At 65.5% G+C, this 54,418-nt stretch carries 59 protein-coding genes (2 of these 59 running past the window's edge); 28 read left to right on the top strand and 31 right to left on the bottom strand.

What is annotated here, in order from left to right:
* Positions 1-581, bottom strand: partial view of a pyridoxamine 5'-phosphate oxidase gene (gene pdxH / locus ACOQOU_RS14035; protein WP_109766633.1) — the 5' portion only. The gene continues 40 nt to the left of window position 1, outside the view; only the first 581 of its 621 coding nucleotides appear in the window; it begins with the start codon at positions 579-581; its stop codon lies beyond the left edge, outside the window.
* A 107-nt stretch (positions 582-688) separates the two neighbouring features.
* Here pdxH and ACOQOU_RS14030 point away from each other — a divergent pair, with 107 nt between their 5' ends.
* The 13 genes from ACOQOU_RS14030 (at position 689) to ACOQOU_RS13970 (ending at position 11,805) form a co-directional block, all read left to right on the top strand.
* Positions 689-1,153 carry an RT0821/Lpp0805 family surface protein gene (locus ACOQOU_RS14030; RefSeq protein ID WP_306025335.1) on the top strand — a complete coding sequence of 155 codons (465 nt, stop codon included), beginning with the start codon at positions 689-691 and terminating at the stop codon, positions 1,151-1,153.
* Positions 1,105-2,211, top strand: coding sequence for a DnaJ C-terminal domain-containing protein (locus tag ACOQOU_RS14025; protein WP_375566958.1), 1,107 nt, complete (start codon positions 1,105-1,107; stop codon positions 2,209-2,211). Before ACOQOU_RS14030 ends, ACOQOU_RS14025 begins: the two co-directional genes overlap by 49 nt.
* Before the next feature lie 98 nt (positions 2,212-2,309).
* Positions 2,310-3,122, top strand: a complete 813-nt coding sequence (fabI, locus tag ACOQOU_RS14020) for an enoyl-ACP reductase FabI (RefSeq protein WP_109766630.1) — start codon at positions 2,310-2,312, stop codon at positions 3,120-3,122.
* A gap of 37 nt (positions 3,123-3,159) precedes the next feature.
* Positions 3,160-3,750 (top strand): histidine phosphatase family protein, encoded by a 591-nt coding sequence (locus ACOQOU_RS14015; protein ID WP_306025333.1) that lies wholly within the window; start codon positions 3,160-3,162, stop codon positions 3,748-3,750.
* Between the two features lie 57 nt (positions 3,751-3,807).
* Positions 3,808-4,905: a chorismate synthase gene (gene aroC / locus ACOQOU_RS14010; RefSeq protein WP_109766628.1), complete on the top strand. Its 1,098-nt coding sequence runs from the start codon at positions 3,808-3,810 to the stop codon at positions 4,903-4,905.
* Between the two features lie 10 nt (positions 4,906-4,915).
* Positions 4,916-6,013, top strand: coding sequence for a 3,4-dihydroxy-2-butanone-4-phosphate synthase (gene ribB / locus ACOQOU_RS14005; RefSeq protein ID WP_306025332.1), 1,098 nt, complete (start codon positions 4,916-4,918; stop codon positions 6,011-6,013).
* A 1-nt stretch (position 6,014) separates the two neighbouring features.
* A complete protein-coding gene (locus tag ACOQOU_RS14000; protein ID WP_306025331.1) occupies positions 6,015-6,968 on the top strand; it encodes a hypothetical protein in 954 nt (317 codons plus the stop codon).
* An 83-nt stretch (positions 6,969-7,051) separates the two neighbouring features.
* Positions 7,052-7,981 (top strand): histone deacetylase family protein, encoded by a 930-nt coding sequence (locus ACOQOU_RS13995; protein ID WP_109766625.1) that lies wholly within the window; start codon positions 7,052-7,054, stop codon positions 7,979-7,981.
* 3 nt (positions 7,982-7,984) lie between these two features.
* Positions 7,985-8,236: an exodeoxyribonuclease VII small subunit gene (locus ACOQOU_RS13990; RefSeq protein WP_306025330.1), complete on the top strand. Its 252-nt coding sequence runs from the start codon at positions 7,985-7,987 to the stop codon at positions 8,234-8,236.
* A 104-nt stretch (positions 8,237-8,340) separates the two neighbouring features.
* On the top strand, positions 8,341-9,258 hold the full coding sequence (locus ACOQOU_RS13985) for a pirin family protein (RefSeq protein ID WP_306025329.1): 918 nt from the start codon (positions 8,341-8,343) through the stop codon (positions 9,256-9,258).
* Between the two features lie 122 nt (positions 9,259-9,380).
* Positions 9,381-9,758 (top strand): hypothetical protein, encoded by a 378-nt coding sequence (locus ACOQOU_RS13980; RefSeq protein ID WP_147393295.1) that lies wholly within the window; start codon positions 9,381-9,383, stop codon positions 9,756-9,758.
* Positions 9,759-9,809: 51 nt separating this feature from the next.
* On the top strand, positions 9,810-10,568 hold the full coding sequence (locus ACOQOU_RS13975) for a TlyA family RNA methyltransferase (RefSeq protein ID WP_306025328.1): 759 nt from the start codon (positions 9,810-9,812) through the stop codon (positions 10,566-10,568).
* Positions 10,561-11,805, top strand: coding sequence for a class I SAM-dependent RNA methyltransferase (locus ACOQOU_RS13970; protein WP_306025327.1), 1,245 nt, complete (start codon positions 10,561-10,563; stop codon positions 11,803-11,805). The genes ACOQOU_RS13975 and ACOQOU_RS13970 overlap by 8 nt, the downstream gene beginning before the upstream one ends.
* A 4-nt stretch (positions 11,806-11,809) precedes the next feature.
* Here the strand turns inward: ACOQOU_RS13970 and ACOQOU_RS13965 are convergent, their stop codons facing one another.
* Positions 11,810-12,580: a crotonase/enoyl-CoA hydratase family protein gene (locus ACOQOU_RS13965; RefSeq protein ID WP_306025326.1), complete on the bottom strand. Its 771-nt coding sequence runs from the start codon at positions 12,578-12,580 to the stop codon at positions 11,810-11,812.
* Between the two features lies 1 nt (position 12,581).
* Positions 12,582-14,357, bottom strand: coding sequence for an acyl-CoA dehydrogenase (locus ACOQOU_RS13960; RefSeq protein ID WP_306025325.1), 1,776 nt, complete (start codon positions 14,355-14,357; stop codon positions 12,582-12,584).
* Positions 14,358-14,577: 220 nt separating this feature from the next.
* On the opposite strand from ACOQOU_RS13960, the gene ACOQOU_RS13955 reads away from it, so the two are divergent.
* Both ACOQOU_RS13955 and ACOQOU_RS13950 read left to right on the top strand, forming a co-directional pair.
* Positions 14,578-15,450 (top strand): S49 family peptidase, encoded by an 873-nt coding sequence (locus tag ACOQOU_RS13955; protein WP_306025324.1) that lies wholly within the window; start codon positions 14,578-14,580, stop codon positions 15,448-15,450.
* Positions 15,451-15,473: 23 nt separating this feature from the next.
* Positions 15,474-15,665 (top strand): hypothetical protein, encoded by a 192-nt coding sequence (locus ACOQOU_RS13950; protein WP_109766689.1) that lies wholly within the window; start codon positions 15,474-15,476, stop codon positions 15,663-15,665.
* Positions 15,666-15,674: 9 nt separating this feature from the next.
* Here the strand turns inward: ACOQOU_RS13950 and ACOQOU_RS13945 are convergent, their stop codons facing one another.
* Both ACOQOU_RS13945 and ACOQOU_RS13940 read right to left on the bottom strand, forming a co-directional pair.
* The gene (locus ACOQOU_RS13945; protein ID WP_306025323.1) at positions 15,675-17,084 is read right to left on the bottom strand and encodes an FAD-binding oxidoreductase; all 1,410 of its coding nucleotides are present in this window, start codon (positions 17,082-17,084) and stop codon (positions 15,675-15,677) included.
* Positions 17,081-18,100, bottom strand: coding sequence for an L-threonylcarbamoyladenylate synthase (locus tag ACOQOU_RS13940; RefSeq protein ID WP_420578734.1), 1,020 nt, complete (start codon positions 18,098-18,100; stop codon positions 17,081-17,083). The genes ACOQOU_RS13945 and ACOQOU_RS13940 overlap by 4 nt, the downstream gene beginning before the upstream one ends.
* 59 nt (positions 18,101-18,159) lie before the next feature.
* On the opposite strand from ACOQOU_RS13940, the gene ACOQOU_RS13935 reads away from it, so the two are divergent.
* Positions 18,160-18,543: a hypothetical protein gene (locus tag ACOQOU_RS13935; protein ID WP_306025322.1), complete on the top strand. Its 384-nt coding sequence runs from the start codon at positions 18,160-18,162 to the stop codon at positions 18,541-18,543.
* Between the two features lie 52 nt (positions 18,544-18,595).
* Here ACOQOU_RS13935 and glyS read toward each other — a convergent pair whose 3' ends face one another.
* The 7 genes from glyS to ACOQOU_RS13900 form a co-directional block, all read right to left on the bottom strand.
* Positions 18,596-21,043 carry a glycine--tRNA ligase subunit beta gene (glyS, locus tag ACOQOU_RS13930; protein ID WP_306025321.1) on the bottom strand — a complete coding sequence of 816 codons (2,448 nt, stop codon included), beginning with the start codon at positions 21,041-21,043 and terminating at the stop codon, positions 18,596-18,598.
* 35 nt (positions 21,044-21,078) lie between these two features.
* Complete coding sequence (locus tag ACOQOU_RS13925) at positions 21,079-21,465, bottom strand: VOC family protein (protein WP_306025320.1); 387 nt, start codon at positions 21,463-21,465, stop codon at positions 21,079-21,081.
* Positions 21,466-21,476: 11 nt separating this feature from the next.
* Entirely contained in the window at positions 21,477-23,399 is a 1,923-nt protein-coding gene (locus tag ACOQOU_RS13920) for a DUF2207 domain-containing protein (protein ID WP_306025319.1), read from the bottom strand.
* A gap of 39 nt (positions 23,400-23,438) precedes the next feature.
* On the bottom strand, positions 23,439-24,008 hold the full coding sequence (locus tag ACOQOU_RS13915) for a LemA family protein (RefSeq protein ID WP_109766687.1): 570 nt from the start codon (positions 24,006-24,008) through the stop codon (positions 23,439-23,441).
* Between the two features lie 110 nt (positions 24,009-24,118).
* Complete coding sequence (locus ACOQOU_RS13910; protein ID WP_306025318.1) at positions 24,119-24,508, bottom strand: VOC family protein; 390 nt, start codon at positions 24,506-24,508, stop codon at positions 24,119-24,121.
* Positions 24,509-24,625: 117 nt separating this feature from the next.
* The gene (locus ACOQOU_RS13905) at positions 24,626-25,117 is read right to left on the bottom strand and encodes a fasciclin domain-containing protein (protein WP_306025317.1); all 492 of its coding nucleotides are present in this window, start codon (positions 25,115-25,117) and stop codon (positions 24,626-24,628) included.
* A gap of 365 nt (positions 25,118-25,482) precedes the next feature.
* Positions 25,483-26,433 (bottom strand): glycine--tRNA ligase subunit alpha, encoded by a 951-nt coding sequence (locus ACOQOU_RS13900; RefSeq protein WP_306025316.1) that lies wholly within the window; start codon positions 26,431-26,433, stop codon positions 25,483-25,485.
* 287 nt (positions 26,434-26,720) lie between these two features.
* Here ACOQOU_RS13900 and ACOQOU_RS13895 point away from each other — a divergent pair, with 287 nt between their 5' ends.
* Positions 26,721-27,293 (top strand): DUF6101 family protein, encoded by a 573-nt coding sequence (locus ACOQOU_RS13895; RefSeq protein WP_109766609.1) that lies wholly within the window; start codon positions 26,721-26,723, stop codon positions 27,291-27,293.
* 10 nt (positions 27,294-27,303) lie between these two features.
* On the opposite strand, the gene ACOQOU_RS13890 is transcribed toward ACOQOU_RS13895, so the two are convergent.
* A complete protein-coding gene (locus tag ACOQOU_RS13890) occupies positions 27,304-28,206 on the bottom strand; it encodes a LysR family transcriptional regulator (protein ID WP_306025315.1) in 903 nt (300 codons plus the stop codon).
* Positions 28,207-28,299: 93 nt separating this feature from the next.
* Between ACOQOU_RS13890 and ACOQOU_RS13885 the strand changes: the two genes are divergently transcribed.
* On the top strand, positions 28,300-28,764 hold the full coding sequence (locus ACOQOU_RS13885) for a cupin domain-containing protein (RefSeq protein WP_306025314.1): 465 nt from the start codon (positions 28,300-28,302) through the stop codon (positions 28,762-28,764).
* A gap of 7 nt (positions 28,765-28,771) precedes the next feature.
* On the opposite strand, the gene ubiA is transcribed toward ACOQOU_RS13885, so the two are convergent.
* On the bottom strand, positions 28,772-29,746 hold the full coding sequence (ubiA, locus tag ACOQOU_RS13880) for a 4-hydroxybenzoate octaprenyltransferase (protein ID WP_306025313.1): 975 nt from the start codon (positions 29,744-29,746) through the stop codon (positions 28,772-28,774).
* Positions 29,747-29,859: 113 nt separating this feature from the next.
* On the opposite strand from ubiA, the gene purD reads away from it, so the two are divergent.
* Positions 29,860-31,134 (top strand): phosphoribosylamine--glycine ligase, encoded by a 1,275-nt coding sequence (gene purD, locus ACOQOU_RS13875; RefSeq protein ID WP_306025312.1) that lies wholly within the window; start codon positions 29,860-29,862, stop codon positions 31,132-31,134.
* Here the strand turns inward: purD and ACOQOU_RS13870 are convergent, their stop codons facing one another.
* Together ACOQOU_RS13870 and ACOQOU_RS13865 are read right to left on the bottom strand one after the other, a co-directional pair.
* Positions 31,135-31,929, bottom strand: coding sequence for a tRNA1(Val) (adenine(37)-N6)-methyltransferase (locus ACOQOU_RS13870; RefSeq protein ID WP_306025311.1), 795 nt, complete (start codon positions 31,927-31,929; stop codon positions 31,135-31,137). It lies immediately after the preceding gene.
* Positions 31,926-32,147 (bottom strand): DUF2007 domain-containing protein, encoded by a 222-nt coding sequence (locus ACOQOU_RS13865; protein ID WP_109766603.1) that lies wholly within the window; start codon positions 32,145-32,147, stop codon positions 31,926-31,928. Before ACOQOU_RS13865 ends, ACOQOU_RS13870 begins: the two co-directional genes overlap by 4 nt.
* Before the next feature lie 131 nt (positions 32,148-32,278).
* Between ACOQOU_RS13865 and ACOQOU_RS13860 the strand changes: the two genes are divergently transcribed.
* The 4 genes from ACOQOU_RS13860 to moaB all read left to right on the top strand — a co-directional run bounded on the left by ACOQOU_RS13860 (position 32,279) and on the right by moaB (position 36,712).
* Positions 32,279-33,292 carry a polyprenyl synthetase family protein gene (locus tag ACOQOU_RS13860; protein ID WP_109766602.1) on the top strand — a complete coding sequence of 338 codons (1,014 nt, stop codon included), beginning with the start codon at positions 32,279-32,281 and terminating at the stop codon, positions 33,290-33,292.
* Positions 33,293-33,396: 104 nt separating this feature from the next.
* Positions 33,397-35,202 (top strand): tetratricopeptide repeat protein, encoded by a 1,806-nt coding sequence (locus ACOQOU_RS13855; RefSeq protein WP_306025310.1) that lies wholly within the window; start codon positions 33,397-33,399, stop codon positions 35,200-35,202.
* 3 nt (positions 35,203-35,205) lie between these two features.
* On the top strand, positions 35,206-36,168 hold the full coding sequence (locus tag ACOQOU_RS13850; RefSeq protein ID WP_420578733.1) for a 4-(cytidine 5'-diphospho)-2-C-methyl-D-erythritol kinase: 963 nt from the start codon (positions 35,206-35,208) through the stop codon (positions 36,166-36,168).
* A complete protein-coding gene (gene moaB / locus ACOQOU_RS13845) occupies positions 36,155-36,712 on the top strand; it encodes a molybdenum cofactor biosynthesis protein B (protein ID WP_306025308.1) in 558 nt (185 codons plus the stop codon). The genes ACOQOU_RS13850 and moaB overlap by 14 nt, the downstream gene beginning before the upstream one ends.
* On the opposite strand, the gene ACOQOU_RS13840 is transcribed toward moaB, so the two are convergent.
* Positions 36,704-37,234: a glycosyl transferase family 2 gene (locus ACOQOU_RS13840; protein WP_109766598.1), complete on the bottom strand. Its 531-nt coding sequence runs from the start codon at positions 37,232-37,234 to the stop codon at positions 36,704-36,706. The two genes, moaB and ACOQOU_RS13840, sit on opposite strands and share 9 nt — an antisense overlap.
* Positions 37,235-37,356: 122 nt before the next feature.
* Here ACOQOU_RS13840 and ACOQOU_RS13835 point away from each other — a divergent pair, with 122 nt between their 5' ends.
* Positions 37,357-38,520, top strand: a complete 1,164-nt coding sequence (locus ACOQOU_RS13835) for a PA0069 family radical SAM protein (RefSeq protein WP_306025375.1) — start codon at positions 37,357-37,359, stop codon at positions 38,518-38,520.
* Positions 38,521-38,698: 178 nt separating this feature from the next.
* The gene (locus tag ACOQOU_RS13830; RefSeq protein ID WP_306025307.1) at positions 38,699-39,361 is read left to right on the top strand and encodes a ribonuclease HII; all 663 of its coding nucleotides are present in this window, start codon (positions 38,699-38,701) and stop codon (positions 39,359-39,361) included.
* Between the two features lie 83 nt (positions 39,362-39,444).
* Here ACOQOU_RS13830 and ACOQOU_RS13825 read toward each other — a convergent pair whose 3' ends face one another.
* From ACOQOU_RS13825 to ACOQOU_RS13805, 5 genes are all read right to left on the bottom strand, one after another.
* Positions 39,445-39,927, bottom strand: a complete 483-nt coding sequence (locus ACOQOU_RS13825; RefSeq protein ID WP_306025306.1) for a F0F1 ATP synthase subunit B — start codon at positions 39,925-39,927, stop codon at positions 39,445-39,447.
* A gap of 21 nt (positions 39,928-39,948) precedes the next feature.
* A complete protein-coding gene (locus ACOQOU_RS13820) occupies positions 39,949-40,491 on the bottom strand; it encodes a F0F1 ATP synthase subunit B (protein ID WP_306025305.1) in 543 nt (180 codons plus the stop codon).
* 100 nt (positions 40,492-40,591) lie between these two features.
* Positions 40,592-40,819: a F0F1 ATP synthase subunit C gene (locus ACOQOU_RS13815; RefSeq protein WP_109766595.1), complete on the bottom strand. Its 228-nt coding sequence runs from the start codon at positions 40,817-40,819 to the stop codon at positions 40,592-40,594.
* Between the two features lie 61 nt (positions 40,820-40,880).
* The gene (locus tag ACOQOU_RS13810; protein ID WP_109766594.1) at positions 40,881-41,633 is read right to left on the bottom strand and encodes a F0F1 ATP synthase subunit A; all 753 of its coding nucleotides are present in this window, start codon (positions 41,631-41,633) and stop codon (positions 40,881-40,883) included.
* A 66-nt stretch (positions 41,634-41,699) separates the two neighbouring features.
* Entirely contained in the window at positions 41,700-42,122 is a 423-nt protein-coding gene (locus tag ACOQOU_RS13805; protein ID WP_109766593.1) for an AtpZ/AtpI family protein, read from the bottom strand.
* Between ACOQOU_RS13805 and ACOQOU_RS13800 the strand changes: the two genes are divergently transcribed.
* On the top strand, positions 42,121-42,327 hold the full coding sequence (locus ACOQOU_RS13800) for a hypothetical protein (RefSeq protein ID WP_306025304.1): 207 nt from the start codon (positions 42,121-42,123) through the stop codon (positions 42,325-42,327). The genes ACOQOU_RS13805 and ACOQOU_RS13800 overlap by 2 nt on opposite strands.
* 3 nt (positions 42,328-42,330) lie before the next feature.
* Here the strand turns inward: ACOQOU_RS13800 and ACOQOU_RS13795 are convergent, their stop codons facing one another.
* The 4 genes from ACOQOU_RS13795 to ACOQOU_RS13780 form a co-directional block, all read right to left on the bottom strand.
* Entirely contained in the window at positions 42,331-43,491 is a 1,161-nt protein-coding gene (locus ACOQOU_RS13795; RefSeq protein WP_245412849.1) for a cell wall hydrolase, read from the bottom strand.
* Between the two features lie 122 nt (positions 43,492-43,613).
* Positions 43,614-45,038: a ribosome biogenesis GTPase Der gene (gene der / locus ACOQOU_RS13790; RefSeq protein ID WP_109766591.1), complete on the bottom strand. Its 1,425-nt coding sequence runs from the start codon at positions 45,036-45,038 to the stop codon at positions 43,614-43,616.
* Positions 45,039-45,041: 3 nt separating this feature from the next.
* Complete coding sequence (locus tag ACOQOU_RS13785) at positions 45,042-45,713, bottom strand: tetratricopeptide repeat protein (protein ID WP_306025303.1); 672 nt, start codon at positions 45,711-45,713, stop codon at positions 45,042-45,044.
* A gap of 75 nt (positions 45,714-45,788) precedes the next feature.
* Positions 45,789-46,361: an NnrU family protein gene (locus ACOQOU_RS13780; protein ID WP_306025302.1), complete on the bottom strand. Its 573-nt coding sequence runs from the start codon at positions 46,359-46,361 to the stop codon at positions 45,789-45,791.
* 64 nt (positions 46,362-46,425) lie between these two features.
* On the opposite strand from ACOQOU_RS13780, the gene ACOQOU_RS13775 reads away from it, so the two are divergent.
* Positions 46,426-46,746, top strand: a complete 321-nt coding sequence (locus ACOQOU_RS13775; protein WP_346433269.1) for a TraR/DksA family transcriptional regulator — start codon at positions 46,426-46,428, stop codon at positions 46,744-46,746.
* Between the two features lie 83 nt (positions 46,747-46,829).
* Complete coding sequence (locus tag ACOQOU_RS13770; protein ID WP_306025301.1) at positions 46,830-47,855, top strand: NAD-dependent epimerase/dehydratase family protein; 1,026 nt, start codon at positions 46,830-46,832, stop codon at positions 47,853-47,855.
* A 51-nt stretch (positions 47,856-47,906) separates the two neighbouring features.
* On the opposite strand, the gene ACOQOU_RS13765 is transcribed toward ACOQOU_RS13770, so the two are convergent.
* From ACOQOU_RS13765 to ACOQOU_RS13745, 5 genes are all read right to left on the bottom strand, one after another.
* Positions 47,907-49,562: an ABC transporter substrate-binding protein gene (locus ACOQOU_RS13765; protein WP_306025300.1), complete on the bottom strand. Its 1,656-nt coding sequence runs from the start codon at positions 49,560-49,562 to the stop codon at positions 47,907-47,909.
* 214 nt (positions 49,563-49,776) lie between these two features.
* A complete protein-coding gene (gene fdhF, locus ACOQOU_RS13760) occupies positions 49,777-52,572 on the bottom strand; it encodes a formate dehydrogenase subunit alpha (RefSeq protein ID WP_306025299.1) in 2,796 nt (931 codons plus the stop codon).
* Complete coding sequence (locus tag ACOQOU_RS13755) at positions 52,569-53,204, bottom strand: LysE family translocator (protein ID WP_109766586.1); 636 nt, start codon at positions 53,202-53,204, stop codon at positions 52,569-52,571. Before ACOQOU_RS13755 ends, fdhF begins: the two co-directional genes overlap by 4 nt.
* Positions 53,197-53,682, bottom strand: coding sequence for a GNAT family N-acetyltransferase (locus tag ACOQOU_RS13750; protein ID WP_306025298.1), 486 nt, complete (start codon positions 53,680-53,682; stop codon positions 53,197-53,199). The genes ACOQOU_RS13755 and ACOQOU_RS13750 overlap by 8 nt, the downstream gene beginning before the upstream one ends.
* A 3-nt stretch (positions 53,683-53,685) precedes the next feature.
* A protein-coding gene (locus ACOQOU_RS13745; protein WP_306025297.1) for an NADH-ubiquinone oxidoreductase-F iron-sulfur binding region domain-containing protein crosses the window boundary here: on the bottom strand, positions 53,686-54,418 show its 3' portion. Its footprint extends 950 nt past the window's final position; 733 of the gene's 1,683 nt are visible here — the last part of the coding sequence; its start codon lies off the right edge, out of view; its stop codon occupies positions 53,686-53,688.

Here is a 54,418-nt window from a genome sequence, read left to right as displayed (position 1 = left end):
TCGTCGCGCGTGAAGACGAAACGGTCGTGCAGCCGGAACTTGCCGTCCTTCCAGAATTCGACATAGGTCGGCGACAGGCGAAAGCCCGACCAGTGCGGCGGGCGCGGAATGTCGCCGATGGCGTATTTGGCGGTGAAACGGGCGACTTCCTTTTCGAGCGCGAACTTGCTCTCGAGCGGGCGAGACTGGCGCGAAGCCCAGGCGCCGATGCGGCTGCCGCGCGGCCGCGACGCATAATAGGCATCGGCCTCTTCGTCGTCGACGACCGTGACCGGGCCGCGCAGGCGCACCTGGCGCCGCAGGCTCTTCCAGTGAAAGCACATGGCCGCCTGCCGGTTGGCCAGCAGTTCGGCGCCCTTCTGGCTTTCGAAGTTCGTGTAGAAGACGAAACCGCTCTCGTCGAACCCCTTCAAGAGCACCATCCGGACATTTGGAAGGCCGTGCTCGTCGGCCGTTGCCAGCGACAGTGCGTTCGGGTCGTTCGGTTCGGATTTCCCGGCCTCCGCCAGCCAGTCCGCAAACAGGCCGAACGGGTCGGCTTCCATGGCGGGATCACGTTCTGTTAACCGGGCCTCGGGCATGATCGGTCTCTGGTGTGGGGTTTGTCGGGGTCGCGGTTTTGACCGCTCGGTATCGTTTCAGCTGCAAATTCACGGCCCGCGCGCGGGCTGTCAAGGCGCGTTCCGCCGTGATCGGCCATGGCGCCGCTGCGGTCGTTGCCCTGTCGGCGCTGGCCGGCTGCGCCGTTGGCGGCAATCCCATTGACGACGCCATCTCCACCAGCGCCATTTCGCTCGCCGATCCCGCACCATCGATCGCCACAGACCCTTTCGCGCCACAGCGTGCCGGCGATCCGGGCGACACGGACCGGCTGATCGACGAGGACACGATCCGTCTTGCCGTGACGACCGCCGATCTGGGAAAACTGAACGATGGCGCGCTGCCCTGGGCGAGCGCCGCCACCGGATCGAGCGGTACGATTACCGAGATCAGCCAGGGCGAACTGGCCGGTCAGACATGCCGCCGGTTCTCGGCGACCCGAAACGCATATGACGGTGTGACGCTCTATCGGGGCGAAGTGTGCCTCGATCCCCGTTCCGGCTGGTGGACGCGCAGCCTGGCGCCAGCCGCCACCCTGCGAGACGCCGGCTAAGTCCCGCTTTTCAGGCTGGAATTCGGCCGCTCCATTCCCCATATCGACGCAGACGACTGACATTGGAGGGATTGATGCGCGATCCTTATGCGGTTCTCGGCGTCTCCAAGACGGCGAGCGCGGCGGAGATCAAATCCGCCTTCCGCAAGCTGGCGAAACAATTTCATCCGGACGCCAATCCGGACAACGCGAAGGCCAAGGAGCGTTTCGCGGAGGCTTCGCGCGCCTATGAGATCGTCGGCGACGCCGACAAGCGCAAGAAGTTCGACCGCGGCGAGATCGACGCCGAGGGGCGCGAGACATTCCAGGGCTATCCCGGCGGCAACGGCTTTACCGGCGCCGACGGGTTCGATGACCTGTTCGGCGGCCGGGCGCGGGGCCAGGCGCATGCCGGCGGCTTCGACGCCGAGGACATTCTCAAAACGGTCTTTGGTGGCGGTTTTGGTGGCGCGCAGGCCGGCGGACCCCGTCGAACCTTCTCACAGGCCGAGTTCGAGACGATGTTCGGCGATCCGCCGGGAGGCGGACGCGCGCGCCAGGGCCGGGCCGCGCCGCCGAAAGGCCGCGACATCGAGATGCCGTTGGCGGTGCCCGTGCGCGACGTCATCAATGGCGGCAAGGCCAAGCTTGCGCTGAAGGACGGGCGCACCATCGCCGTGACCGTTCCCAAAAACGTGCAGGATGGACAGATCATCCGCCTGAAGGGCCAGGGGGAAACCGGCCCCGCGGGCCATCGCGGTGATGTGTTGGCAAAGGTGCGCATCAGGCCGGAGCCCGGCATGCGGATCGATGGTCATGCGATCCATGTCGACACCGACATCGATCTGAAGACCGCCGTGCGCGGCGGCAAGGCGCCGGTGCAGACGCCGGACGGCAAGATCGCGGTCAAGATCGCGCCCTGGACCTCGTCGGGCCAGTCGCTGCGCGTGCCCGGTCGCGGCCTGCCGCAAAAGTCTGGAAAGCGCGGCGATCTTTTCGCCGTTGTGCGCATTGCCCTCGACGAAACCGACCGCGAGGCGCTCGAACAGCTCTTTGCCGACGAGGCCGCAAAGGGCTGAGCCAGCCCCGGCGCACACTTCCGATTGCGCCTTGAAGCGCCATGACCTTCGTGCGATATGCCCGGTCGTTGACGTGACAGGCGCATGGAGCCGTTTTTATGAGCATGGGTTCGGGCCTGATGAAGGGCAAGCGCGGCTTGGTGATCGGCCTTGCCAACAACCGGTCGGTCGCCTGGGGAATCGCCAAATCCTGCGCCGCCCATGGGGCGGAGCTCGCCCTGACCTATCAGGGCGATGCGCTGCGCCGGCGTGTCGAGCCGCTCGCCCAGGAACTCAACGCGCTGGTGGCCGGGCATCTGGATGTCACCGAACCGGAATCGCTCGATGCCGTCTTCGCGCATCTTGAGAAGACATGGGGCCGGCTGGACTTTCTGGTCCATGCCGTTGCCTTTTCCGACAAGGATGAACTGACCGGCCGCTACGTCGACACTTCGCGCGAGAACTTCAACCGGTCGATGGACATCTCGGTCTACTCTCTGACCGATCTTGCGCGCCGCGCCGAACCGCTGATGACCAATGGCGGGTCGATCCTGACGCTGACCTATTACGGCGCCGAAAAGGTCATGCCCCACTACAATGTGATGGGCGTCGCCAAGGCGGCGCTGGAAGCAAGCGTACGTTATCTGGCGGTCGATCTCGGCCCGCAGGGCATTCGGGTCAATGCCGTTTCGGCCGGGCCGATCAAGACGCTGGCCGCCTCGGGAATCGGCGATTTCCGCTACATCCTGAAATGGAACGAATACAATTCGCCGCTGCGCAGGACCGTCAGCATCGACGAGGTTGGCGATGCCGCGCTCTATCTTCTGAGCGATCTGTCGCGGTCGGTTACCGGTGAAGTGCACCATGTCGACAGCGGCTATCACGTCGTCGGAATGAAGGCTGTCGACGCACCCGACATCACCAAGCAATAGCTGTGGCGAAACGGCAGGCGACGATCGCGCGACCGACATGAAACCTGCCCATCCGTTCTACATGATCCGCCATGGCGAGACGGACTGGAACCGCGAGCAGCGGTTTCAGGGACAGATGGACATTCCGGTCAACCCAACCGGACTCGCGCAGGCGGCCGCCTATGCCGACATGCTGCGCGCCGAGCGCGACGACTGGTCGGGCTGGTATTTTGTGGCAAGCCCGCTGTCGCGCACGCGCACGACCATGGAGGTCCTGCGCGAAGGGCTTGGCATGGCGCCCGGCGACTACGCGCTCGACGACGATCTCAAGGAGGTCACGTTCGGCGATTGGGAAGGCCACACGCTGGAAGCTCTGCGCGACGAGGTGCCGCATCTGGTTGCCGCGCGCGAGGCTGACAAATGGAACTTCGTTGCGCCTGGCGGCGAGAGCTATGCGATCGCCGTCGACCGTGTTCGACGCTTTCTCGAGCGCCTGCAGGGACCCAGCCTGATCGTTACCCATGGCGGCATCATTCGCGGCACACGCCATCTGCTCGAGGCCATTGAAGGCGATGCCGCCGCGCGGGGCCGCATTCCCCAGGACAATATCTACCGGTTTGACGGAAACCGGGGCCGCTGGCTGCGCTGACCGGCTTTGCATCGCAGCGCGGCTCGTCTAAAAGCCCGGTGAACTCCGGGACCCATCATGTCACACAACACATTCGGTCATCTGTTTCGCGTGACGACCTGGGGCGAAAGCCACGGGCCGGCGCTTGGCTGTGTCGTCGACGGGTGCCCGCCGGGCATCCGTTTCACCGTCGCGGAAATCCAGTCCTTCCTCGACAAGCGCAAGCCGGGCCAGTCGAAATTCACCACCCAGCGCCGCGAGGCCGATGAAGTGCGCGTGCTGTCGGGCTTCATACCCGATGAGGACGATCCCGAGATGCTGATCACCACCGGCACACCGGTGTCGATGCTGATCGAGAACACCGACCAGCGATCCAAGGACTATTCGGAGATCAAGGCCCGCTACCGGCCCGGCCATGCCGATTTCACCTATGACACCAAATATGGACTGCGCGACTATCGCGGCGGCGGACGCTCGTCGGCGCGCGAGACCGCCGCGCGCGTCGCCGCCGGCGCGCTGGCGCGCAAGGTCGTGCCCGGCCTAGAGGTCCGCGGCGCGCTGGTTGCGATGGGCACCGAACGGATCGACCGGGCCAACTGGGATTGGGACGCGGTCGGCCACAACCCGTTCTTCTGCCCCGACGCAAAAGCCGCCGATCGGTTCGCCGACTATCTCGACGCGATCCGCAAGGACGGCTCGTCGGTGGGCGCGGTGATCGAGGTGGTGGCGACGGGCGTGCCGGCCGGGCTTGGCGCGCCGATCTATGCCAAGCTCGACCAGGACATCGCTTCGCACCTTATGTCGATCAACGCGGTCAAGGGTGTAGAGATCGGCAACGGCTTCGAGGCGGCAACGCTGCGCGGCGAAGACAATGCCGACGAGATGCGCATCGGCGATGACGGCAGACCGGTGTTCCTCACCAACAAGGCGGGCGGCGTCCTGGGCGGGATTTCGACCGGCGAGCCGGTGGTGTCGCGGTTCGCGGTCAAGCCGACCTCGTCGATCCTGACGCCGACCAAGTCGGTGACCAAGGACGGCAACGAAGTCGATGTTCAGACCAAGGGCCGGCACGACCCTTGCGTCGGCATTCGCGCGGTGCCGATCGGCGAAGCGATGGTGGCCTGCGCCATCGCCGACCATTATCTGCGGCACCGGGGCCAGACCGGCCGGATTTGAGGGTTTTGCGATGAGTTACGATCAGGCCAGCGTGGTCGAGGCGCTGCGCGCGTTCGAAAAGGGTGAGATCGTCGTCGTCATGGACGATGACGGGCGTGAGAACGAGGGCGACCTGATCGTCGCTGCCGTGCACACCACGCCCGAGAAGATGGCTTTCATCGTCAGGCACACATCGGGCATCGTCTGCGCGCCGATGCCGCCCGAGGAAGCCAAACGGCTGAACCTTGCCCCGATGGTCGCCGAAAACACCGACGCCAAAGGCACCGCGTTCACCGTCTCGGTCGACTACAGGCACGGCACGACGACCGGCATTTCCGCCGACGACCGCACGGCCACGGTGCGTAATCTGGCCAATCCCAACGCGGCAGCTGAAGATTTCAACCGGCCCGGCCACATCTTCCCGCTGGTCGCGCGCGAGGGGGGCGTTTTGATGCGTTCGGGGCATACCGAAGCGGCCGTGGATCTGTGCCGCCTCGCCGACCTGCCGCCCGTCGGCGTGATCTCAGAACTGGTCAATGATGACGGAACGGTGATGCGCGGACCGCAGGTGACCGGTTTCGCCGAGACCCATGGACTGAAAATGGTGTCGGTCGCCGACCTGATCGCCTACCGGCAACGGCAGGAAACACTGGTCGAGCGGGTCGACGAAAGCCATGTTCAGACCGCCGCCGGGCCGGCGACCGCCCATGCCTATACGCTGCCCTGGGATCCGATGCAGCATCTGGCGATCGTTGCCGGCGACATTCGCGACGGCCAGGAAGTGCCCGTCCGGCTTCATCTGGAGAGCGTGATCGATGACGTGTTCGGGCGAGACCGCGACCCGGTTTCGGTGCTCGAACGGATGATCGCCGAGCACGGGCGCGGCGTCGTCGTCTATCTGCGCGAGGGGTCGGTGGGTGTTGCACACCATAGCTCAAGGCCACTGACCGAAGACCATGCCGAAGCGCGCGACCGGGAGAACCAATGGCGCGAGATCGGCCTGGGCGCGCAAATCCTGCGCGATCTGGGTGTGGCGTCGATCCGGCTCTATTCGACCCGCGAGCGCCGCTATGTCGGCCTTGAGGGGTTTGGCATCCGGATCGCCTCGACCGAACGGCTGGAGGGCTAAGATGGTGCGCGCCGGCCTTGCGACGGCGTTGCTGGCAGCCTTGTCGTCACCGGTGGCCGCCCAAACCGTTACGGCCATCGAGACCGACGGCGCGGTGACCGCCATCGTCCAGACGCTGCGCGGCAGCTATGTGGAGACCGAGCGCGGCACGTTGCGCATTGAACCGGGCGATTGCGACGGCGGCGTCTGCCTTGTCCCCGACGTCATTCGCGGCCTGCCTGCACGGGCGCCCGAAGGCGCCCTGCCCGACGGATTCGTCGCCAGTGCGTCCTCGGGCGACATCGTCCGTGCCTGGTACGGGCGGCCGACGGGCCGCTACGCCCATGGCGTTCTGGGCGATGCGATCGAGGGCGGATCGCTGGTCGCGCAGACCGGCGGCGGCACCACGGTCGAATTCGTTTTGCCCGAATCGCAAGTGTTCGAGGACATCACGCCGCGCATCCGCGATCTCGACAGCGACGGCAAAAACGAGATCGTGACCATCCGCGCATCACGCTCAGGCGGTGCGGCGGTCGCCATCTACGGCATGCGCGGCGGCGATCTGGTCGAGATCGCGTCGTCAAGCGAAAACGGCCGCGCCAACCGGTGGCTTAACATCGCCGCCATCCTGCCGGGCACCGGCGACGGCGGCACCGAGATCGTCGGTGTGCGTACGCCGCACATTGGCGGACGTCTGTTCACGATGAGCATGGCGCCCGACGGCAGCATCACAGAGCGCAACGACATCGCCCGCGATCTCTCCAATCATCTGATCGGCTCGCGCGAACTGGGCCTGTCGGCGGTTCTGGGTGGCGAGGTCTACCTGCCTTCGCAGGACCGGCGCGCCCTGCGAAGGCCGCTTTCGGACGCCGCAGACATCGCCCTGCCCGCCCCTATCGACAAGGCCATCATCGCGGTGGCCGGGCGGCTGGTCACGGCGACCGAAGACGGAAAGTTGCTCGTCGTCGAACCCTGACCGCCGCCAATTCGGCGGTGGAAAACGCCGGGTGTCGGCACCCCCTTATGGCAAGGTGCGCTCCGAACCCCTACCTTGACGCCATGGCGACGCGCTATTTCGAACATCCGATCTTCAAGGAGCATGTCACGCCGCCGGGGCATCCCGAGCGCGTCGACCGGCTGCGCGCCCTCGAAGAGGCGCTGACGTCGGATGCATTTGCCAAACTCGACCGTGCCGAGGCGCCACGCGCCGACGAAAGCGCCGTGCTTCTCGCACATCCGGAGAGCTTTCTCTCCAGCATCAAGGCGCAGATCCCCGAAGAGGGGCTGGCGCGCGTCGATGCCGACACGGTGGCCGGACCCAAAAGCATGGAGGCGGCGCTGCACGGGATCGGCGCGGCGATGGCCGCCGTCGACGGCGTGTTCGAGGGCACGTTCGACAACGCTTTCGTCGCGGCGCGGCCGCCGGGTCACCATGCGGAAAAAGAGACCGCGATGGGGTTCTGCCTGTTCAACACGGCGGCTATCGCCGCCCGGCATGCACAGGCGGTCCACGGCGCCGAACGGGTGGCCATCGTCGACTGGGACGTTCATCACGGCAACGGCACGCAGGACATCTTCTGGGACGACAGGACCGTGCTCTACTGTTCGACGCACCAGATGCCGCTCTATCCGGGCACGGGTGCGAAAGGCGAGATTGGCGCGCACGGCACGATCTGCAATGCGCCCCTGTCGCCGGGCGATGGCGGCGAAGCGTTTCGGCTGGCGTTCAAGGACCGTGTGCTGAGCGCGATCGACGCGTTCGGTCCCGACCTGATCGTCATATCGGCGGGGTTCGATGCCCATCACCGCGATCCGCTGGCCAACATCAATCTTGTCGAAGACGATTTCGACTGGGCGACGGGACGGCTGATCGAGGCGGCCGGGCGGCATGCCGACAACCGTCTGGTCAGCGTGCTGGAGGGCGGCTATGACCTTCAGGGTCTGGCCGCCTCGGCCGGAACGCACATTCAGCGCCTGATGTGGGGATAGACGATGAGCGAGACCGAACCGAACGCCGACGTGACCGGCCTTTCCTTCGAAAAGGCGCTCGAGGAACTCGAGAAGATCGTCGACCGGCTTGAGCGCGGCGATGTGGCACTCGAAGAAAGCATCGCCATCTACGAACGCGGAGAGGCGCTGCGCGCCCGGTGCGACACGCTGCTGAAGGCCGCCGAACTGAAGATCGAGAAGATCAAGACCGGCCGGGACGGTCAGGCGACCGGCACCGAGCCGCTGGGCGACTGAGACGGGCTGACCGGTGAACGCTGTGTCGCTTTGCGACGCGATGGCATTTGGACGATCGCCGTCTATCTTGTCGGCACAACAGCTTCCAAACAGCAGGTCCTGCCATGAGCTTTTTTCCCGGAACCGATCCCAAGGCGGGCGATGCGTTCGCCTGTGACGCGCTCGAACAACTGATCATCCCGAATGCCAAGGACATTGGCGGCTTCGAGGTGCGCCGGGCCCTGCCCTCGCGACAGCGCAAGCTGGTGGGCCCGTTCATCTTTTTTGACCGCATGGGGCCAGCCGTGTTTCGCCCCGGCGAGGCCATCGACGTGCGCCCGCATCCGCATATCGGCCTGTCCACCGTCACCTATCTGTTCGACGGCACCATCCGGCACCGCGATTCGCTGGGTACCGAAATGGTCATTTCGCCGGGTGACATCAATCTGATGACGGCCGGGCGCGGCATCGTGCACTCGGAACGTTCGCCCGAGGAACTGCGGTCGACGAAACGGGCCATGTCGGGCCTTCAGACCTGGCTGGCCCTGCCCGACGGCAGCGAGGAGATCGCGCCGGCCTTCGAGAATACGGCCGCCGAGACGATGGGTATCGTCGATGGCGAAAAGGCCCATGCGAAAGTGCTGATCGGCGCGTTTCACGGCGCGGCGTCGCAGGTGACGCAGTTCTCGGAAACGCTCTATGTCGACGTGACGCTTCCCGCCGGTGGCGAGATCGACATCCCGGCCGACACCGAGGAGCGCGCCATCTATGTGATCGACGGTTCGATCTCGGTGGCGGGCGATGCGTTCACCGGCGACCAGCTTCTCGTCTTCCGCCCCGGCGACGAGATCGTCGTCCGGTCCGAGGCCGGCGCATCGTTCATGATCTTCGGCGGCGCGTCGATCGGAAGCCCGCGCCATATCTGGTGGAACTTCGTGTCGTCTTCGAAGGAACGGATCGAACAGGCCAAGCAGGAGTGGAAGTCGGGACGCTTCAACATCGTTCCGGGCGACGAAGAGGAGTTCATTCCCCTGCCCTCGTAAACGTCCACGACCGCACGTTTGCCGTTTCTTCACCGTTCCGGTTGAGCGGATTTTCACCGCGTTCCTTTGCCCGGTTTCAACGCCCGTTCGCTATCTCTGCACGCGAAGGGGTGGAACCGGGCATGGCTCACATACACGCAAAAAGACAGATTGCGCCGATCGCCGTCATGGCAGCGGCGCTGGTCGCCGGAACGGCGACGGCCGCGTCCGGTCCGCGCCACGACGCGTCGATCGACCAGGCGGCGGCGGAACGGATCGCGCTGCGCATGGGCACGATGCGCGGCAGCATCGAGCCCGGTGCCTCTCCGGTCACCACGCCGGATGCGATGCCGACCCACTCTGTCCAGTCATCCTCGCCCGCCATCCTGCCGGCGCTGGTCCCGTTCAGCGGACCGGCCTTTGCACTCTTCCACGAGCCGATTGCCCGGCCATTGCCCGACCGGCAGGTCCGGATTGTCTATGGCGGTTCCCTCATCGTCGCCGCCGCTGAAGGCTGGTGAGGCCTGACCCGCAAGGCTTGCGCCAACGCGCCACCTCGGCGATGAGGTGGCATGACAGTTCCGGACGACAATCCGCGCGAACGGCTCGACAGAACTCTGGTCCGGCGCGGCCTTTTCGCGACGCGGGCCCGGGCGCGCGATGCGATCATGCGCGGCACGGTGACCGTGGACGGCCAGACAATCACCAAACCCGCACATTCTTGCACAGGCCGGACCAAGATCGCGGTCGCCGACCCGGCCAGCGGCTATGTCTCGCGCGCGGCGCTCAAGCTGAAGGCGGCGCTCGACGCCTTTGCGATCCCGGTGACCGATGCGGTGTGCCTCGACATAGGCGCGTCGACCGGCGGGTTCACGCAGGTGCTGCTGGAAGCCGGCGCAGCCGGGGTCCACGCCATCGATGTCGGACACGGTCAGATGGACCCGACCCTTGCGGCAGACCCGCGCGTCCGCCTGACCGAAGGGCTCAATGCACGCGATCTCGAGATTGGCCATCTGGACGGCGACCGGCCGTCGATCATTGTCAGCGATGTCAGCTTCATCTCGCTCACGCTCGCCTTGCCGGCGGCGCTGGATCTGGCCGCGCCCGGCGCACATCTGGTCGCCCTCGTCAAACCGCAGTTCGAGGTCGGCCGCGAGCGGATCGGCAAGGGCGGACTGGTCGCGGCCGACGATGCAAATCGTTCCGCCGAAGACATCGCCGCGTGGCTCGGCATCCGGCCCGGCTGGTCCAGCCGGTCGTTGATCCCCTCGCCCATCACCGGCCGCGACGGCAATACGGAATTCCTCCTCTGGGGCATCAAGGATGGCTGAGAAGCTGACGATCATGGCCATGGGCGCGCAGGGCGACGGGCTGGCCAGCCATGACGGCCAAACCGTCTATGTGCCGGGCGCGCTGCCGGGCGAGACGGTGCGCGCAACGCTCGATGACGCGCGCGCCCATGACGTTGAAATCGTCACGCCATCCGCAGAGCGTGTGTCCCCGTCCTGCCCGCATTTCGGCGACTGCGGAGGCTGCTCGGTCCAGCATTGGGCCGATCCTCCCTACCGCGCGTGGAAACGGCAGCTCGTGGCCGATGCGCTGAGCCGGCAAGGGATCGAAACGAAGGTCGCGAGCCTGGTTCCCGGCACGCCGCGCATCCGCCGGCGAGCCACCTTCTCCGTGCTGCGGCGGCCGGAGGGCGTGCGGCTCGGATTTCAGCGCGAGGGCAGCCACATGATTGTCGACACGACCGATTGCCACGTCGTCGATCCGGTCCTCAACAGGGCACGCGGGGCGCTGAAGGCGCTGGCCAAGGCCGTTCTTCCGGTCATGAAGGCGGCGGCGAAGCCCGTCTCGATGACCGTCACGGTCACGCAAACGGGGCTCGATGTGGCGGTCGCCGGCGACTTCACGCTGTCGGAGCCGGGACGGCAGGCGGCAATCGGAATCGCGCTGAAAGCCAACTTCGCACGGCTCACCGTGCGCGACGAGGTGCTCGCCGAAACGCGCAAGCCGGCCGTTTCTTTCGACGGGATCGCCGTCGGCCTGCCGCCGGGCGGCTTCATCCAGGCGACGGCGCGTGCCGAGAGCGCCATGCGCGATCTGGTCACCGGTCACATGCAGGGCGCAAGATCGGTCGCCGACCTGTTCGCCGGCTGCGGCACGTTCGCGCTGCCCCTCGCCCGGCTGGCCCGCGTTCATGCCGTCGAGGGCGACCGCGCCTCGCTGGCCGCGCTGGATGCGGCATGGCGCGCGGCGTCCGGGCAGAAGCTGCGCCGTGTGACGACCGAACGGCGCGATCTGTTCGTGCGTCCTGTGACGGCAAAGGAACTCGACAGCTTTGACGGTCTGGTGTTCGATCCACCGCGGGCCGGGGCCGAGGCGCAGGCGCATCAGATCGCCGGTTCGGGTGTGAAAAGGGTTGCCGCCATCTCCTGCAATCCGGCGACGCTGGCGCGCGATCTGGCCATCCTGACCGACGGCGGCTACCGGATCGTCACGGTGACGCCGATCGACCAGTTCCTCTGGTCACCGCATGTGGAGACCGTGGCGCTGCTGGAGCGCTGATCATCTATTTCTTGCGCGCCATGAAGGCCATGAAGGCCTGCCGCGCCTCGTCTGACTTGAGCTGGGCGGCGAACAGGTCCGCTTCCTCGGCGATCCGCGCCTCCAGTGCCGTGGTGTCGCCCTTCATCAGCCGCTTGGTCAGGGCCAGCGCCTTGGGCGGTTTGGCCGCCAGCACCTTGGCGGCGTCCATGACCGCGCGCTCCAGATCGTCTTCGGGAACCACCTTCCAGATCAGGCCGGCATCGGCGGCCTGATCGCCGGAGAAATCCTCGCACATGGCCAAAAGCGCGAAGGCGCGCTGATGTCCGGTGATGGCCGGCACCAGCATGCTCGATCCGGCTTCGGCGACGAGCGCCAGATCGACGAACGGCGTTTTGAACACCGACCGGGGCGTTGCGAATGTCAGGTCGCAATGCAGGTGCAGCGTCGTGCCGATGCCGATCGCGAGCCCATCGACGCCGGAGACGACCGGCTTTTCGAGCTTCGGCAAAAGCCGCAGCAGATCGAGCACTTCGGTGCCCATCTCGCCGGTCGTGGCAAATGCTAGGAAATCGGCCAGGTCGTTGCCCGACGTAAACGCGCCCGGCTGGCCCAAGATGACATGGCAGCGCACCGCATCGTCGGCCTCGCCGTCGGCGAGCGCGCCGGCAAGCACGGCATACATGGCGCGGGTGATCGCGTTCTTCTTGTCGGGCCGGTTGAAGCGGACGATCTGGACCGCGCCTTCGCGCGAGACGAGAATATGCCGCTCGGCGGTGTCCTGTGCGGCGCTCATGTCATGCCACCAGCGCCTGGCCGGCCGCCGCCAGGCTCGCCGCGCCCTGTTCCACCCGGTCGCGCAGCGCGCCGGACTGGCCGACCAGATTTTCCGCGTAGAAGCGGGCGGGAGACGCACGGTCGACACCGTTGGCGGAGCCGAGCGCGCCCTTGACCAGATAGATGCCGCCGGCCGTCAGACCGAACAGGTGCTGGTAGGGCGTCGCGGCGGCCAGCACCGCCTGCTTCTCGCCATCGGCCATCTTGGCCATCATCCAGTCGGTCGCGGCGCGCAGATCGGCCATCGCGGCCTCCAGATAGCGGCCGGCCTCGCCAAAGCGGGTATCGTTGGAAGCGCGCAGTGTTTCCAGAACACCATCGAGCTCATCGAGATAGGCGGCAACGCATGCGCCGTCCGACAGCGGCAGCTTGCGCTGGACCAGATCGATCGCCTGGATGCCATTGGTGCCCTCATAGATCTGGGTGATCCGGGCATCGCGCATGAAAACCGCCGCACCCGCCTCCTCGATGTATCCCATCCCGCCATGCACCTGCACGCCGAGCGAAGCGACCTCGGACCCGATGTCGGTGGAAAACGCCTTGGCAATCGGTGTCAGAAGGCCGGCGCGCTCGTTCCAGAACCTCTTTTCCTCATCCGTTCCGACGCGGGACATGTCGATGGCGTGCGCGCAGGCATAGCAGATGGCGCGCGCGGCCCCCGTCAGGGTCTTCATCGTCAGCAGGTTGCGCTGGACGTCGGGATGGTGAACGATCGGGCTCATGCCGTCGCCGTCCCAGCCCGGCGCGCGGCCCTGGGTGCGCTCATTGGCGTAGGCGACAGCCTTTTGCGTAGCCGCTTCGGCCACCGCGACGCCCTGGATGCCGACGGCGAGGCGCGCATTGTTCATCATCGTGAACATGCAGTTCAGGCCACGGTTTTCCTCGCCGACCAGCCAGCCGATCGCGCCGGCGGTGTCGCCATGCTTGCCGTCGCCGAAGATCATCGTGCAGGTGGGCGAGGCGTGAATGCCCAGCTTGTGTTCGAGCCCGTTGCAGAACACATCGTTGCGGGCGCCGATCGAACCGTCTTCGTTGACGAGGAACTTGGGCACCAAGAACAGCGAAATGCCGCGCGTGCCGGCCGGCGCATCGGGCAGCCGTGCGAGTACGAGATGGACGATATTGTCCGTCATGTCGTGCTCGCCATAGGTGATGTAGATCTTCTGGCCAAAGATACGGTAGGTCCCGTCGCCGGCCGGTTCGGCCCGTGTCTTCAATGCCCCGAGATCGGAGCCGGCCTGAGGCTCGGTCAGGTTCATGGTCCCGGTCCACTCGCCTGAGACGAGCTTTTCCAGATAGGTCGCGCGCAGCTCGTCGGTGGCGTGCTTTTCAAGCGCCTCGATCGCACCCATGGTCAGCATCGGGCACAGCGCGAAAGCGATCGAGCCGGAATTCCACATCTCCATGGCTGCCATCGCCATCGACATGGGCAGCCCCTGGCCGCCATGGTCCTCGGGGCCGGGCAGCGCGTTCCAGCCGCCTTCGATCCAGTCCAGATAGGCCCGCTTCCAGCCTTCAGGCGTCGTGACTTGCCCATCGTCAAGCCGCGAGCCCTGGCGATCCGATGGCAGATGCAGCGGCGCGATCCGGTCGGTGGCGAACTTTCCCGCTTCCTCGAGGATCGCATCGATCAGATCGACCGACAGATCGCCGCCCTTGCCGTCGTCGATGGCCTCTCCAAGGCCGGAAACCGCCTTGAGCGCGTGGGTGATCTCGTCGACCGGTGCCCGATACATATATGCCTCCCTGAACCGCCGTCTCGTGGCGCGATGCGCGTCCGGCACAGCGCTAACGGCTTTTTACGTAAACGTCAATTGGCCCGTCACTCCAAGCGGTGATCAAACCCTCGCGGCCACCTTATCCGGAGGCAGGACGCGAACCAACCGTCCGGCGCCCATTGCACGGCGGCGAGGGCCGCTTACATAGGGCTCGAACACCTAAAAAGGGATCTTGGCCTTGAAAGAGATGATGACGCGGTTCCTGCCGGCGCGCTTCCGAAAGTCGGTTCCGATCATTCCGGTCGTGCGCCTGCGCGGGATGATCTCGCCCGGCGGCTCGCCGCTGCAGCCCGTCCTGTCGTTGGCCGCTGTCGCGCCGGCTCTCGAGCGCGCATTTTCGGTCAAGCAGGCCCCGGCGGTGGCGATCAGCGTCAACTCACCCGGCGGCTCTCCCGTCCAGTCGCGGCTGATCTACAAGCGCATCCGCGATCTGGCCGAGGAAAAGAAAAAACCGGTGCTGGTCTTCACCGAGGATGTCGCCGCTTCGGGCGGCTACATGATCGCGGTTGCCGGCGACGAGATCATCGCCGATCCCTCCTCGATCGTCGGTTCGATCGGCGTGATTTCGGCCGGTTTCGGTTTCACCGAGGCGATCAGGAAGATCGGCGTCGAGCGGCGCGTCTACACGGCCGGCCAGAACAAGTCGACGCTCGACCCGTTCCAGCCGGAAAAGGAAGAGGATGTCGAACGGATCAAGGCGCTTCAACTGGAAGTGCACCGGACATTCATCGATCTGGTGAAGGAACGGCGCGGCGACAAGCTTGGCGACGATCCGGATCTGTTCAGCGGACGTTTCTGGGCCGGCAACAGCGCCAGGGAACTGGGACTGGTCGACCATCTGGGCGATATGCGCGGTTTCATCAAGGACCGTTTCGGCGACAAGGCGCAACTGCGTCTGGTGACCATGCCGCGCGGCCTGTTCGGCCGCCGTCCCCAACCCGGCGTGACGGGGCTGGGCGGGATCGACCCCGTGGTGCTGACCTCACATGCGGCAAGCGGTCTCTTGTCGGCGCTTGAGGAACGTGCTCTTTGGAACCGCTACGGCCTTTGAGCGAACCGACGAGGGAGATGACGGTGCCCCAGCTTCTGTTCTTTGCCGCGGTCGCCGTGGTTGGCTATCTGGGTTATCGCGCCTTCGTGCGCGAAGCGGGAAAAGTGTCGGCCCGAGTGCGCCGCGCCGAAAAGGAAGCCAAGACCAAGGCAGTCGGCACGCTCGTCAAGGACCCCGTCACCGGCGAATACCGGCCCGCCCGCGACGACGACTGAAATCCAGTCCTACAAGACCTTGCCCGGATTCATGATGCCGGCCGGGTCGAAGGCCGTCTTGATCCGCCTCATCAGATCGAGCGCCACCGGCGATTTCACCTCGGCCAGTTCGTCGCGCTTCATCTGACCGATGCCGTGTTCGGCGGAGATCGAGCCGTGATGGGCGCGCACGATGGCGTGCACTGCCGGCGTGATCTTGTCCGTCGTCGCCAGAAAGTCCGCCTTCTCCCACCCGACCGGCTGCGAGATGTTGTAGTGCAGATTGCCGTCGCCCATGTGGCCGAACGGGCACGGGCGAGCGTCGGGCACGATCGCTGCCACCGCCTTGCCCGCTTCGTCGAGGAAGGCCGGAATGGCCGAAACCGGCACGGAGATATCGTGCTTGATCGAGCCGCCCTCCGGAATCTGGCTTTCGGACATCGCTTCGCGCAGATGCCATAGCGACTGGCGCTGGGCTTCGCTCTCCGCGACCACGCCGTCGGCGAGCGTCCCCTCGCCGAAACCGGTTTCGACCAGATGGTCGAGTTCGGCCCGCGCGTCCGCCTCCGACCGGCCGGACGACAGTTCGACCAGCACGTACCAGGGATAGGCCTGATCGAGCGGATCGCGGGCGCCGTGCATGTGGCGGACGGTGAAGTCGATGCCCATGCGCGCCATCAGTTCGAACGTCGTCAGCGACGGGCCGCATCGGGACCGGGCCTGCCGGAAGAAGGTCAGCGCTGCGTCCGGCGACGGCACGGCGAGGAAGGCCGCTGCCCGCCCGCTCGGTTTGGGATGGAGCTTCAGCACGGCCGCGGTGATGATCCCGAGCGTGCCCTCGGCGCCGATGAACAGGTCGCGGAGGTCGTAGCCGGTGTTGTTCTTCTTCAGCCGGTTGAGATCGTCGAGCACCTCGCCGTTCGGCAACGCCACTTCGAGCCCCAGGCACAGATCGCGCGCGACGCCATAGGCGAGCGCACCGGTGCCGCCGGCATTGGTCGACAGGTTGCCGCCGATCTGGGCCGAGCCCTGGGCAGCCAGCGACAGCGGAAAAAGGCGGTCGTGGGCGTCGGCCGCCTCCTGGATGGTCTCGAGGACGACACCGGCCTCCACCGTCATCGTGTCGCCGTCCACATCGATGGCGCGGATGCGGTTGAGCCTGTTTGTCGACACTATGATCGCTTCGCCCGATGCGTCCGGTATCTGCCCGCCGACAAGGCCGGTGTTGCCGCCCTGCGGGACGATCGGCGTGCCGGTTTCGCTGGCAAGCTTCAGGATCGCGGCGACCTCGGAGGTCGTGCCCGGCTTGAGAACGGCGGCGGCGGCGCCGGTCCAGCGGGCGCGCCATTCGCGCAGGTGCGGCGCGATGTCGTTGTCGGCCGTGGCCGCGTGGGCATCGCCGACGATCGCAATGAAGCGGTTGCGCAGATCGTCTTTCATGGCGTCTCGCGCGGCGCTGCGGCACGGGCCAGCCGATCGTTGATCGCCTCGCCAAGCCCGTCGCCGGGGATGGGCATCACCGCGATGGCGGCGGCGCCCGACCGGTCCAATTCATCGAGCATCGCAAAAAGGTTGGCTGCGGCTTCGGTGAGATCGCCGGCCGGTGACAAGTTTGCCATTGCCACGGCGTTGCCGGCGCCAGTAATTTGGCCGGAGCCGAAGGCCAGAAGCGCTTCGCCGGGCCGGACATCCGCCGCATCCAGCCGCACGGGCAGGCCGGGTGCATAATGGGAGCGCAGCATGCCTGGCGCGCTGATCGCCGCATCGGCACCGGCGCGCGCCACAGGCTGGCCGATGACGCGCTCGATATCGGCCAGTGCAATGCCGCCGGGCCGCAGGCAGACCGGTGTATCGCCCGACACATCGATGATGGTGGATTCAACGCCCACACGCGCCGGCCCGGAATCGAGGATCAGCGGCACGGCGTCGCCAAGGCTTTCGCGGACGGCATGCGCAGTGGTCGGGCTGATCCGGCCGGACCGGTTGGCGCTGGGCGCGGCGACGGGACGGCCAAGCGCCGAAATCACGTCGCGCGCAACGCCGCGCGGCATGCGCACCGCGACCGTATCGAGGCCGGCGGTCACGAGAGGGTGGATTGCCGCACCTTCGGCGAGCGGCAAGACAAGCGTCAGCGGCCCCGGCCAGAATGTCTCCGCAAGCCGCTCCGCCAGCGGGCTGAACATGGCAAAGCCGCGCGCCATCTCCAACCCGTCGACATGGCAGATGAGCGGGTTGAAACGGGGCCTGCGTTTGGCCGCAAAGATGCGCGCCACCGCTTCGCCGTTGGTCGCGTCGGCGGCCAGACCATAGACCGTCTCGGTTGGCAGGGCGGCGATGTCACCCTCTGCCAGGAGCCGCGCGGCGCGGCGGACGGCGTCTTCATCGGCCGGCACGATCACCGTCTCGGCTGGCGTGCGCCGGGTTAATGTTTCGTTAGCCACGTCGGGCAACACCATCTCAACCACATGGGCATAATCTTTCCGGCGGTCTTACACGAAAACCGGGAATGGGCTCCATGAAAAACCGCCTGTCTGCACTCGCCGCGGGTACCGCGCTCTGCGCCATCATGGCAGCGCCCGCCGGCGCCGGATATACGATCTACGAGGACAGCGCGATGCCGTCGGTCCTGTTCTTCGAGTTCGACGATATGCCGGGCGACGACCCCACCGTGATCTCCGCGCCGTCGGGCACCGCGCCTCCGGTCGTGCTCAACGCGCCAATGACCGAAGAGGCGCCCGGCGCCACCGACGACGATCGCGCCGAGATGGCCGACGATGACGACGAACCGCTCTTTTCGCAGAGCAGCGGCGTTGGCACCATCGACAATGAGCGGATGCGCGAAATCATCATCGAGGATGCGATCCGCGACGAGGTACTGCGCGACGTCCAGTTGCGCTGATCGCGCCCGCAAACATGCCCATCACAACGCCCGGTTCGCGCCGGGCGTTTTGCTATCCGGCGATCCTGGAGAAGTCGGCGAGCTTGCGGGTGACCGCGCGCAGGCCCGAGAGGATTGCCAGCCGGTTGGTCCGCACCTTGGCGTCGTCGGCATTGACCATCACCGCATCGAAGAACGCATCAACCGCAGGCCGGAGTTCGGCGAGCACGGCGAACGCGCCCTCATAATCCTCGCGCGCGACATGGTCATCGACATGGCCCGCGACGGCCTCGATGACGTTGGCCAGTTCCTTCTCCGCCGGCTCGGCCAGAAGCGCCCGGTCGACAGGCCGGTCGAACGCGCCCGCGCCGTCCTGCTTCTCCTCGGCGGCAAGGATGTTGAGCGCCCGTTCGGTGCCGACGCGCAGGTTCGCGCCGGTCTCGCTGTCGAGCAGCTTCTGCAGCGCCTCGACCTTGCGCACGATGATCAGCAGGTCGTCGTCGGTTCCGCTCAGCACCGCGTCGATGAGATCGTGCCGCGCGCCCTTGTCGCGCAGCCAGACCTTGAGCCGGTCATGGAAGAAGGAGAGGAGGTCGTGACCAACATCGAGGGCGCGAATTGTATGTTCAGCGTCGTCTCCTACTGGAATTTTGGCTTCCTCGCCAGTGTCTTCATCATCCCATATCAAGGTTAGACGAAACAATCGAATATCGGACTTAAGGTTTTGGAGATGTTCTTTAATTTTGGTTTCGATGTCGTTGAAGCCCGACGACCGGCCACCAGCTACAAAATAGTGGCCCTGTGAAACGCTGTATTCAAACTCTCCATCGATTTCGGCGATCGCCGCCAAGAGATATACCCTCCTCAGGAGATACGCAGACTCCTCGATGCCTTCTATCAGTGACAGCCTGATCCCGTTCTCCAGCACGATCCGGATCACGCCCAGTGCGGCGCGGCGCAGCGCATAGGGATCCTTGGAGCCCGTCGGCTTTTCGTCGATCGCCCAGAAGCCCGTCAGAAGATCGAGCTTGTCGGCCAGCGCGACGGCGACGGCGACCGGATCGGTCGGCACGCTGTCGGTCGGGCCGAGCGGTTTGTAATGATCCTCGATGGCGCGGGCGACCGACGGATGCTCGCCCTGCAGCACCGCATAGGTGGCGCCCATCGCGCCCTGCACTTCCGGAAACTCGCCGACAATCTCGGTTGTCAGGTCCGCCTTGGCGAGATGGGCCGCCCGGCGTGCCAGATCGCGCAGTTCGGCGCCCTCGCCCTCGATCGGCGCAAGGTCCGTCTCCATCGCATCCGCAACAATGTCGACAAGCTCCTCGGCCAGCGCGGCGATGCGCGCGACGCGTTCACCTTGCGTGCCCAGCTTGGCGTGGAAGGTCACACCCAGATGGTCGAGCTTGGCCATGCGCTGATCCAGCGGCTTTTTCAGATCGAGATCGAACTTTTCGGCTGACGCGCGGTACTTTTCCAGATCGGGCAGGTCGGCCTGGTCGGTCGTCCAGAAATGCAGCGCATCGGCCAGCCGCGCCCGCACCACCTTGCCATTGCCGCGCGCGATCTCCGCACCGCCATCGCTCGCCTCGATATTGGCGACGAGGATGAATTTGTTGGTCAGGTTACCGGTCGCAGGGTCGCGGCAGACAAAGCATTTCTGGTTGGTCTTGATCGTCAGGCGGACCACCTCGTCGGGGATTTCGAGAAACTCGCGCTCGAACTCGCCCATCAAAACGACGGGCCATTCGACCAGCCCGGCCACCTCGTCCAGGAGCGCCTCGTCCTCGACCAGTTCGACGCCATTGGCAAAGGCGAGATTGCGCGCGTCGGCGGCGATCATTTCCTTGCGGCGCTCGGGATCGATAATGACGAAGCGCTTTTCGAGTTCGGCGGCATAATCGTCGAACCGGCGGACCTTAAACGGCTCGCCCGCGTGAAAGCGATGGCCGCGCGTCACATTGCCCGAACGGATGCCGCCCGCCTCGAAATCGATGACCACCGGCTCCTCGGTTTCCGGGCCAAAGGTGCACAGGATCGATTGCAGCGGACGCACCCAGCGCAGTGCGCCGGGCTCGGCCGACGGCGCACCCCAGCGCATCGATTTGGGCCAGGGAAAGTCACGGATGATGGCCGGCATTGCCTCGGCGACGATTTCCTCCGCCGAGCGGCCTTCGCGTTTGATCACGGCGACATAGAAATCGCCCTTCTTCGGGTCGGACCGGACTTCGGCCTCGTCGACCGACGCCAGGCCCGCACCGCGCAGGAAGCCGGCAAGAGCCTTTTCAGGCGCATCGACGCGGGGGCCCTTGCGCTCTTCGGTTGTGTCGGCCGAGCGCGCCGTCAGCCCGCGCACGTCCAGCGTCAGCCGGCGCGGCGTCACATAGTCGCGCGCGCCCTCATAGGTCAGCCCGGCATCGACCAGCGCGCCGGTCAGCGCCTCTCGCAAATGGGTTGCGGCACGGCGCTGCATGCGCGCGGGGATTTCCTCACAGAAGAGTTCGACGAGCAGATCGGGCATGACGGATCGCGTTCAGGGTGGAAGCTGAATGCGTGTTATTGGAGGTCTTGGCCGAACGCAATGTCGTGGCCGTCCAGATCCTGAATTCCGAACTCGAGGACGCCATAGGGCGCTTCATAGAGCGAATAGTCGATGCGGGCGCCGCTGGCCTGGAACTCCGCATAGATCGCCCGGGCATCGTCGACCCAGAAATAGGCATTCCACATCTTGTCGACGATCTTCCAGTTCGGCACGATCTCGTGGTCTTCGGGCGCCTGCGACAGCATGACGAAGCACGCGTCGCGCCAGCAAATGGCGAAACCGGGCGGATCGCCCCAGAGCCGCTCCTTGAAGCCGAGACAGTCACGCCAATAGGCAGCGCTTTCGACGACATCGCGCACCAGCAGCACGGGTGCCTGCTCCACCAGCTTGCCCTTGGCCATTGCCGTCTCCCTCACCAGCCGCCGCCGCCACCGCCGCCGCCGCCACCGCCGGAAAAGCCGCCACCGGAGGAAAAGCCCGACGAAGACGATTTCGGCGCGGGCATGGCCGCGGTCATCGAACTGGACAAATCGCCGGCCAGGCTGCCCATCTGGTCGCCGATCCTGTCGGCGCGGAAACCGTCGCCGTGATACCAGCGCGGTCCGTGATAGGCGACGGCCGTCGCGACGCCCGCGGCAGCCGCTGCGGCCAGCCATTTCTGGAACGCCTTCGACCAGGGCTTTTCGACGCCCAGCGCCACCGCATAGGGCAGAAGCGTCTCATAGTGCTGCGGCGACATTTCGGGCGAGCCGAGCATGTTCATCCGGTCTTCCTCGGCGACGGTCAGATAGCGTTTCAGGCCGGCGATCTCCGCCGACCGGGTCTGGCCAAGCGGCGTCGGTGCGCCCATCAGGAAGAAGAACAGCGCGTTGAGCATCAGCAGGGTGATGAGCGGGCCGACCAGCAGCGGTTTTTCGATCAGCGCCAGTCCGTCCGCAATGCCGGCCAGGCCAACATTGACGATCAGCGATATGGCGATGAAGACCGTGAATGCCAGGCCGATTTTTCCGCCCAGCCCGCGCCGGGCGTTCTTGGCCGCGTTGACCAGCAGTACGGTCACGACGATGCCAATAAAGCCGAGCGGGATCAGCGGCACGAGCGTGGTTTCGACCGGTCCGCTCAGGGCGAGCGCGGCAATGGTGACCACGATCGACAGAACAAGTCCGGCAACGACATAGCCGACATTGGACTTGTAGAAGACCGCGCGATGTTCGTCCTCGATCGCCGAACGAAAGCGGTCGGCCATGCGCTTGACGCGCTCGCCGTTCGTCTTGGTGACGGTCAGCGCGCCGCCATTGGCCGAGACGCGGTCGGCAAGCGCCCGCTCTCCGACGGGCAGTTTCGAGCCCATCAGCGGTGTGTCCGTGCGGCGCATCGTCAGCGTGCCGTCGTTATTGTCGAGCTCCATATAGCCCTTGACCGCCAGATTGAGCGCGGCCGCCGAAAGGGCGGTGAACCCCTGCCCGCGCAGCCCGCGGTTGGCGATGTAGTGGGTCAGCGCCGGCGATACGCCGTCCGGTAGCTCCCAGCGCGGCACGACGATGTCCTCCGGCGGGTCGCGGCCGACGCGGTTCCATGCCCAAAAGAAGAAGCCGAAGACAAACGCCAGCCCGCCAAACGCCACGACCTCTCCGGCGAAATCACGCAGGAAGAACTGTCCCGCCGCCGGCTCGGCGACATGGCCCTTGGGGAACTTGACCCCGACGGTCAGGCCCTCTCTCGGCCCCAGAGGCGCGGTCGTTTCGAAGATCACCGTGCCATTGTTGTTCGCCCTGGCCGAACGCGCCTCGCGTCCGCGGCTGCCGAACGGGCCGGTGAAGAAGATGACATCCTGCGCGCGCGCCTCGCCGGGCAGACGCACCGTCGCGCGCGCCACATCGATCGGGAACGCCCATGCGTTGCCGGTGACGTTCCAGAAGATTTCGTCATGGTCTTCGAAGAAGCGCAGCTGGCGGTCGGTGCGGTAGGTGATGGTGTAGGTGTGGACGCCGGGGCGCAGGAAGACGTCCGCATCGCCGACATAGGTACGGGCGACGCGGCCGTCGCGCTCGACAAAATAGGGTTCGGGGGCGCCGTTGCGGGTAACACCGACCACATCGAAGCCGACAAGCACCTCGCGGCCGGCGGCGTTTTCGACCCGCAAGGGAAAATCGCGAAAGATGCCGCGGCGAATGCGCTGGCCTTCGGCATTGACGCGGATCGTCTCGACCACATCGAGCGTGCCGTCGGGATTGATCGTGATATCGCTGTCGAACAGGAGAATACGTTCGTCGGCAACCGCCGCGACCGCCATCGCGGCCAGCAGGATCAACGAGATGAGAATGCGGTGAAACACGCGTCCTCCGTCACATGGGCGTGACCTGGGGCCAGGGCCCTAACTGTTGAATGACACCTGCGGCACGGCGCGGTCGCCCGGATCGTCGAGTTCGAAATAGTCGGCCTGGACGAAATTGAACGTGTTGGCGACGAGATTGGACGGAAAGCTCTCGACCTTGACGTTCAATTCGCGGGCCGAACCGTTGTAATAGCGCCGGGCCATCTGGATTTCGCGTTCGGTGGTCTCCAGCGCTTCCTGCAACTCGGCGAAATTCTGGTTGGCCTTCAGGTCGGGATAGCTCTCGGCAACCGCGAACAGCCGGCCAATCGCCTGGCTGAGCATGCTTTCCGCCGCGGCGCGACCGGCCACATCGCCCGCCGGCACGTTCTGCGCCCGCGTGCGCATCTCGGTGACCTGCTCGAGCGTCTCCTTTTCATGGCCGGCGTAGCCCTTGACCGTCTCGACCAGGTTGGGGATCAGGTCGGCGCGCCGCTTGAGCTGCACGTCGATGCCGCTCCAGGCCTCCTGAACCATCTGGCGGGCCCGGACCAGCCCGTTATAGATGACGATCGCATAGGCCGCGATGGCCACGATGATGATTGCCGTGATGGTGCCGCCGCCGAACATGGCGCGTCTCCTTGTGCTCGCCCCGTCGGCCGGCAAACTAGATGGGTTCATCCCAAGATGGAAGCGCCCCGGCCAACAGCGTCGCGCGCATCATCTGGACGGGGCGGACCTCAGGCGGGCGGGTCATCCGCTGGCGCGATCCAGCCCATCAGCGCGCCTCCCGGCTGGCGGACCATTGCAATGCGTCCCAACTGCGGTACGTCGAACGGTTCGCCCAAAACGGTTGCGCCGGCAGCTTTCGCCCTTCCAACGCGCTCGTCCACGTCATCGACCGCGATGTAGGGGTACCAGGCTTCCGGCATGCCATCAAAACTGTCGCCTGCCATTTCGTACATGCCAGCGACGCGCTCACCGTCCTGGATGACGATCCAGTAGGTACCCGTCGGTCCCATCTTCATCGATTCGAAGGACCAGCCGAGCACGTCCGCATAGAACGCCTTGGCCTTCTCGACATCGCGACTCATCAGTTCGTTCCAGTGGAAATGGCCGTGTGCCGTCATCTGCGCCTCCCCGGTCCGCGACGATGGGGCCGATTGAACGCGCCGAGGCGGCTTCAGGCAAGAAAAAACCCCGCCCGGCAAAGCCGGACGGGGCTCGCTACCCAAAGAGCAGGGGGGTCAGCTCGCGGGCAGCATCACTTTGTCGATGACGTGGATGATGCCGTTGTCGGCCTGAATGTCGGCGGCAACGACGTTGGCACCGTCAACGACGACAGCGCCCGTGTGGGCGTCTTTCTCGATGGCCAGCAGGCGGTCGCCGCCGGCCTTGATGGTGCGGATGTGGATGGTGCGGCCCGGCAGCTGGTTTGAGGCCAGTTCGCGCGGCAGGACGTGATAGCTCAGGATCGCGGCGAGCTTGTCCTTGTTCTCCGGCTCGAGCAGGCTTTCGACCGTGCCGGCGGGCAGGGCCGCGAACGCATCATCGGTCGGTGCGAAGACGGTCAGGTTCTCGCCGGTCGCCAGCGCGCCGGCCAGCCCGGCCGCTTCGGCTGCGGCGAGCAGCGTGTTGAACGTGCCGGCGCCCTGGGCGACCTCGACGATGTTGTCGGCCTGGGCCGGTGCGGCCATGAGGCCCATGGAAATGGCAGCGCCCATCATTACCTTGCGCATGGTGAGTAGTCCTCCGTAAACGAACAAGACGGCGCAGCGTTCCCGCGCCGTTGTCCGTTTTTACGGGCACCGCACCTTTCAGATGTTCGTGATCGATGAACGGTCCGTCACAAATTTGTTTGTGATCCGATCGGGTGTTGCTGCGTAGCCGCGGCCCGCGCGGACGAATGACTGCCGTCAGAAAAAGCTGCGTTGCCCACTATACGCATGTGCACCGGGAGCAGGCTGCCTGTTCCGCCTCGACACGGTTTCGGACCGTGGCGGCAATGGCATCGTTGGTCCGGTCGCCCCCCGGACTTTGGGTGAGGGTTGCATCGGATTTCGCAGAGTGGACGGGCCCGGCCGGCTGACTGCGTACATGGGAGTCAGCCGGGCTTTGCGCCGCCCGCATCGGTCATCAGGAACGCCTCGCCACACGCCTTGGCCAGATCGCGCACCCGCAGGATGTAGCTCTGGCGCTCGGTCACCGAGATCACGCCGCGCGCATCGAGCAGGTTGAAGACGTGGGACGCCTTGATGCACTGGTCATAGGCGGGCAGGACGCATCTGTGGAGCTGGGCGTTGGAGGCATCGTCCGGCGCTCCTGCGGCCAGCAAGGCGCGGCATTCGGCTTCGGCGTCCTCGAAATGGCGCATCAGCATCGCCGTGTCGGCATATTCGAAGTTGTGCCGCGAATATTCCTGTTCGGCCTGCAGGAAGACATCGCCATAGGTGATCCTGTCGTCGCCCTCGCCGCCGTTGAAGTTCAGATCGTAGACGTTGTCGACGTTCTGCACATACATGGCGAGCCGCTCGAGCCCGTAGGTGAGTTCGCCGGAAACGGGCGCACACTCGATGCCGCAGACCTGCTGGAAATAGGTGAACTGGGAGACTTCCATGCCGTCGCACCAGCATTCCCAGCCAAGCCCCCAGGCGCCCAGCGTCGGGCTTTCCCAGTCGTCCTCGACGAAGCGGATGTCGTGCAGGAGCGGGTCGATGCCGATCGCGCGCAGCGAACCCAGATAGAGCTCCTGCAGGTCCGGCGGCGACGGTTTCAGGATCACCTGGTACTGGTAATAGTGCTGCAGCCGGTTGGGATTCTCGCCATAGCGCCCGTCGGTCGGCCGGCGCGAGGGCTGCACATAGGCTGCCTTCCATGACCGCGGCCCGAGCGAACGCAGGGTCGTCGCCGGGTGGAACGTTCCGGCGCCCACTTCCATGTCGTAGGGCTGCAGGATCGCGCAGCCGTGGCGCGCCCAATAATCGTGCAGGGTCAGGATCAGGCCCTGAAACGAACGCGTCGGATGCTGGGCGTCGATGGATGTGTGAGCGGTCATGGCGTCGTCGAAAACCGTTTTTCAATGCCGGCTGCCCTCGCACGGGCCAGAGAAAGGGTCAAGCTGTGCCGCATTCCGACAGGCCGCCGCAACGCGGTCGGATTCCGCTAACCATTTCATCCGTCAATCTTTTTTAACCGCGTTCCTTAGCCCTTGTTTGGCCGGCTTGCGCTAGGGTGCGTCTTGTCGAGGCGGCGAACACAAGCCTCCCGGCAGACAGGGTAAGAGGATCGCAAGAGGCCAAAAAGGCCCGGCGGCTCTCAGGACAACAGGCGAGACGTCAAACGATGAGCATCGGTGCGCAACCAGCCTGGGCAGGGCATGAATTCCGGCTTGATCCGGCCCGCCTGCCCCAGGAACTGTCCTATGCAACACGCAACGGCAACGGCGAGACGACCATCACGGTCAACCGCCGCGGCGCCACCCTGAAGCGCGAACTGGCGCAATCGGGCCTGCCGCTTCACATTGCGCTGCCGGCGCGCGCCTTTCGCGGCGTTGCGGTGCGGGCCACCGAAACCGGCCCCGATCAGGCTCTGGTGACGCTGGAGCTGTTGCACGAGGACGAGGAACTGAGCGTTCCGCTGAGCGTCGGGCACGACCTGCCCGCCATCGCGCGCGACTGGCAGGCCTGGTCGGAGCTGCTCGAACTGCCGATGATGATGATCGAGATGGACGGTGTCGCGCGCACGCTCGAAGAAAGCGCGCAGGCGCTCGTTTCGGGCGATGCACAGCCGCGCCGCCACCATTCCATGTTCGCCGAGCGCCGGCCGCGTTTTCTGGCGCGCCGCCGGATGGGCAATCTCGGCGTGCGGCTGATGGTGCGCGGCGAGGAAATCATCGCCCGCGATCCGTCGATCTGACGCCTCGGCCTCACCGGCCCCTCGGAAGCCTCTCTGCCTGTCGCGATCGCTCGAACTTCTTCGCGAAATGGTCGGCGAAGGCACGGACACGCGGCACGATGTCCGCCCGGCTGGGAAAGGTCAGGGCCAGCGGTGTCGTGTCGGCAATCGCCTCGTCGAGAAGCACCACCACACGTCCGTCTTCGATTGCGTCGGCGCACAATCCCTCGGGGATTAGCGCGACGCCGTTGCCCGCCAGAACCAGATCGCGGATGGCGAACTGATTGTCGGCCATGACATCGCCGGCGGGCAGTTTCGCGCCCCCCAGAACGGTGTGCTCGAGAAACCGCGCCAGCTCCGGTGCAGGCGCAATGAAGTCGTCGATCTCTGCAATTGTTCGCGGCCTGCCTTTGCGGCGCACCCATTCCGAACTTGCGCAGAACTGCCATCCGACATCCAGCAACCGCCGTTCCACGCGGTCCTCGCCGCCGCGGCGGCTGATCCGAAGCGCAATGTCCACATCTCCGTCGATCATGTTCATCGTCGCGCTGGTCAGCATGACGTCAAAGCGAACAGCCGGATGCATCCGACGGAACTCGGTGATCGCGGTGGTCAGCGTGTCGGTGGGAAAGTCTGCAGGCGCGGTCAGGCGTATCAGCCCGCCCAGCCTGCCCGGTTTCGTCCGGATTGCGTCCATCGCGGCGGTCAGCGTTTTCAGCCCGCCTTCCGCCTGATCGAACAGCAGACGCCCATCCTCGGTCAGCGACAGGGATCGCGTGGACCGCTTCATCAGCCGCGTGCCGAGCGTCGCCTCAAGGGTCTTGACGTGCAGGCTCACCGTCGAGCGCGGCTTGCCCAGCCGAGCAGCCGCCGCGGCAAAGCTCCCGGCCCGAACGACTTCGACAAAGGTGAAAAGGGAATCGAGTTTGGCCATTGTGCAGAATTCCGTTCAATCATGCCATGAATGACCGGCTAATCAAAACAATCAAGTGGATCCAATGTCCGTGTCGAAGCAAGGAGATTTGCCATGACCAGCGACCCGATCCATCGACACTCCGCAGACGGAATCCTGTCATCTGTCGGCCAAGCCCGGTTTTCCGGGATCGAGGCCGACATCCTTTTGGGAGGCGATGCCGCGCCCTTCACGGTCATGGTGATGACCGTCATGCCCGGGCTGGGTGCGCCGGCGCACAATTCATTTGGGGAAGACAAGATTTTCCACGTGAGCAAAGGCGCGCTGTTGTTCCTCGTCGGAGACGATCGCGTGCGGGCGGAGCCGGGCGATCACATCCTCGTCGCAAAAGGCGTCACGCACAGCTTCTCGGCGCTCGGCGACAGCCCGGCGAAGATGACCCTGATATCGACGCCCGCGAAGCATGAGCGCTTCTTTCTGGCGCTTTCCGACCTGCCCGTGCCGCATGATCCCGGTGACGTGGAAGCGGTCTGCCAGGCATTCGACCAGGCCATCGTCGGCCCCGTGGTGCAGCCCTAAAGGCAGATCAGCGAACGATTTCGGCGATGGCGGCGGCGACAAGGCCGCCGAAGATCAGCCAACCGACGACCGTGTTGGACTTGAAAAGCGCCAGGCACTGGTCGGCGTCGTCAATGTCGAGGACGCGGATCTGGTTGAGCATGTGCAGGCCCGCCGCGACCAGGCCGAGATAGGCAATCGGCGGCGCGCCCGTGCTGGCATAGCTGGCGGCCAGAAGCACGACCATGCCGCCATAAAGGATCACGAGCGCCGGCTTGGTACGCTCGCCGAACAGGCGCGCGGTCGAGCGCACGCCGACCAGCGCGTCGTCCTCCTTGTCCTGATGGGCGTAGATCGTGTCATAGCCGATCGTCCACAGGATGCAGCCCAGATAGAGCAGGACGGGCGTCGGCCCGAGCGATCCGTGCACGGCCACCCAGCCCATGAAGGCGCCCCACGAAAAGGCGAGGCCCAGAAAGAGTTGCGGCCAGTCGGTAAAGCGCTTGGCGAACGGGTAGATCGCGACAACTGCCAGCGAAGCGATACCCACGGCGATCGCCGTCCAGTTGAACTGGATGAGGACGACGAAGCCGACCAGCGACTGGGCGACCAGAAAGACCTTGGCCTGGGTGCGGGTCACCTGCCCGGACGGCAGCGGTCGCGACCGCGTGCGCGCGACCCTGTCGTCGATTTCGTGGTCGACAAGATCATTGTAGGTGCAACCCGCGCCGCGCATGGCGATCGCGCCGATCAGGAACAGGACGAGATGCCACGGATCGGGCAAACGGTCCAGAACGGGCATGCTTTCGGTGCCGTGGCCAAACGGCGCCAGCGCCGCCGCCCACCAGCACGGCCACAGCAACAGCCACCAGCCGATCGGCCGGTCCCAGCGCGCCAACTGCGCGAACGGCCAGACCGCCCGCGGCATCACCGCATAGACCCAATGGCCCGATGGCGCGTCGGCGACGCGGCCCTGCCCGGCCTTTGACTGCACATTGTCCATGATTGCCTCGTCGCAACCCTGTGGGCAAAGGTCAAGCGCACGGGGCCGGTCTTGACCCGCGTCGTGGTGCCGCGTAGCGCCGGGCCATCGATGGCCGTTGGGAGTTGAGCGAAATGCGCGTTCTGTTGATCGGCGGCGGGGGCCGCGAACATGCGCTGGCGGCAAAGTTGGCCGCCTCGCCGCTTCTGACCGCGCTGATCTGCGCGCCCGGCAATCCCGGCACGGCCGCCATCGCCACCAATGCGGTGCTGGATGTCGCCAACCATTCCGCCGTCATCGATTTCTGCCGCATCCAGAGCATCGACCTCGTCGTCATCGGACCGGAAGCGCCGCTCGTCGCCGGCCTTGCCGACGATCTTGCCGCTGCCGGCATCGCGGTGTTCGGCCCGACAGCGGAGGCGGCACGGCTGGAAGGCTCCAAGGCCTTCACCAAGGAATTGTGCGACCGGCAGGGCATTCCGACCGCCGCCTACGGACGGTTCAACAATGCGCCCAAGGCGAAGGCCTACGTCCGGCAACAGGGCGCGCCGATCGTCATCAAGGCGGACGGGCTTGCGGCCGGCAAGGGCGTGACCGTAGCCATGACCGTGGAAGAGGCTCTGGCCGCGATCGACGACTGCTTCGAGGGCGCGTTCGGCGATGCGGGAGCGGAAGTGGTCGTCGAGGCGTTCCTGGAAGGCGAGGAGGTGAGCTTCTTTTGCCTGTGCGACGGCAGGACCGCCCTGCCCCTGACCTCGGCGCAGGATCACAAGCGGGTCGGAGACGGTGACACGGGTCCCAACACCGGCGGCATGGGCGCCTATTCGCCCGCACCGATCTTCGATGCAGCGATGCAGGCGCGCGTGATGGAAGAAATCATCGCGCCGACGCTTTCCGGCATGGCGGCGATGGGCTGTCCCTTCACCGGTGTCCTTTATGCAGGCCTGATGGTGACGGACGAAGGTCCGAAGCTGATCGAATACAATGTCCGCTTCGGCGATCCCGAATGCCAGGTGATCATGCCGCGCCTGCGCGACGACCTGTTGCCGCTGCTCAAGGCAGCCGCCGAGGGCGCATTGGGCGATGCGACGGCGCGCTGGACGGATGACACCGCGCTCACCGTCGTCATGTGCGCACCGGGCTATCCGGCCGCGCCCGAAAAAGGTTCGGTGATCGGCGGCTTGGACAAGGCCGGCGCGATGGACGGCGTCACCATCTTCCATGCGGGAACGGCGCGGCGCGGCGGAGACCTCGTCGCCAATGGCGGGCGGGTGCTGAACGTCACCGCGACGGGAAGCACGGTGTCGGAGGCGCAGGCGCTCGCCTATCGAGCGGTAGAGGCGATCGACTGGCCGGACGGCTTCTGCCGTTCGGACATTGGCTGGCGCGCCATCGAACGCGAGCGCTGATCAGAGCGCCATCAACAGCGCGGCCTCGCCATTGATCAGTGCATCGGCCTGAGGGGTGAACTGCCCCAAGGCGCCATCGGGGTGAAGGACCACGGCTGGCAGCAGGGCGAGCCGTGCGCGGCTGCCCTTGACCCCCGACACAAGGATGCGGATCGCTGCTTCATCGGCGCGCGGATGGACCGGCCGGATGGCGATCGCGCCGAAACGGCGCTCCATGCCGGCCAATATGTCTGCGAGCATGGACGGCCGCGCGATCATCGAAAACCGGCCGCCGGGCCGGGCGATCGCCGATGCGGTCTTGATCCAGGCCAGCATCGTACTCGCGTCGATCACATGGGCGGCGGCCCGCGCAGCATTGGGCGATTGCCGGTCGCGCGCATCGTTGAACGGCGGATTGGCGATGACCTGATCGAAGCGCCCGCTTTCGAGACCCGCCGCTTCCCGGGCACGACCATCCAGCGTCACATCGGCGGCGACGATCCGCACGCGCGGCTGAAGGCTGGCGTTTTCCGCGCGCTGCATCGTCTGGCGCGCGCAGTTCGCCATCACGGGATCGTTCTCGAACAGCGTCGCACGGGCATCGGGGCACCGGCTGAGGACGGCCAGCGCCGCCGCGCCGGCGCCCGCCCCCAGATCGGCTAGCGTTCCATCAAATCCGGCGGGCACCGTCGCCGCCAGAAGCATCGCATCGAGCCCGGCGCGATGGCGTCCACGCGAGGGCTGCACAAGAACGAACCGCCCGCGATGAAAAGCGTCTATGGTCGTTGACGACCCCGGATCAGCCCCTGCGTTCATGCCTTGAGTTCATGGGCAAGCCCCGCATCGTGCATGATGCGGCGCGCCTGGTCGATCCGGTCGCTTTCGACGAGGATGCGGCGGGGAATGGCGCCGATCGACCCTTCGATGATCGACATGTTCTGGTCGGCGATCATGACGCCGATGCCGGCATCGCGCATCAGCGCCTCGACAAAGGAGAGCGTGACGATGTTGTTCGAGCGCATCAGTTCTTCCATGGCGTTTGGTTACGCGCTTGCGCGCCAGCGGGCAAGCGAGCTTGCGACCAAGGCGCAGCCGGCGTGCCAATTCGCCGCTTGCTGGCCGCCGGGCGAAACCATAGGGTGCCGCCGAAAAAGGAGAGGCACTCATGGGTGTTGTCGTTGCCATCGACGAGCCGCCGCGCAAAAGCGGAATCGAGCCGCTCGTGGCGCTTGCCAAGCCCGGCATGGAACGGGTGAACCAGCTTATCCTCGACAAGGCCGGGTCGGATGTCCGGATGATCCCGGAAGTCGCCAACCATCTGATCAACTCGGGCGGCAAGCGGCTGCGGCCGATGCTGACGATCGCGAGCGCCGAAATGTTCGGCTATCAGGGCGATCACCACATCAAGCTCGCCGCCAGCGTCGAGTTCATGCACACGGCGACGCTCTTGCACGACGACGTGGTCGATGAGAGCGACCGGCGCCGGTCAAAGCCGACGGCGCGGATCATCTGGGGCAATCAGGCCAGCGTTCTCGTCGGCGATTTCCTTTTGGGACAGGCCTTCCGGATGATGGTCGATGTCGGCTCGATGGACGCGCTCGATGTCTTGTCGACCGCCTCTGCGATCATCGCCGAAGGCGAGGTGATGCAGCTTTCGGCCGCCAAGAAACTGTCGACCACCGAGGATGACTATCTCGCCGTCATCAAGGCCAAGACCGCCGCTTTGTTCCTTGCTGCGGCCGAAGTCGGGCCGATCGTCGCCGGCGCGGGCAGCGACGAACGTGCGGCGCTGCGCTCCTATGGGCTCAATCTGGGCCTTGCCTTTCAGCTCGTCGACGACGTGCTCGACTATGGCGGCGATGCCGGCGATCTGGGCAAGAATGTCGGCGACGATTTCCGGGAGGGCAAGATTACGCTGCCGGTCCTGCTGGCCTACCGGCGCGGCTCGGACGATGAGCGCGGCTTCTGGAAACAGAGCCTTGAAGACGGCGACAATGGCGCCGAGCGGTTGGAAAAGGCGCGGGCGCTGATGGCCAGGCATGGCGCGCTGGCCGACACGATCCAGCGGGCGCGGCACTTCGGTGCGATCGCGCGCGATGCGCTGGCGCCGATGCCGGCGACGCCGCAAAAGGACGCGCTTCTCGAGGTCGTCGATTTCTGCATCTCGCGCCTTAACTGAGCACTCGTCCCGCAGCGATGCGGCGTGATTGCCGCCGGGCCACAAAAGCGCCATGCTGGCGGGTGAATCGGAACAAGTCTCCAATCCACGGTTACAGGCCGCCCATGACCGCATCCTTCGCAAAGTCCTCGACGCTGGCCCTGATGGCGCTTGCCACGGCGCTGGCCGTCCAGCCACGGCCCGCCATCGCATCCGCTGATCCCGCACCCGGCTTCCATGCGCCGACACGGACATTTGCCGGAGCGTTCCTTGCGGCCAATGCGGCGCGCGAGCGGTTCGATTTCGGCGAGGCGGCGCGTTACTACGACGAGGCACTGCGCTTTGATCCCGGCAATCCGGGCCTGCGACGCGACCTGATGATCTCGCTGGTCACCGATGGCCAGATCGGCGCGGCGGTGCCCCACGCCGAGATCCTGAAGGACGAGGCCGATGTGGAGCGGATCGCGCGCCTTGTGCTCGGCGTCGAGGCAATTCGCGAAAACCGGTATCTGGATGCCGAACCGACATTGATCCTGGCCGTCGAAAACGACCTCGAACGGCTGTTGACGGGCATCCTCCGCGCCTGGGCGCGACACGGTGCGGGCGACACGGACGGCGCGCTCGACCTGATCGACGGCCTGCGAGGCCCGGACTGGTTCGACCTTTTCTCTTCCTATCACGGCGCGCTGATCGCCGATGCGGCCGGCCGGGCCGATCAGGCAAGAACCCGTTATGCGGACGGCATGAACAATGCCGCCGGCGGCAGCGCCTCGCCGCTGACCTATCTGCGGCTTGCTGAAGCCAATGCGCGGTTTCTGGCGCGCACCGGCGAACTGGCCGAAGCGCGCGAGGTGATCGGGCGCGGGCTTGGGACGGCGCCCAACAATCCGGACCTGCTCGCCGCTTCCGGGACCATCGACACGCCAGCGGGATCGCGCAACGTCATCGACACGCCGCAACTGGGCGCCGGAGAGATCCTGCTCAATCTGGGATCGGCGATCAACCGCGACGGCGCCGAGGACTTTGCCGCGCTCTATCTTGAGCTGGCGCGTTCAATGGCGCCGGAGAACGCGCAAATTCTGTTCGAGCTCGGCGGTATCGCCGAAAAGCTCGGCCAGCCGGAACGCGCGATCCGCTACTACGCATCGGTACCCGCCGATTCGCCGCTGGCGCGGATCGCCGACCTGCAGCGCGGGCTGGCGCTGTCGGCGCTCGATCGCCACGACGAGGCCAAGGCCACCCTCGCCGCCCTGATCGAGGACAATCCCGACGATTTTCGCGGTTATCTGGCGCTCGGCGGCGTCTACGCCTCGCTGAAGGAGTTCGAAGAGGCGGCCGATGTCTACGAGGCCGCCGTGACCCGGCTCGATCTCGACGATTCGCGCTTCTGGCAGATGCACTACCGTCTCGGGATCGCCTATGAGCGCACCGATCGGTGGCCCGAGGCCGAGCGCACGTTCAAGCATACTCTGACGCTGTCGCCCGACCAGCCGGATGTCCTCAACTATCTGGGCTATTCGTGGGTCGACATGAACATGCATCTCGATGAAGGCATCGAGATGATCCGCACCGCAGTCGAGCAGCGGCCGCGCGACGGCTATATCGTGGATTCGCTCGGCTGGGCTTATTACCGGCTCGGCGAGTTCGAAAATGCGGTGGAGCATCTGGAGCGGGCAACGGATCTTCGTCCGCGTGATTCCATCATCAACGACCATCTGGGCGACGCCTATTGGCGTGTCGGGCGCAAGCTGGAGGCGACCTATCAATGGTCGCGCGCGCTTGCCATGGAAGGCGAGGATGATGCGCTGGCCGAAATCCGCGCCAAGCTGGACGCGGCCAATGCCGGCGAGGAACCGGCGATCGCCGAAAGCCGCGTCGACAGTGGTGCAGCTGAGCAGGCCAGCGACACCGCCGGCGGCAATGACGGCTGAGCCATGCCGGAAATTCCGGTGAGTCCGCCCGGCGCTTCGCTTGAAGACCTCGCGCCGGCCAAGATCAATCTGTGCCTGCACGTGACCGGCCGTCGCGCCGACGGCTATCATTTGCTCGATTCGCTGGTGGTCTTTGCCGACAGCGATGCCGCTGACCGGATCGCCGTGGCGCCGTCCGATACCGACCGGTTTTGCGTGAACGGGCCGGAGGCATCGGGGCTCGAAAGCGACAACAGCGCCGGCAATCTGGTGACCACGGCGCGCGACTGGCTGCGTGCGCAGAGCGATACCGCCAGCCCGGTTGCCTTGACGCTCGATAAGAATTTGCCGGTGGCGTCAGGCATTGGCGGCGGTTCGGCCGATGCCGGCGCGACGTTGCGGCTGCTGGCCCGTTTGTGGAGTGCCGAAGCGGCGATCGGTGCCGATCGGTCCGAAGCGATCTGCAATGCGCTCGGCGCCGATATCGCCATGTGCGTTCATGGCGGGCCTTTGCGCGTGCGCGGCATCGGCGAGCGGCTCGATCCGGTCGCCGGCCTGCCAGCCCTGCCGGCTCTTCTGGTCAATCCGCGCGTCGCAGTCGCCACGCCGTCCGCCTTCGCCGCGCTGCAAGACCGGGACAATACGCCGGTCCCGGCAATGCCGGATGGCGGCTTCGCCGATATCGGCGCCCTCGCCGACTGGCTGTCGGCCGGGACGCGCAACGATCTGGCTTCGCCGGCCCGACAGCTGGTGCCGGCCATCGACGATGTGCTTGGCGCGCTGCGGTCCAGCGGTGCGCTGATGGCCCGCATGTCGGGTTCTGGCGCGACCTGTTTCGGCCTGTTCACAACGCGCAAGCAGGCCGTGGACGCGGCCGAAACCATGGCCGGGGCGCGACCGGACTGGTGGATCAGGGCGACGATCCTGAACGCGGACACACCTGTCAGGAACCGGGCAGAACAGGGAGACGCCCATGTCGAGGCTTGATGAAACCCGACCGTTCATCGCGCTGGCGATTGCGGTGATGACCGTCTCGGACACGCGCAAGGAAGACCAGGACCGCTCCGGGCAAGCCCTCAAGGACCGGATCGAGGCCGCCGGGCACACGGTTGCCGGCTACGCGATCGTGCCGGACGAGATGGCGCGGATATCGGCGCAGGTGCGCGACTGGGCGGACGATGAGGGCATCGACATCGTCATCACCACCGGCGGCACGGGCTTTACCGGACGCGATGTGACGCCCGATGCGCTCGAGCCGATGTTCGACAAGCACATGGACGGTTTTTCCCATGTCTTCCACCGCATCTCGTTCGACAAGATCGGAACGTCGACCGTCCAGTCCCGCGCGACGGCCGGGCTGATCGGCACGACATTCGTCTTCGTTCTTCCCGGCTCGCCGGGCGCCTGCAAGGACGCCTGGGACGGCATCCTGAAATGGCAGCTCGACTACCGCCACATGCCCTGCAATTTCGTGGAGATCATGCCGCGTCTGGACGAGCATCTCAAACGCGGCGGCGGCAAGTCAGCGTGAGGCCGGCGGCAACAGTCCGGCCCTGAGGGTCCGCACCGCGACGCCGCGCGGCAACGCGTCGAGCGTCATGCCGGGGCGGCTCAAAGCCTGCGCCTGCGCCTTGGAGATCAGAAACCCGCGCGCGAACGGCCCGGTCAGGCCCCGTCGCGCGAACAGACGCGCCCAGAACGATTGGCCGGGATCGCGCGCCATGCGAAACCGGGCCGCACCAGCCGCACCCGTCGGCGCATTGATGTGCGTTTCCACCGCGGCGAGCCAATCGCCGACCAGCCGCGCGCCGGGCGGCAGGACCAGGATCCAGAGCCCGCGAGCAGTGTCGAGCATGGCCGACACATCGGCCTTCGATGCATCGATGATCGTGCAGCCAGCGATCTCGCCGACACGCGCGGTTTCGTCCGACGAATCGTGGTCAAGCACCAGCACGTCGCTGACGGCGCCACTGACCGCATGGCGCACCAGATCCGGCAACATGTGCGCCAGCCGGTCTTCGTCATTGTGCGTGGGAACCAGGACGGAGAGCATCCCGCACGCCTAACCGATGTTCCGGCGCGACGCAAAATCGTCAGTTTGTTCTTGTATTGTTCTGCCGATCACGATAGGAAAATAATCATTGAACCATGGACAGATTCGCACGGGAGCGCGGCATGAAGGCGATTGCCGAAGCAGATCAGATTGCAGGCCATCTCAGCGCACTGGACGGCGCGGTGGCCGCCAATCAGCATATCGAGGCATCCGGCATGCGTCGCGACAAGCGCCGCGTCCGCGGCCGGGCGAGCGCGATCAATCCCGCCGGGCGTTTCGAGGCGCTCAGCCGCACCGAGGAGGATGATGGCTGGCAGAGCCTTGAGGATCTGCCGCCGTTCAAGACCGAGGTGCAGGTCGAGCAGGCGCGCACGGTGATCACGCGCAACCAGTCGCCGGACATTTCGTTCGACCGGTCGATCAACCCCTATCGCGGCTGCGAGCACGGATGCGTTTATTGTTTCGCGCGCCCGACACATGCCTATGCGGGACTGTCGGCGGGCGTCGACTTTGAGTCCAAGCTGTTCGTCAAACCCGATGCGGCAAAGCTTCTGGAAAAGGAAATCACCCGCAAGGGCTATGAGGCCCGATGCATCGCGATCGGCACCAACACCGATCCCTACCAGCCGATCGAGCGGGACTGGATGGTGATGCGCTCGATCCTGGAAGTGCTCGAACGCTACAATCACCCGGTCGGCATCGTGACCAAGTCGGCGCTGGTGACGCGCGACATCGACATCCTCTCGCGCATGGCCTCAAAAGGGCTGGCCAAGGTGGCGCTGTCGGTGACCACGATGGACCGGATGCTGGCCCGGACGATGGAGCCCAGGGCCTCGACCCCGACAAAGCGGCTCGAAGCGATCCGGGCGCTGGCCGATGCCGGCATTCCAACCTCGGTCATGGTCGCGCCGATCATTCCGGGGCTGAACGATCACGAGATGGAGCGCATTCTCGATGCGGCGGCTTCGCTTGGCGCGACCCAGGCCGGCTATGTCCTGCTGCGCCTGCCGCTCGAGGTCGCACCGGTCTTCAAGGAATGGCTGCTGCGCCATTATCCCGAGCGCTACCGGCATGTGATGAGCCTGATCCGCTCGATGCGCGGCGGCAAGGATTATGACGCCGACTGGAACAAGCGCATGCGCGGCACGGGCCCCTATGCGTGGCAGATCGCGCGCCGCATGGAAATCGCCTGCAAACGGTTGGGGCTCTCGGGACGCGGCACGGCGCTGCGCACCGACCTGTTCGTCAAGCCCGCGCCAAACGGGGAGCAATTGGCGCTTTTGTAAACCCCGGACACGATTGGCATCGGCAGCCCACACGGCCCGTCCCCGCCGTTTTTCGCAGCCGATGCCACGGTTCGCTTCACTTGGGCGGCTTCCCCTGCCGCCTGCCGCGCCGAACTGCCGACGGCGTGCCAAGCAAGCGAACCTTGCGGCGAATCGGGTTGCGTGTGATGGCTCTGCCATGACGTCGCATGCATCCGGTTCGCCGCTTCTTTTCGACTCCGGGCCGCGGGGCCCGGACTTTGCGTTCGAAGAGGCCCTTTACAAAAAGGGCCATAACGCTGTCGCCGGCGTTGACGAAGCCGGGCGCGGCCCGTTGGCAGGCCCTGTCGTCGCGGCCGCCATCGTGCTCGATCCATCGGTGGAAATTGCGGGCCTTGCCGATTCCAAGGCGCTGACGGCACGGCGCCGCGACATTCTGTTCGACGCGATCATGGCCGATGCGCGTGCGGTCAGCGTGGCAAGCGTCTGCGCCGACAGCATCGATGCGTCCGACATCCGCAAGGCGAGCCTTGCGGCGATGCGCGCCTGTGTGACCGGCCTTTTGCCGCGCGCCGATGCGGCGCTGTTCGACGGGCGCGACGTACCGCCCGGACTGCCGCCGGAGTTTGCGGCACAGTCGGTGATCAAGGGCGATGCGCGCTGTCTGTCGGTCGCCGCCGCCTCGATCGTCGCCAAGGTCAGCCGGGACCGGATGCTCGTCAACCTGTGCACGGCGCATCCGGGCTATGGCCTGTCGGGGCACAAGGGATACGGCTCGGCCGGCCATCGCGCGGCCATCGAACGTCTTGGCGGCGTTGCGCGCCTGCACCGTTTCACGTTCCGCCCGCTGTCCGGGCTCTGACAGACCAAAATACGTTTTGAACCGGCAACAAAAAACCGCGCCCGAGGGCGCGGCATTGATGCCTTGACCGGACCCAGCGGCGGTCAGTTCATGTGCGTTTTGACCTGGTCGATCGACGCCTTGAAGAGGTCGCCCCGCGTCGTTGCGGTCATCTTGTCGCCCAGCAACCGTTCGGCGGCTGCGACCGAGACATCGACGGCCGTGGCGCGCACGGCGTTGACCGCATCGAGTTCCGCCTGCGCAATCTTCTGCTCGGCGAGCGCGGTGCGGCGCTCCACATATTCCTCGGTCTTCTGTTTGGCTTCGGTCGTGATGTGCTCGGCCTCGCTCCTGGCAGCCTCGACGATGCTTTCGGCTTCGCTTTCGGCTTCCTTGCGCTTGCGCTGATATTCGGCCAGCAGTTGCTGGGCCTCCTCGCGCAGCCGGCGCGCCTCTTCCAGCTCGTTGCGGATCTTGTCGCCGCGGCTGTCGATGCCGCGCGTGATCATCCCCGGCACCTTGAAATAGACCAGGATGCCAAAGAACAGGAAAAGACCGATCAGAGCCCAGAAACTTGAATCGAACATGTCCTAATCCCTTCCGGCGCCCTAGCGGCGCACCGCGCCGACCGCTTTGGTCAGCTCGGCCTTGGTGACCGAAGTGCCGACCAACTGATCGACAATCGCGGCGGTGGTGTCGGTCGCGATCGAGCCGACTTCGGCCATTGCCTTTTCGCGAATGGATGCGATCCGGCTTTCCGCCTCTTCGAGCTTGGAGGCCAGTTCGGCTTCCACCTTCTGGCGTTCGGCCTCGGCTTCGGCCTTGGCCTTGTCGCGCGCCTTCTGGCCGATCTCGCCGGCCGTCGTGCGCGCCTGCGCCAGTTCCTGCTCGTAGGCGGCATGCGCCTCGTCGGCCTTTTCCTGCAGGTCGCGGGCCATGTCGAGGTCGCCGGCTATGCGGTCCTGCCGGGTCTCCAGAATCTCGCCGATGCGCGGCGAGATCACCTTGGCGATGAACCAGTAGAAAAAGCCGAAGGTGATCGCCAGCCAGAACAGCTGCGATGCATAGCTCGATGTATCGAACGGCGGAAAGGCGCCGCCGCCCTCTTGGGCTGCTTCGGTGCTGGCGGCCAGCGCAGCGGTGACGAACATGGCGTTACCCCAAAAGGCTTCTGGTCATGCGGCCTGTCCGCCTTCGGACGAGACCGCGGGATGAGGCGGACGGCCGCCGCATCCATGGTTCCGGCGTCGATCAGACTGCGAAGAGCAGCAGCAGGGCGACGAGCAGCGAGAAGATGCCCAGCGCCTCGGTCACGGCGAAGCCGAAGATCAGGCGGCCGAACTGGCCGTCGGCGGCCGACGGGTTGCGCAGTGCGCCGGACAGATAGTTGCCGAAGATGGATCCGAGGCCGATGGCCGCGCCACCCATGCCGAGACAGGCGATACCGGCGCCGATGAACTTTGCTGCTTCCGCTTCCATGGTGAGCTCCTTTGAACGAAGAATTTGCGGGATGGGTTGTGGCGGCGGGCCGCCATGTGGATCAGTGGCTCGGGTGCAATGCGTCGTTGAGATACATGCAGGTCAGAACCGCGAAGACATAGGCCTGGAGAAACGAGACCAGGAATTCGAGCGCTGTCATGGCGACGACCATGATCAGCGGCAGGATGGCGCCGCCGATGCCGACCGCGCCCAGCGCACCGAGCGAAACGACGAAGCCGGCGAAGACCTTCAGCGTGATGTGGCCGGCCAGCATGTTGGCGAACAGGCGGACAGACAGGCTGATCGGACGCGACAGGAACGAGATGACCTCGATCGCAACGACCAGTGGCACGAGCACGCCCGGCACCCCTTCGGGCACGAACAGGCCCAGAAACTTCAGCCCGTGCTTCATGAAGCCGTAGATGATCACAGTGCCGATCACCAGCATGGCGAGCGCGAAGGTGACGATGATGTGGCTGGTCACGGTGAAGAAATAGGGGAACATGCCGAACAGATTGGCGAACAGCACGAACATGAAGAGCGAAAACACAAACGGGAAGAACCGCATGCCCTGGCTGCCGGCCGCATCGCGCAGCATCGAGGCGACGAACTCGTAGGACATTTCGGCCATCGACTGCAGCCGGCCCGGCACGAGGCCCCGGTTGGCGCTGCCGAAATAGAGGAAGGCCGACGCGGTCGCGACGGTTGCGACCATGAAGAGCGAGGAGTTGGTGAACGACAGGTCGAGACCCGCAACATTCTCCAGCGGCACGATCGTGTTGATCTCGAACTGCTTGATGGGATCGTTCGCCACCGTGCCTGTCTCCGTCCTTGCCGGGCGCCGGGCGCCCTTGTCATTTGCAACCGCGGCGTGATGCCGTCAGTCGTCGCCCTCTTGCGATCCGGGCCCGTCGCCGAGCCGTTCTCCGCGCTTGCCCGCAGCCGGATGGGCCACCTTGCCCGCCGCGCGCAACACATTCAAAACACCGGCAGCAAAACCAAGCAGCAGGAAGACAATCAGTCCCCACGGACTGGTGCCAGCCACCTGGTCGAGCAGATATCCGAGCCCGGCGCCAACCAAGATGCCCGCGACGAACTCGCTGGACAGTTTGAGCGCAGCCGCGATCCCGGTTCCGGCTCCCTCCTGCCGCCCTTCGTCAGCCGCATCCCCGCTCGGGGCGCGTTGCGCCAGCGCTTCTTCGAGCGCCCGGCGCCGCTGTTCCAGATCGGCATTCGGTTTCGAGACGGCACGCCCGCCCTGCTTGTCACCGGCCGGGGTGCGTGTTGGCTTGTCTGCTGCCATGACCCTGAACCTGACGCGCGAGACGGGCCGCAGGCCCCCTCAAATTGCGCGCAACATAGTTTCGGCCCTGTCATTCGTCAAGGCGGATTGGGCGGTGCAATATGAGCAGGAAAACGATTTTAAATCAGATATTTATGGCGGGATTGCCGATTCGTCGCACAGCGCAACGACAGGCTTTAGACCAAATGCCGACGTGGGGCGGTGACGATCAGCTCCAGCCGCCGCCATAGGTGCGGTAGAAGATGTGCAGGCCGATCCGCGTCAGCCGTTTCATCGACCGGGCCCAGCGCGGGTTGACATAGGTGGCGTGATAATGGGTCGACGAGCCGACCTCGTCGAGCCAGATCTTGCCGGCCGTGGTGGCCATCGCGATGTCCTTGGCCTTCTGCCACATGTGCGGCTCGGTGATGCGGTCGCGAATGCCGTCGCAGGCAAACGAGAACTGGCAGCGGTTGCGCCAATGCCGGTTCTGATAGACGACACCACAGATCGAGTTCGGGAATGAGGGGTTGCGCACCCGGTTGAGGATCACCTGGGCGACGGCTGCCTGACCGCGCGCGATCTCGCCGCGGGCCTCGAAGTAAATGCCTTCGGCAAGGCATTTCTGCTCGCGATCGGAAAAGACGCGCGGCGGCAGCGGGCTGCTGGCCCAGGCGTGATCGTTTTCCGGTACCGGCGGAATGAACCGGCCGCGGCCGGCCGGCTCGCTGCGCAGCAGGCTGGCGAATGGCGATTCTTCGGCGAAGTCGGCTTCCGGCGGCGCATAGGCGGTCGCCAGGACATCGGGATTGGTATTGGTGACCAGGGACGCGATCATCGAGGACACCTGGGGCTCGGGCGCCGGCTTGCGAATGTGGAACGCGGCGGCGATCTGCATCTCTTCGCCGCGAATTTCCGGCTTGACGAAAGCCATCTGCACGCCGTCCTCAAGCGAGGGCCGCAGGATGCTGGACTGGCGTTCCAGGATCGAGCCAGCCGAGAAATCCTTGGGCGGGGCGGCGGGAACGACGGCGGCGATGCGGCCGGACTTCTCGGTGCGGTTGATGCGCGCCTCGTCGGGCGTGTCGGGCAGAACCTGCTTTTCGCTGATCACGGCGAGCGGCCCGACGCCCGATTGCGCGCCATCGGGTTTGCGGATCGCGCCGGTGACACCGGTATCGACCGGGAAACGGACTTCGGCGGAGTGGATCGAACCGACGCCGGCCCGGCTGACATGCATCAGCCAGCGGTCTTCGGCGGCCGTGTCGATGCCCGAAACGAGAACCGACATGTCCTGGAGGGACATTTGCGACGGATTGGCGACAACAACAGCGGAGGCGAACGCAAACGGCACGATGAACTTCGTGCCAAAAAGACGCAGAAAACGCACTGACCAACTCCGAAATGCTTGCAACGCAAAGCGAACGAGCAGCACAATGCGGCATTAACCTTGATGAGCCGTTAAGTGGCCGGTCAATTTTTGTTAAGGGGTCGCCGGCGACGCAAGAGCGTTCACCTTCGGCGTTTGGCCTTGCCTGCGAACGGGTTGTCGGGCGAGCGCAGCATCAGCCGCACCGGCACGCCGGGCAGGTCGAAATCCTCGCGCAGCGCGTTGGTCAGATAGCGCAAATAGGATGCCGGCAGCGCATCGGGCCGTGAGCAGGACAGGACGAAGCCCGGCGGACGGGTCTTCGCCTGGGTGATGTATTTGAGCTTGATCCGGCGGCCCGAGACGGCTGGCGGCGGATGATGCTGGGCGACGGCGTCGAGCCATTTGTTCAGCCGCGCCGTCGCGACGCGCCGGTTCCAAACCTTGTGGGTGGCGACGATCTCCTCCATCAGCCGGTCGAGCCCGTAGCCGGTTTCACCCGAGACCGGAACCGCACGGACGCCACGGATTTGCGGCAGAAGGCGCGCGGTGCGTTCATGCAGGTCGGCCAGCCGCTCCTGCCGATCCTCGACCAGGTCCCATTTGTTGAACGCGATGACGGGCGCCCTGCCCTCGCGCGCGATCAGATCGACGATCTGCAAGTCCTGCTTTTCGAACGGAATCATCGAATCGAAAACCACAACGACGACCTCGGCGAAGCGGATCGCCCGCAGCGCATCGCCGACCGACAGCTTTTCAAGCTTTTCCTGCACGCGCGCCTTGCGCCGCATGCCGGCGGTATCGAACAGGCGCACCTTGCGCCCCCGCCACTGCCAGTCGACCGAAATCGAATCACGCGTGATTCCCGCCTCGGGCCCGGTCAGCAGGCGCTCTTGACCGACCAGCCGGTTGATCAGCGTCGACTTGCCGGCATTGGGGCGGCCGACGATGGCGATGCGCAAGGGCTTGGTGTCGTCATAGGCGGGCTCTTCGCCCTCGGGCACGTCCTCGACGGCGATGTCGGTCTCGGCCTCGTCGGCGCCGCCCTCCCGCTCGTGCGCCAGGGCCCGCTCCTCGCCGATGGCCTCAACGATCGCGTCGCGCAGATCGCCCAGGCCCTGACCGTGCTCGGCGGAAACCGGCACAGCTTCGCCGAGCCCGAGCGCATAGGCATCGTAGAGCCCTGCTTCGGCACCGCGTGCCTCGGCCTTGTTGGCGACAAGGACGACGGGCTTTCCCGAGCGGCGCAATATGTCGGCGAAGGTCCGGTCGGCGGCGGTCAGCCCGTTCTTGGCATCGACGAGAAAAAGCGCCAGATCGGCTTCGCCGACGGCAATCTCCGTCTGCGCGCGCATGCGGCCGGGCAGCGTTGACGCATCGCCTTCCTCAAGCCCGGCCGTGTCGATGACATCGAAACGCAGGTCGACAAGCCGTGCTTCATGCCGGCGCCGGTCGCGGGTGACGCCGGGCTCGTCATGCACCAGCGCGAGCTTGCGGCCCACCAGACGGTTGAACAGCGTCGACTTGCCGACATTGGGCCGGCCGACAATTGCGATGGTGAACGACATGGCTCAGCCTTCGGCAACCGCGCCGCTGGCCACGATCAACTCGACCATCATCTGCGCGCGGCCGGCAACGCCCTGCGGCGCCAATTCGTCGTTCAGGATCTCGTCGAACAGGCGTTTTGCGTCGGCAAAGCGGTCTTCGTTCCAAGCGGCAAGACCCATCGCCTCGCGCGCCGAATGGCGCAGCGGATTGTCGGGCGCGGTCAGTTGTTCGGCGCGGCTGGCGACATCGGTGTAGCTGCCGTGATCGACCATCACATAGGCGGCGCGCAGCCGCGCCATGTCGCGCAGCGCGACCGGAACGGAGCGGTCGGCGGCGATCGCATCGAACGCGGTAACGGCCGCATCGGTTTCGCCCTGTTCCAACTGCACCGTCGCCGCGCGCATCCGCGCCAGAACGGGATATTGTCCGAATCCGTCGGCTTCGAGTGAGCGCAACCGTTCCATGGCGGCGTCGGACTGGCCGTCATTGGCAAGGTTGAGTGCTTCAAGGAACCGGTCGCCCGATGCGGACGCCTGACGGGCGCTGTACCATTCCCAGCCGCGATAGCCGGCGGCGACGGCGACGATCAGCACCGCGCCGGCGACGATCAGGACACCGAACCGTTCCCAGAAGTTCTTGAGCCGCTCGGAGCGAAGCTCCTCTTCGACCTCGCGGAAAAAACCGTCGTCCGACATTACAAAACCCAGAAGACCAAAACGTTGCGCCGCTTTACCGGCAAATTGCGCGCATTGTAAGTGGGATCGCCCGCCTCACATGGCAACCGGCGGCACGCCGAACAGCCACAGATGGCCCTGCAGGATCAGCCACAGATAAAGCGCGGTGCCGACGACCGCCGCGATGCCGTCGTAAAGGACGGCCGGATTGTCATACACCGGATCGCCGCGCCGCTTGACCGAAATACGGTTCCACACGCCCCAGCCCAGGAACGCGCCGAAAAGGATGAGCGATGCCAGATCGCCATTGGCAAGCAGATGGCCGAACGCCCAGACCTTAACGCCCAGGATCATCGGATGCTTGACGGCGCGCTTGATGTAGCCGGCCGGCAGTTGCGAGGCGACCAGCAGGATCAGCGCCGGCAGCATCAGCAGAAGATTGATATGCGCCATCCATGTCGGCGGTACCCACAGGACCGGCGCAACCATGCGGGCCTCGCCGAAACCCCAGATCAGCAGCACGAAGCCGATCAGCGAGACGGCCGAATAGACGCCCTTCCAAAACCCCTCGCCGCGTTCGGCGATCACGCCATCGCGAAAGTCCGGCGCCACCATGCGCACCGAATGGATGCCCAGAAAGACGATAATGCCCGCCACAAGCCAGATCATGGCCAAACTCCCCGAACTTGCGCCGGTCTTCGGCGCTTTCTATCGTCCCCCTATGACAGCGAACGTGAAAAAGGCCAAGGCGCGGCTTGCCGCACTCAAGGCGGAGATCGAATCCCTGCTTGTCATGGGGGCCGACGCCAACGCACCGGTCGAACTCGACCAGGTTGCGGTCGGGCGGCTTTCGCGCATGGATTCCATGCAGCAGCAGGCGATGGCCCAGGCGGCCGAAAGAGCGCGCCGGCGCGATCTGGTGCGCATCGAGATGGCCGAGCGCCGCATCGCGGAAGGCGAGTACGGATTTTGCTCCGAGTGCGGCGACGAGATCGCCGAGAAGCGCCTGGACGTCGATCCGATGGCCGAACGCTGCATCAATTGCGCGCAATAGGCGGCGGGTCCCCCCGTCGATCTTGACAACGTCAAATAACACACCATCTGACCTGACACTGCCAACACAAAGGACACTCCGCCATGACCCAACGCGTCGTCCTGACCGGTGCATCCGGCTTTATCGCCAAGCATATCGTGCTGCAGCTTCTCAATGCCGGGTTTGCCGTTCACGGCACGGTCAGGTCGATGAAGCGGGCCGACGAGGTGCGCGACGCGGTCCGGCCGCATCTTGACGACGCGCAGGCGCTGGACCGGCTCACCTTTGCCGAACTCGATCTGACCAGCGACGACGGCTGGGGCGAGGCGCTCGAAGGCGCCGATGTGCTGATGCATACCGCCTCGCCGTTCCCGCTGGCCCAGCCGAAAGACGAAAATGAGGTGATCCGCCCAGCCGTCGACGGCACGCTGCGGGCGCTGAAAGCCGCCAAGGCCGCGGGCGTCAAACGCGTCGTGCTCACCTCTTCAATGGTGTCGGTGATGGAAAAGGACGCGCCGGACAATGGCAAGGAATACACCGCCAGCGACTGGAGCGACGTCAATTCGGCGCGGATCAACCCCTATGGCAAGTCGAAGACGCTGGCCGAGCGAGCCGCATGGGACTTTGTCGGCAACGAAGCGCCCGACATGCAACTGACCGCCATTAATCCCGGTCTGGTGCTCGGTCCGGCGCTCGATGCGCATTACGGCACGTCGCTGGGCGTGGTGGAGCGTGTTCTTTCGGCCAAGGATCCGATGCTGCCCAATTTCGGTCTGCCGGCGGTGGATGTGCGCGATGTGGCCCACATGCACGTCAAGGCGCTGTCGGTACCAGACTCGATCGGCAAGCGGCTCATCGCCGTTTCGGATTTTATCTGGTTTCCGCAGATCGCCGACATGCTGGCCAAGGCCTATCCGGACCGCAAGATCGTCACGCGGCGCGCACCGAATTTTGTGATACGGCTGATGGCGCTGTTCGATGCCGAGATACGCACGATCGCGCCCAATCTCGATGTGCACAGGCAGATCGACAACAGCGAAACCAAATCGGTGCTGGCGATGGAGTTCCGGACGGTCGAAGAGGCCGTGCGTGCGTCAGCGGAAAGCATCATCACGCACGGCGATCAGTGAAGCCGCCGCCCCGCACCGAAGCGCCGGACGGCCTGTCGTGACAGCCTTCCGTCAGGCGGCCCAGCCCAGCTTGTAGACGTGGATCTCGAAGGTGGGGTGCTGTTCGGCACCGATCACCTCGGGCTTGGCGTGCCGGTAGGTCGACCGCCAATAGGGCTGAATGATCACGCCTTCGTCGCGCATGATCTGCTGGATCTGCGCCATCAGCTCGCGCCGCTGATCAGGGTCGGGAATGGCCATCGCCTCGTTCAGAAGCCTGTCGAACTCTGCGTTGGCAAAACCCGATTCGTTCCACGCCTCGCCCGACCGGTAGGCCAGCGAAAGGACCTGCACGCCGAGCGGACGCTGCGCCCAGTCGGTGGCGCTGTAGGGGTACTTCGTCCAGTCGTTCCAGAAGGTCGAGCCGGGCAGCACAGTACGCTTGACGTTGATGCCGGCGGCGCGGAGCTGGGCGGCCACCGCGTCGCAGGTCGGCTTGCGCCAACTGTCATCGATCGAGATCAGATCGTGTTCGAAGTCGGCCATGCCGGCTTCTTCCATGAGCGCCATCGCCGCATCGGGATCGAACTCGGCCGGGCCGATGTCCGCATATTCGGGATGGATCGGACAGACATGGTGGTTTTCAGCCACCGTGCCCAGCCCGGCATAGCCCAGCTGCAGACAGACCTGGTTGTCCACGGCGAGTGCCAAAGCCCGACGCACGCGCGGATCGGCGTAAGGCTTCATTCCGTCTACCTCGGCATCCTGGTTTGGCCGGATGACAACGGTGTTGGCCGTCACCGCCTCGGATTTGGCCCAGCCGAACTGGTCCATGATCGCGACGAAATCACCGATCGATTCGTAGACCATGTCGACTTCATCGGATTCAACGGCGGCAACCACGGCGGCTTGTTCGGTGCCGTAGTCGATATATTCGATCCGGTCGAGGAAGGCGCCCTCGCCCCACCATTCATGGCCCTCGTTGCGCACCAGCACGCCACGGTCGCCGACCGCGTATTCTCCCGGAAGGTAAGGCCCGGTGCCAACCGGGTCGGCCATCGGATCGCCGCCGAAGCCGCGCGGCACGATCTGCGCCGGATAATCGGACATGCCGGCGATCAGCGTGATGTCTGGACGCGGCAGGTTCAGCCGCACAGTCAGATCGTCCACGACCTCGATGGCGCCTTCGCGCGCCTTGTTCGTGTCGGGGTCGATCAGTGCGTCGAGGCGGGCGGCCATGGAGTTGCCCTCCACGTCCTTTTCGCACCAGCGCTCGATGTTGAAGGCCACGTCCTCGGCGACGAAATCATCGCCATTGTTCCATTTGACGCCCGGACGCAGGTTCAGCACGTATTCGGTCGCGTCGTCGCTGACGGTCCAGCTTTCCAGCAGCATCGGCCGGATGGTGCCGTCGCGGTTGTATTCGACCAGATATTCGAGCCAGCCGCGCGTGTAGTTGGACATTTGCGGCCAGTCAAAGGTGCGCGGATCGCGCAGGGGGCGCACTTCACTCTGGATGCGCAGCGTGCCGCCCTGCTGTGGCGTCGCGGCGCGTGCCTTGGGAGCGGGAAGGCCGACCATCGCATAGGCGGCGGCAACGCCGACGCCCAACGCGGTGGCGCGGGCAAAGAACTCGCGGCGCGACATCGTGCCGTTCTTCGTCTCGTCAGCCGCCGAGCGGGCGGCGGGATGGATGTGTTCGGTGTGCGTTTTTGCGGGTACGCGCATGGATGCATTGCTCCTTTGGGGCAATCGAAAGGGATAGGGGGGCAGGGATCGGTCTGCGCGTCCTGTTGTTCCGCCGGACGCTTTTTGGGCGGGTGCCTTTGGGGGGCGGCATGGTCGAAACCGGCCCTAGCTCATCCAACCATAAGGACCCGCTGCCGACTGTCAAACAGCAGGTGCGGCGGGATTTTTTCCGCACCGGAAAGACGGGGCGGACCTATTGCGCAGGTTCTGCGGTCTCCGTCCGCTTCACCCGTGCCGCACAATATTTGAACTCGGGGATCTTGCCGAACGGGTCGAGCTGCGGGTTGGTCAGAACGTTGGCCGGGCTTTCATTGAAGCAGAACGGCATGAAAACCATGCCGTCGGCCACCTCGCGATCGGCACGCAGCACAGCCTGGATCGTGCCGCGCCGTGTCTCGACCGCGATCATCTCGCCCGCCTTGAAACCGTGCCGGCCGATCTCGCGCGGGTTCATGGCGGCGATGCCCTCGGGCTCGATGTCGTCGAGCACCGAAGCCCGGCGCGTCATCGCGCCGGTATGCCAGTGTTCGAGCAGGCGGCCGGTCGTCAGCACCAGCGGATAGTCCTCGTCGGGCACCTCGTCCGGCGGGCGCAAATCGGCAGGCACCAGCTTGCCGCGGCCGTCCGCCGTCGGGAAACCGTCGGTGAAAATGACTTCATTGCCGAACCCGCCGGGCTCGTCGACCGGATAGGTGACGCAGTCCTCCGCCTCAAGACGTTCCCAGGAGATGTGGTTCAGCGAGGGCATGACCGAGGCCATCTCGGCGTAGACATCGCCGACGCCGGCATAGTTCCAGTCGAGCCCGATGCGGCCCGCCAGATCGACGATCAGTTCCCAGTCCTGACGCGCTTGACCCGGCGGATCGAGAGCCGGCCGGCCGATCTGCACCTGCCGGTTGGTGTTGGTGAAGGTGCCGAGCTTTTCGGCATGGGCCGACGCCGGCAGGACGACATCGGCGTGCCAGCAGGTCTCGGTCAGGAAAATGTCCTGCACGACCAGATGGTCGAGCTTGGCGAGCGCGGCGCGCGCATGGTGCTGGTCCGGATCGGACATGGCCGGGTTTTCGCCCATGATGTACATGCCGCGCACGTCGCCTGCATGGATCGCGTCCATGATCTCGACGACAGTCAGCCCGCGCTTGGGGTCCAGCGACCGGCCCCAGAAATCCTCCATCGATGCGCGGATATCGGCGTTCTCGACAAGCCGATAATCGGGATACATCATCGGGATCAGGCCGGCGTCGGATGCGCCTTGCACATTGTTCTGTCCGCGCAGAGGATGAAGCCCCGTGCCCGGCCGCCCGACATGGCCGGTGATCAGCGCCAACGCGATCAGCCCGCGCGAGTTGTCCGTGCCGTGCGTATGCTGGGAAATGCCCATGCCCCAGAAGATGATCGACCGCTCGGCCCCGGCATAGGTTCGGGCGACATCGCGCAGCATGTCGGCCGGAACGCCGCAGACTTCGCTCATGGCTTCGGGCGAAAAGTCCTTCACCTTCTCTCTGAGCGCTTCAAAGCCGTCGACATTGGCCTGAATATATTGTTCGTCATAGAGCTTTTCGTCGATGATGACATGCAGCAGCGCGTTGAGCAGCGCGACATCGGAGCCCGGCGTGAACTGGACCGCGTGCGATGCGTGGCGCATCAGATCCTGCCTGCGCGGATCGATGACGATCAGCTTCCTGCCCTGCTTGGCGGCCTGCTTGAAATAGGTGGCCGCGACCGGATGGTTGGTGGTCGGCCTGGCGCCGATCACGATGATGCAGTCGGCCTTCATCGCGTCCTTGAACGGTGCCGAGACCGCACCCGAACCAACACCCTCAAGCAGCGCAGCCACGGACGAGGCGTGGCACAGCCGCGTGCAATGATCGACATTGTTGGTGCCGAAGCCCTGCCGCACCAGCTTCTGGAACAGATAAGCCTCTTCGTTCGAGCCCTTGGCGGAGCCGAAGCCGGCCAGGGCGCCGCCGCCATGTTCGTCGCGAATTGCGGCCAGGCCCGACGCGGCCCGTTCCATCGCCTCGTCCCAGGATGCTTCGCGGAAGATGTCCGAGACCTGCATGAAGCGCATGTCGATGTCGCCCGCCTTGGGCGCGTCGTCGCGGCGGATGAGCGGCTTGGTCAGCCGCTCCGTGCTCATGACGTAATCATAGCCGAACCGGCCCTTGACGCAGAGCCGGTTTTCGTTGGCTGGCCCGTCGCGCCCGTCGATCTGGACGATCCGGTTGTCCTTGACGTTCACCGTGGTCTGGCAGCCGACGCCGCAGAACGGACACACCGAGTCGACCGACCTGTCGAACTCGGCGACGGCGCGGGTGCGGCCGGCTTTGTCCATCAGGGTCTTTTCGTAGAGCGCGCCGGTCGGACAGGCCTGCACGCATTCGCCGCAGGTCACACAGGTCGAAAGCCCCATCGGATCGTGAATGTCGAAGACGGGCACGGCGTGATGGCCCCGTTTGCCCATGCCGATCACGTCGTTCACCTGCACTTCCCGGCAGGCGCGCACGCACAGCCCACAGGCGATGCAACTGTCGAGATTGACGGCGATGGCCGGGTTTGTGACGTCGTGGATACCCGCGTCATGGCGGGCGTGGCCGAATTTCGACGGCAGGCGTTCCGACCCGCCAATGCCCATCTGATCGGCCCATTGCCAGAAGGCGGATTGGTCGTCCGGGCTTTCGTCCGGGGACGGCATGTCGGCCGCCAGCATCTCGAACACCATGCGGCGCGCCCGGTCGGCACGGTCGGTGCCGGTACGCACGGTCATGCCCTCGGTGGGCTTGCGGATGCAGGAGGCCGCCAGCGTGCGCTCGCCCTCGATCTCCACCATGCAGGCGCGGCAATTGCCGTCCGGCCGGTAGCCGGGCTTGTCGAGATGACACAGATGCGGGATGCGGGTGCCTTGCCGTTTGGCGACGGACCAGATCGTCTCGCCCGGTTCGGCGGTGACGGATTTGCCGTCGAGTGTGAAGATGACCGGATCGCTCACGTGCGCATCTCCCGAATTCCGTCGGCCAGCAGGCGCCCGCCGAGAGCCCCGAATGCGGCGCCGAACGCCACTTCGATTCCGCGCGCGAAACGATTGTAGCTGCGTGCGGCAAGCCCGGACGAGAACAGCAATGCGTAGCTGCCATAGACGGCCATGGCCGAGATGGCGGCCAGCGGCCCGAACACGACCACCTGCCAGGCGGCAAGGCCGGACCCGAACAGGAACGTGCCAACCGCCGTCCACATGAGCGCCGCCTTCGGGTTGGTCAGCACGACCAGGAGGCCGCGGCGCCACGCGGCGCCCGCCGACAGGATCGCGCGCTGCGCCCGGATGCCGGCCGAACCGCCGCGCCAGGCCGACAGAAGGGCGCGCACGGCGAGCCAGAGCAGGTAGGCGCCGCCGGCGATCTTCATCGCGGTCAACAGCTTCGGATAGATGGTCAGCACCGCCGCAAGGCCGAATGCAACGGCAACGGCCCAGATCATCATGCCGGTCGCAACGCCCATCACGGTCATCAGCGCTGTCTTTCGCCCCTGCCCCAGGCCTGCGCTTGCAACGGCGAGAAGATTGGGCCCCGGCGCGGCCTGCGCGAGCACGACTCCCGTGAGCGTGATGAGATAGGCCTCAAACATTCTCGGTCTCCTCGGCCAGCGCCGCCATCGCCGCGCCGTCCCAGCGCAGATAGGCCTTGTTCGTATCGCGGCAGCCAAGCTCTTCATAGAGCGCCCGGGCGCGCGGATTGTCCTTGTCGACCGTCAGTTCCAGCCGCGTTGCGCCAAGCCGCTGTGCCTCAGCCGCGCAGCGGCGCATCAATGCCTCGCCAATGCCGCGGCCGCGCGCATCGGCGGCCACGTAAAGGTCCTTGATGAACATGCCGACATTGAGGTTTCCCGCCGGAAACAGCGGCACCAGCGTAGCAAAACCCAGCACTTGATGATCTTCAACGGCAACAAGCATCAGCGTGTCCGTATTGGCCGAGAACCAGCGCTTGAGCTTCGGCAAAACGTCATCAGCCGGCATGGCGTCGTCGCCCTCATAATGGATGTTCTCCTCATCCATCACCCGGGCAAGCGAAGGCAGGTCAGCCTCGGTCGCAGGTCGGATATCCATCGCTCACAGATCCTCCCGGAAATGGGTCAGCAGATGGTTGACCGGGTTGGGTGCAGCCTGCCCAAGGCCGCAGATCGACGCGTCGCGCATCACCTGTTCCAACTCCCGGATCAGGCCCTCGTCCAGCGGACCCTCGCGTTCGAGCAGTTGCACCAGCTTTTCGGTGCCGCCGCGGCACGGCGTGCACTGGCCGCAGCTTTCATGGGCAAAGAACTTCATCAGGTTGAGGACGGCGTCGCGGACGTTGTCCCTGTCCGACAGGATCACAACCGCATGGCTACCGACGAAGGCGCCATGGCGGAACAGCGTGTCGCCGAAATCGAGGGGAATGTCGTCCATCGAGGCCGGCAGGATGCCGCCCGAGGCGCCGCCGGGCAGATAGGCCTTGAAGCTGTGGCCGTCGGCCATGCCGCCGCAATAATCGTCGATCAGTTCGCGCACGGTGACACCGGCCGGCGCGAGCTTGACGCCCGGCTCCCGGACGCGGCCGGACACCGACCATGAGCGCGGACCGGGATGGCCTTCACTGCCCTGTGCGGCGAACCAGTCCGGCCCGTTTTCGACGATGTCGCGGATCCAGTGCAGCGTTTCGACATTGTGGTTGAGCGTCGGCCGGCCGAAAAGGCCCACTTCGGCGATATAGGGCGGACGGTGGCGCGGCAGGCCACGCTTGCCCTCGATCGATTCGATCATCGCCGACTCTTCGCCGCAGATATAGGCGCCGGCGCCGCGCCGC

Origin of the sequence: Oceaniradius stylonematis (assembly GCF_965223445.1) — a bacterium.
Lineage (GTDB): Bacteria > Pseudomonadota > Alphaproteobacteria > Rhizobiales > Rhizobiaceae > Roseitalea > Roseitalea stylonematis.
Note: the sequence above shows the minus strand (reverse complement) of the source record. Positions and strands in the feature narration are given on the sequence as shown.

Bases quoted from the DNA above. Each gene is read 5' to 3' on its own strand.
- ACOQOU_RS13970 (WP_306025327.1), top strand. From the start codon at position 10,561: ATGGCTGAGAAGCTGACGATCATGGCCATGGGCGCGCAGGGCGACGGG.
- ACOQOU_RS13990 (WP_306025330.1), top strand. From the start codon at position 7,985: ATGAGCGAGACCGAACCGAACGCCGACGTGACCGGCCTTTCCTTCGAA.
- ACOQOU_RS13855 (WP_306025310.1), top strand. From the start codon at position 33,397: ATGACCGCATCCTTCGCAAAGTCCTCGACGCTGGCCCTGATGGCGCTT.
- ACOQOU_RS13980 (WP_147393295.1), top strand. From the start codon at position 9,381: ATGGCTCACATACACGCAAAAAGACAGATTGCGCCGATCGCCGTCATG.
- ACOQOU_RS13905 (WP_306025317.1), bottom strand. From the start codon at position 25,117: ATGCGCAAGGTAATGATGGGCGCTGCCATTTCCATGGGCCTCATGGCC.
- ACOQOU_RS13870 (WP_306025311.1), bottom strand. From the start codon at position 31,929: ATGAACGCAGGGGCTGATCCGGGGTCGTCAACGACCATAGACGCTTTT.
- ACOQOU_RS13895 (WP_109766609.1), top strand. From the start codon at position 26,721: ATGAGCATCGGTGCGCAACCAGCCTGGGCAGGGCATGAATTCCGGCTT.
- ACOQOU_RS13780 (WP_306025302.1), bottom strand. From the start codon at position 46,361: ATGATCTGGCTTGTGGCGGGCATTATCGTCTTTCTGGGCATCCATTCG.
- ubiA (WP_306025313.1), bottom strand. From the start codon at position 29,746: ATGGACAATGTGCAGTCAAAGGCCGGGCAGGGCCGCGTCGCCGACGCG.
- ACOQOU_RS13825 (WP_306025306.1), bottom strand. From the start codon at position 39,927: ATGTTCGATTCAAGTTTCTGGGCTCTGATCGGTCTTTTCCTGTTCTTT.
- ACOQOU_RS13885 (WP_306025314.1), top strand. From the start codon at position 28,300: ATGACCAGCGACCCGATCCATCGACACTCCGCAGACGGAATCCTGTCA.
- ACOQOU_RS13900 (WP_306025316.1), bottom strand. From the start codon at position 26,433: ATGACCGCTCACACATCCATCGACGCCCAGCATCCGACGCGTTCGTTT.
- ACOQOU_RS13800 (WP_306025304.1), top strand. From the start codon at position 42,121: ATGACCCTGAACCTGACGCGCGAGACGGGCCGCAGGCCCCCTCAAATT.
- purD (WP_306025312.1), top strand. From the start codon at position 29,860: ATGCGCGTTCTGTTGATCGGCGGCGGGGGCCGCGAACATGCGCTGGCG.
- ACOQOU_RS13975 (WP_306025328.1), top strand. From the start codon at position 9,810: ATGACAGTTCCGGACGACAATCCGCGCGAACGGCTCGACAGAACTCTG.
- ACOQOU_RS13935 (WP_306025322.1), top strand. From the start codon at position 18,160: ATGAAAAACCGCCTGTCTGCACTCGCCGCGGGTACCGCGCTCTGCGCC.
- glyS (WP_306025321.1), bottom strand. From the start codon at position 21,043: ATGCCCGATCTGCTCGTCGAACTCTTCTGTGAGGAAATCCCCGCGCGC.
- ACOQOU_RS13765 (WP_306025300.1), bottom strand. From the start codon at position 49,562: ATGCGCGTACCCGCAAAAACGCACACCGAACACATCCATCCCGCCGCC.
- fabI (WP_109766630.1), top strand. From the start codon at position 2,310: ATGAGCATGGGTTCGGGCCTGATGAAGGGCAAGCGCGGCTTGGTGATC.
- ACOQOU_RS13940 (WP_420578734.1), bottom strand. From the start codon at position 18,100: ATGGTGTTGCCCGACGTGGCTAACGAAACATTAACCCGGCGCACGCCA.
- ACOQOU_RS13890 (WP_306025315.1), bottom strand. From the start codon at position 28,206: ATGGCCAAACTCGATTCCCTTTTCACCTTTGTCGAAGTCGTTCGGGCC.
- aroC (WP_109766628.1), top strand. From the start codon at position 3,808: ATGTCACACAACACATTCGGTCATCTGTTTCGCGTGACGACCTGGGGC.
- ACOQOU_RS13995 (WP_109766625.1), top strand. From the start codon at position 7,052: ATGGCGACGCGCTATTTCGAACATCCGATCTTCAAGGAGCATGTCACG.
- ACOQOU_RS13860 (WP_109766602.1), top strand. From the start codon at position 32,279: ATGGGTGTTGTCGTTGCCATCGACGAGCCGCCGCGCAAAAGCGGAATC.
- ACOQOU_RS13815 (WP_109766595.1), bottom strand. From the start codon at position 40,819: ATGGAAGCGGAAGCAGCAAAGTTCATCGGCGCCGGTATCGCCTGTCTC.
- ribB (WP_306025332.1), top strand. From the start codon at position 4,916: ATGAGTTACGATCAGGCCAGCGTGGTCGAGGCGCTGCGCGCGTTCGAA.
- ACOQOU_RS14000 (WP_306025331.1), top strand. From the start codon at position 6,015: ATGGTGCGCGCCGGCCTTGCGACGGCGTTGCTGGCAGCCTTGTCGTCA.
- ACOQOU_RS13965 (WP_306025326.1), bottom strand. From the start codon at position 12,580: ATGAGCGCCGCACAGGACACCGCCGAGCGGCATATTCTCGTCTCGCGC.
- ACOQOU_RS13835 (WP_306025375.1), top strand. From the start codon at position 37,357: ATGAAGGCGATTGCCGAAGCAGATCAGATTGCAGGCCATCTCAGCGCA.
- ACOQOU_RS13820 (WP_306025305.1), bottom strand. From the start codon at position 40,491: ATGTTCGTCACCGCTGCGCTGGCCGCCAGCACCGAAGCAGCCCAAGAG.
- ACOQOU_RS13750 (WP_306025298.1), bottom strand. From the start codon at position 53,682: ATGGATATCCGACCTGCGACCGAGGCTGACCTGCCTTCGCTTGCCCGG.
- ACOQOU_RS14015 (WP_306025333.1), top strand. From the start codon at position 3,160: ATGAAACCTGCCCATCCGTTCTACATGATCCGCCATGGCGAGACGGAC.
- ACOQOU_RS13850 (WP_420578733.1), top strand. From the start codon at position 35,206: ATGCCGGAAATTCCGGTGAGTCCGCCCGGCGCTTCGCTTGAAGACCTC.
- moaB (WP_306025308.1), top strand. From the start codon at position 36,155: ATGTCGAGGCTTGATGAAACCCGACCGTTCATCGCGCTGGCGATTGCG.
- ACOQOU_RS13925 (WP_306025320.1), bottom strand. From the start codon at position 21,465: ATGGCCAAGGGCAAGCTGGTGGAGCAGGCACCCGTGCTGCTGGTGCGC.
- ACOQOU_RS13840 (WP_109766598.1), bottom strand. From the start codon at position 37,234: ATGCTCTCCGTCCTGGTTCCCACGCACAATGACGAAGACCGGCTGGCG.
- ACOQOU_RS13985 (WP_306025329.1), top strand. From the start codon at position 8,341: ATGAGCTTTTTTCCCGGAACCGATCCCAAGGCGGGCGATGCGTTCGCC.
- ACOQOU_RS13770 (WP_306025301.1), top strand. From the start codon at position 46,830: ATGACCCAACGCGTCGTCCTGACCGGTGCATCCGGCTTTATCGCCAAG.
- ACOQOU_RS13755 (WP_109766586.1), bottom strand. From the start codon at position 53,204: ATGTTTGAGGCCTATCTCATCACGCTCACGGGAGTCGTGCTCGCGCAG.
- ACOQOU_RS13865 (WP_109766603.1), bottom strand. From the start codon at position 32,147: ATGGAAGAACTGATGCGCTCGAACAACATCGTCACGCTCTCCTTTGTC.
- ACOQOU_RS13785 (WP_306025303.1), bottom strand. From the start codon at position 45,713: ATGTCGGACGACGGTTTTTTCCGCGAGGTCGAAGAGGAGCTTCGCTCC.
- ACOQOU_RS13830 (WP_306025307.1), top strand. From the start codon at position 38,699: ATGACGTCGCATGCATCCGGTTCGCCGCTTCTTTTCGACTCCGGGCCG.
- der (WP_109766591.1), bottom strand. From the start codon at position 45,038: ATGTCGTTCACCATCGCAATTGTCGGCCGGCCCAATGTCGGCAAGTCG.
- ACOQOU_RS13915 (WP_109766687.1), bottom strand. From the start codon at position 24,008: ATGTTCGGCGGCGGCACCATCACGGCAATCATCATCGTGGCCATCGCG.
- ACOQOU_RS13945 (WP_306025323.1), bottom strand. From the start codon at position 17,084: ATGAAAGACGATCTGCGCAACCGCTTCATTGCGATCGTCGGCGATGCC.
- ACOQOU_RS13960 (WP_306025325.1), bottom strand. From the start codon at position 14,357: ATGTATCGGGCACCGGTCGACGAGATCACCCACGCGCTCAAGGCGGTT.
- ACOQOU_RS13910 (WP_306025318.1), bottom strand. From the start codon at position 24,508: ATGACGGCACACGGCCATTTCCACTGGAACGAACTGATGAGTCGCGAT.
- ACOQOU_RS13805 (WP_109766593.1), bottom strand. From the start codon at position 42,122: ATGGCAGCAGACAAGCCAACACGCACCCCGGCCGGTGACAAGCAGGGC.